Source organism: Pseudomonas sp. TYF_14 (genome assembly GCF_043105275.1).
GTDB classification, from domain to species: Bacteria; Pseudomonadota; Gammaproteobacteria; order Pseudomonadales; family Pseudomonadaceae; genus Aquipseudomonas; species Aquipseudomonas alloputida.
Window position 1 is genome coordinate 56,869 of record NZ_JBICLK010000057.1, and the last position, 49,336, is coordinate 106,204.

The 49,336-nt window shown below is 63.8% G+C and carries 39 protein-coding genes and 4 tRNA genes (1 of these 43 cut by a window edge); 13 read left to right on the plus strand and 30 right to left on the minus strand.

Translation table 11 applies throughout. The features are described from left to right. The 4 genes from ACF8O8_RS15735 to ACF8O8_RS15750 all read left to right on the plus strand — a co-directional run. Window positions 1-993, plus strand: the 3' portion of a protein-coding gene (locus ACF8O8_RS15735) for a vWA domain-containing protein (protein ID WP_392509961.1). 84 nt of this gene lie to the left of the window's left edge; the window shows 993 of its 1,077 coding nt (coding positions 85-1,077); the start codon falls outside the window, past its left edge; the stop codon is at window positions 991-993. Beyond that, on the plus strand, window positions 990-2,708 hold the full coding sequence (locus ACF8O8_RS15740; protein ID WP_392509962.1) for a tetratricopeptide repeat protein: 1,719 nt from the start codon (window positions 990-992) through the stop codon (window positions 2,706-2,708). Before ACF8O8_RS15735 ends, ACF8O8_RS15740 begins: the two co-directional genes overlap by 4 nt. Continuing rightward, on the plus strand, window positions 2,705-4,336 hold the full coding sequence (locus ACF8O8_RS15745; RefSeq protein ID WP_392509963.1) for a BatD family protein: 1,632 nt from the start codon (window positions 2,705-2,707) through the stop codon (window positions 4,334-4,336). The genes ACF8O8_RS15740 and ACF8O8_RS15745 overlap by 4 nt, the downstream gene beginning before the upstream one ends. 439 nt (window positions 4,337-4,775) lie before the next feature. Beyond that, complete coding sequence (locus tag ACF8O8_RS15750; protein ID WP_010953035.1) at window positions 4,776-5,042, plus strand: hypothetical protein; 267 nt, start codon at window positions 4,776-4,778, stop codon at window positions 5,040-5,042. Window positions 5,043-5,206: 164 nt separating this feature from the next. On the opposite strand, the gene ACF8O8_RS15755 is transcribed toward ACF8O8_RS15750, so the two are convergent. Continuing rightward, the gene (locus ACF8O8_RS15755; RefSeq protein WP_392509964.1) at window positions 5,207-5,860 is read right to left on the minus strand and encodes an RHS repeat-associated core domain-containing protein; all 654 of its coding nucleotides are present in this window, start codon (window positions 5,858-5,860) and stop codon (window positions 5,207-5,209) included. Between the two features lie 328 nt (window positions 5,861-6,188). Here ACF8O8_RS15755 and ACF8O8_RS15760 point away from each other — a divergent pair, with 328 nt between their 5' ends. Genes ACF8O8_RS15760 through ACF8O8_RS15770 form a run of 3 tightly spaced genes read left to right on the plus strand, consistent with a single transcriptional unit; the run spans window position 6,189 to window position 11,658 of the window. Next, window positions 6,189-7,427 (plus strand): exonuclease SbcCD subunit D C-terminal domain-containing protein, encoded by a 1,239-nt coding sequence (locus ACF8O8_RS15760; RefSeq protein WP_003247235.1) that lies wholly within the window; start codon window positions 6,189-6,191, stop codon window positions 7,425-7,427. Beyond that, entirely contained in the window at window positions 7,424-11,068 is a 3,645-nt protein-coding gene (locus ACF8O8_RS15765) for an AAA family ATPase (protein ID WP_392509965.1), read from the plus strand. Before ACF8O8_RS15760 ends, ACF8O8_RS15765 begins: the two co-directional genes overlap by 4 nt. Beyond that, window positions 11,065-11,658, plus strand: coding sequence for a glutathione S-transferase (locus tag ACF8O8_RS15770; RefSeq protein WP_060489095.1), 594 nt, complete (start codon window positions 11,065-11,067; stop codon window positions 11,656-11,658). Before ACF8O8_RS15765 ends, ACF8O8_RS15770 begins: the two co-directional genes overlap by 4 nt. A gap of 132 nt (window positions 11,659-11,790) precedes the next feature. Here ACF8O8_RS15770 and ACF8O8_RS15775 read toward each other — a convergent pair whose 3' ends face one another. From ACF8O8_RS15775 to ACF8O8_RS15825, 11 genes are all read right to left on the minus strand, one after another. Beyond that, window positions 11,791-11,967 carry a hypothetical protein gene (locus tag ACF8O8_RS15775; RefSeq protein WP_003247232.1) on the minus strand — a complete coding sequence of 59 codons (177 nt, stop codon included), beginning with the start codon at window positions 11,965-11,967 and terminating at the stop codon, window positions 11,791-11,793. 122 nt (window positions 11,968-12,089) lie between these two features. After that, on the minus strand, window positions 12,090-13,220 hold the full coding sequence (locus ACF8O8_RS15780; RefSeq protein ID WP_010953030.1) for a lactonase family protein: 1,131 nt from the start codon (window positions 13,218-13,220) through the stop codon (window positions 12,090-12,092). Further along, complete coding sequence (locus ACF8O8_RS15785; protein WP_049586638.1) at window positions 13,186-13,476, minus strand: DUF5629 family protein; 291 nt, start codon at window positions 13,474-13,476, stop codon at window positions 13,186-13,188. The genes ACF8O8_RS15780 and ACF8O8_RS15785 overlap by 35 nt, the downstream gene beginning before the upstream one ends. Before the next feature lie 63 nt (window positions 13,477-13,539). Further along, window positions 13,540-15,915, minus strand: coding sequence for an RND family transporter (locus tag ACF8O8_RS15790; RefSeq protein ID WP_049586703.1), 2,376 nt, complete (start codon window positions 15,913-15,915; stop codon window positions 13,540-13,542). Window positions 15,916-15,935: 20 nt separating this feature from the next. Continuing rightward, window positions 15,936-16,976: a WD40/YVTN/BNR-like repeat-containing protein gene (locus tag ACF8O8_RS15795; RefSeq protein ID WP_392509966.1), complete on the minus strand. Its 1,041-nt coding sequence runs from the start codon at window positions 16,974-16,976 to the stop codon at window positions 15,936-15,938. A gap of 193 nt (window positions 16,977-17,169) precedes the next feature. After that, window positions 17,170-19,827: an aminopeptidase N gene (gene pepN, locus ACF8O8_RS15800; RefSeq protein ID WP_392509967.1), complete on the minus strand. Its 2,658-nt coding sequence runs from the start codon at window positions 19,825-19,827 to the stop codon at window positions 17,170-17,172. A gap of 13 nt (window positions 19,828-19,840) precedes the next feature. Then, the gene (locus ACF8O8_RS15805; RefSeq protein ID WP_003247225.1) at window positions 19,841-20,671 is read right to left on the minus strand and encodes a DUF2797 domain-containing protein; all 831 of its coding nucleotides are present in this window, start codon (window positions 20,669-20,671) and stop codon (window positions 19,841-19,843) included. Further along, complete coding sequence (locus tag ACF8O8_RS15810) at window positions 20,668-20,928, minus strand: YeaC family protein (RefSeq protein WP_003247224.1); 261 nt, start codon at window positions 20,926-20,928, stop codon at window positions 20,668-20,670. Before ACF8O8_RS15810 ends, ACF8O8_RS15805 begins: the two co-directional genes overlap by 4 nt. Before the next feature lie 13 nt (window positions 20,929-20,941). Continuing rightward, on the minus strand, window positions 20,942-21,829 hold the full coding sequence (locus ACF8O8_RS15815; protein WP_392509968.1) for a rhomboid family intramembrane serine protease: 888 nt from the start codon (window positions 21,827-21,829) through the stop codon (window positions 20,942-20,944). Then, window positions 21,826-22,797, minus strand: coding sequence for a metallophosphoesterase (locus ACF8O8_RS15820; RefSeq protein WP_010953024.1), 972 nt, complete (start codon window positions 22,795-22,797; stop codon window positions 21,826-21,828). The genes ACF8O8_RS15815 and ACF8O8_RS15820 overlap by 4 nt, the downstream gene beginning before the upstream one ends. Next, complete coding sequence (locus ACF8O8_RS15825; RefSeq protein WP_003247220.1) at window positions 22,797-23,687, minus strand: NAD(+) kinase; 891 nt, start codon at window positions 23,685-23,687, stop codon at window positions 22,797-22,799. Before ACF8O8_RS15825 ends, ACF8O8_RS15820 begins: the two co-directional genes overlap by 1 nt. Here ACF8O8_RS15825 and ACF8O8_RS15830 point away from each other — a divergent pair. Both ACF8O8_RS15830 and ACF8O8_RS15835 read left to right on the plus strand, forming a co-directional pair. Further along, a complete protein-coding gene (locus tag ACF8O8_RS15830; RefSeq protein ID WP_049586635.1) occupies window positions 23,686-24,708 on the plus strand; it encodes a DUF1853 family protein in 1,023 nt (340 codons plus the stop codon). The genes ACF8O8_RS15825 and ACF8O8_RS15830 overlap by 2 nt on opposite strands. 223 nt (window positions 24,709-24,931) lie before the next feature. Further along, window positions 24,932-25,477 carry a cytochrome b gene (locus tag ACF8O8_RS15835; RefSeq protein WP_021784071.1) on the plus strand — a complete coding sequence of 182 codons (546 nt, stop codon included), beginning with the start codon at window positions 24,932-24,934 and terminating at the stop codon, window positions 25,475-25,477. On the opposite strand, the gene ACF8O8_RS15840 is transcribed toward ACF8O8_RS15835, so the two are convergent. After that, window positions 25,468-26,361, minus strand: coding sequence for a 1-aminocyclopropane-1-carboxylate deaminase/D-cysteine desulfhydrase (locus tag ACF8O8_RS15840; protein ID WP_392509969.1), 894 nt, complete (start codon window positions 26,359-26,361; stop codon window positions 25,468-25,470). The two genes, ACF8O8_RS15835 and ACF8O8_RS15840, sit on opposite strands and share 10 nt — an antisense overlap. Before the next feature lie 265 nt (window positions 26,362-26,626). Next, on the minus strand, window positions 26,627-28,663 hold the full coding sequence (locus ACF8O8_RS15845) for an FAD-dependent oxidoreductase (protein ID WP_392509970.1): 2,037 nt from the start codon (window positions 28,661-28,663) through the stop codon (window positions 26,627-26,629). 326 nt (window positions 28,664-28,989) lie between these two features. Here ACF8O8_RS15845 and ACF8O8_RS15850 point away from each other — a divergent pair, with 326 nt between their 5' ends. The 4 genes from ACF8O8_RS15850 to ACF8O8_RS15865 all read left to right on the plus strand — a co-directional run bounded on the left by ACF8O8_RS15850 (window position 28,990) and on the right by ACF8O8_RS15865 (window position 34,243). Next, window positions 28,990-30,222, plus strand: a complete 1,233-nt coding sequence (locus tag ACF8O8_RS15850) for a TULIP family P47-like protein (RefSeq protein ID WP_392509971.1) — start codon at window positions 28,990-28,992, stop codon at window positions 30,220-30,222. 25 nt (window positions 30,223-30,247) lie between these two features. Continuing rightward, window positions 30,248-31,891, plus strand: coding sequence for a TULIP family P47-like protein (locus tag ACF8O8_RS15855; RefSeq protein ID WP_392509972.1), 1,644 nt, complete (start codon window positions 30,248-30,250; stop codon window positions 31,889-31,891). A 188-nt stretch (window positions 31,892-32,079) separates the two neighbouring features. Then, on the plus strand, window positions 32,080-33,198 hold the full coding sequence (locus ACF8O8_RS15860) for a nitrilase-related carbon-nitrogen hydrolase (protein ID WP_010953016.1): 1,119 nt from the start codon (window positions 32,080-32,082) through the stop codon (window positions 33,196-33,198). 4 nt (window positions 33,199-33,202) lie between these two features. Then, window positions 33,203-34,243: an AraC family transcriptional regulator gene (locus ACF8O8_RS15865; RefSeq protein ID WP_350297531.1), complete on the plus strand. Its 1,041-nt coding sequence runs from the start codon at window positions 33,203-33,205 to the stop codon at window positions 34,241-34,243. Window positions 34,244-34,533: 290 nt separating this feature from the next. On the opposite strand, the gene ACF8O8_RS15870 is transcribed toward ACF8O8_RS15865, so the two are convergent. From ACF8O8_RS15870 to ACF8O8_RS15945, 16 genes are all read right to left on the minus strand, one after another. After that, window positions 34,534-35,382, minus strand: coding sequence for a DUF2242 domain-containing protein (locus ACF8O8_RS15870; protein WP_392509973.1), 849 nt, complete (start codon window positions 35,380-35,382; stop codon window positions 34,534-34,536). A 200-nt stretch (window positions 35,383-35,582) separates the two neighbouring features. Beyond that, window positions 35,583-35,659 (minus strand) — tRNA-Asp (locus ACF8O8_RS15875). Window positions 35,660-35,800: 141 nt separating this feature from the next. Further along, a tRNA-Asp gene (locus tag ACF8O8_RS15880) sits at window positions 35,801-35,877 on the minus strand. A 99-nt stretch (window positions 35,878-35,976) separates the two neighbouring features. Further along, a tRNA-Asp gene (locus tag ACF8O8_RS15885) sits at window positions 35,977-36,053 on the minus strand. Window positions 36,054-36,118: 65 nt separating this feature from the next. Then, window positions 36,119-36,194, minus strand: a tRNA-Val gene (locus tag ACF8O8_RS15890). 219 nt (window positions 36,195-36,413) lie between these two features. Beyond that, window positions 36,414-37,187, minus strand: coding sequence for an SDR family oxidoreductase (locus ACF8O8_RS15895; protein ID WP_010953013.1), 774 nt, complete (start codon window positions 37,185-37,187; stop codon window positions 36,414-36,416). Further along, window positions 37,184-38,395 carry an O-succinylhomoserine sulfhydrylase gene (locus ACF8O8_RS15900; protein ID WP_010953012.1) on the minus strand — a complete coding sequence of 404 codons (1,212 nt, stop codon included), beginning with the start codon at window positions 38,393-38,395 and terminating at the stop codon, window positions 37,184-37,186. Before ACF8O8_RS15900 ends, ACF8O8_RS15895 begins: the two co-directional genes overlap by 4 nt. 16 nt (window positions 38,396-38,411) lie before the next feature. Beyond that, a complete protein-coding gene (gene purF, locus ACF8O8_RS15905; RefSeq protein ID WP_003247207.1) occupies window positions 38,412-39,917 on the minus strand; it encodes an amidophosphoribosyltransferase in 1,506 nt (501 codons plus the stop codon). 42 nt (window positions 39,918-39,959) lie between these two features. Beyond that, window positions 39,960-40,517, minus strand: a complete 558-nt coding sequence (locus ACF8O8_RS15910) for a CvpA family protein (protein WP_010953011.1) — start codon at window positions 40,515-40,517, stop codon at window positions 39,960-39,962. Between the two features lie 196 nt (window positions 40,518-40,713). Continuing rightward, complete coding sequence (locus tag ACF8O8_RS15915; RefSeq protein ID WP_392509974.1) at window positions 40,714-41,358, minus strand: SPOR domain-containing protein; 645 nt, start codon at window positions 41,356-41,358, stop codon at window positions 40,714-40,716. Then, window positions 41,342-42,649 carry a bifunctional tetrahydrofolate synthase/dihydrofolate synthase gene (gene folC, locus ACF8O8_RS15920; protein WP_392509975.1) on the minus strand — a complete coding sequence of 436 codons (1,308 nt, stop codon included), beginning with the start codon at window positions 42,647-42,649 and terminating at the stop codon, window positions 41,342-41,344. The genes ACF8O8_RS15915 and folC overlap by 17 nt, the downstream gene beginning before the upstream one ends. Further along, entirely contained in the window at window positions 42,649-43,542 is an 894-nt protein-coding gene (gene accD, locus ACF8O8_RS15925) for an acetyl-CoA carboxylase, carboxyltransferase subunit beta (RefSeq protein WP_004574892.1), read from the minus strand. Before accD ends, folC begins: the two co-directional genes overlap by 1 nt. Before the next feature lie 222 nt (window positions 43,543-43,764). Next, window positions 43,765-44,385 carry a phosphoribosylanthranilate isomerase gene (locus tag ACF8O8_RS15930; RefSeq protein ID WP_010953008.1) on the minus strand — a complete coding sequence of 207 codons (621 nt, stop codon included), beginning with the start codon at window positions 44,383-44,385 and terminating at the stop codon, window positions 43,765-43,767. 61 nt (window positions 44,386-44,446) lie between these two features. Continuing rightward, window positions 44,447-45,307 (minus strand): tRNA pseudouridine(38-40) synthase TruA, encoded by an 861-nt coding sequence (gene truA / locus ACF8O8_RS15935; protein ID WP_014754042.1) that lies wholly within the window; start codon window positions 45,305-45,307, stop codon window positions 44,447-44,449. 137 nt (window positions 45,308-45,444) lie between these two features. After that, window positions 45,445-48,180, minus strand: coding sequence for a FimV/HubP family polar landmark protein (locus ACF8O8_RS15940; RefSeq protein ID WP_392509976.1), 2,736 nt, complete (start codon window positions 48,178-48,180; stop codon window positions 45,445-45,447). 71 nt (window positions 48,181-48,251) lie between these two features. Beyond that, window positions 48,252-49,256, minus strand: a complete 1,005-nt coding sequence (locus ACF8O8_RS15945) for an aspartate-semialdehyde dehydrogenase (protein ID WP_392509977.1) — start codon at window positions 49,254-49,256, stop codon at window positions 48,252-48,254. Window positions 49,257-49,336: the final 80 nt, after the last annotated feature.

Sequence of the window (49,336 nt, forward strand, 5' to 3'; positions counted from 1 at the left end):
GGTGAACCGGTGCTCAAGGTGGGCTTCCTCAACGAGCTGGAAGGCCTGGCCGGGCGCCGCGCAAGGCTCAACCTGCCCACCTGGCGCCAGCAGGCACCGTTTGTCGTCATCTGGCTGTTGCTGCTGTGCGCCGCCGCTCGCCCGCAATGGCTGGGCGAACCCGTGCCGATCGCCGCCAGCGGCCGCGACCTGCTGGTGGCGATGGACGTGTCCGGGTCGATGGACTTCCCCGACATGCAGTGGCAGAACGAGGACATCAGCCGCCTCGACCTGGTCAAGGCGCTGATGGGCGACTTCCTGCAAGACCGTGAAGGCGACCGCGTGGGCCTGATCCTGTTCGGCAGCCAGGCCTACCTGCAGGCGCCGCTCACCTTTGACCGGCGCACCGTGCGCACCTTCCTCATCGAGGCGCAGATCGGCATCGCAGGCAAGAACACCGCCATCGGCGACGCAATTGGCCTGGCGGTCAAACGCCTGCGCGAACGCCCGGCACAAAGCCGGGTGCTGGTGCTGATCACGGACGGCGCCAACAACGGCGGGCAAATTCACCCGCTGACAGCCGCCCGCCTGGCGGCCCAGGAAGGCGTGCGCATCTACACCATCGGTATCGGCGCCAACCCCGAAGCCAGTGGCACCCCAGGCCTGCTCGGCCTCAACCCGAGCCTGGACCTGGACGAAGCCGCGCTCAAGGAAATTGCCGACATCACCCACGGCGCCTACTTCCGTGCCCATGACGGCGCCGAACTGGACGCTATCGGCGATACCCTCGACCAGCTGGAGCCAGTAGCCCAGCAACCGACCCAGGCGCGCACAGCCCAGGCCCTGTACGCCTGGCCCCTGGCGCTGGCGCTGCTGCTCAGCGTACTGCTGGTGGTGGCCGTGCAGTGGCCCGACAACCTGTTGCAGCGCCTGCTGCGCAAGCCGCGCTTCCTGCAGCCGCACCCGGAATGGCGCCAGCGCTTGAAGCGCCTGCGTTTAAGGAGGCGGCGATGATCGACTTGTGGCCCCAATGGCTGCGCCCGCTCTGGCTGCTGGCGGTTCCCGTGCTCGGCTGGCTGCTGTACAAGCTGTGGCACCGGCGCAAGCGCGCCGGGCGCTGGCAGATGATTCTGCCGCCAGCCTTCCACGGTGTACTGCTGGGTGGCGGCAGCGGCAGCACCAGCAAACTGCCGTGGGTGGCGCTGGGCCTTGCCTGGTTACTGGTGATCCTGGCGCTGCTCGGGCCCAGCTGGCAGCGGCTGGAAGAAAGCCGTCAGCGCCCGGCCGACCCGCTGGTGATCCTGCTCGAACTGACCCCGCAAATGCTCGCCGAGGACAGCCCGCCCAACCGCCTGGAACAGGCCCGGCGCAAGATCCTCGACCTGCTTGAACACCGCCGCGACAGCCAGACGGCGCTGGTGGTGTATGCCGGCTCCGCGCACACCCTGGTGCCGCTGTCCGACGACCTGGCCACCACCCGCAATTTGCTCGAGGCCATCGACCCGTCGATCATGCCCAAACCCGGCCAGCGTGCCGACCTGGCCGTGCAAAAAGGCCTGGCGCTCCTGGCCCAGAGCGGCCTCGGCCAAGGCCGCCTGCTGCTGGTAGGCTCGGCGCTCAGCGCCGCCGAGCGCCAGGGCATCACCCAGGCCCTCGGCCGCCAGGGCCCAAGCCTGCTGATGCTGGGCATCGGCAGCCGCGAAGGCGCCCCGGTGCGCCAGGCCAATGGCGAATACCTTAAAGACGACCAGGGCGGCATCCTCGTGCCTCGCCTGGACAGCGCCAGCCTGAAGGGTTTTATCAGCGGCACGGGCGGGCGCTACCGGCACGCCCGCATCGACGACCTCGACCTGCGTGGCCTGGGCCTGTTCGACAACCCGCGGAGCGGGCGCAATGACGGCCAGACCCTGCAACTGGACAGCTGGGCCGACCAAGGTTACTGGCTGCTGATTCCGTTGTTGCTGCTGGCCGCCTGCGCCGGCCGGCGCGGCTGGCTGTTCTGCCTGCCGCTGCTGCTGGCCTTGCCGCAGCCTGGCCAGGCTTTCGAGTTCAACGACCTGTGGCTGCGCCCCGACCAGCAAGGCCAGAAGCTGCTGGAGCAAAACCGCCCGGCCAGCGCTGCGCGTCACTTCCAGAACCCGCAATGGCGCGGCATGGCCCTGTACCAGGCCGGCGACTATGCCGGTGCCGCCGAGGCATTTTCCCAAGGCGACACTGCAGCAGCCCACTACAATCGAGGCAATGCCCTGGCCCGCAGTGGCGAGCTGGAAGCCGCCCTGGATGCCTACGAGCAAGCCCTGGAGCGTCAGCCCGACCTGCAGGCCGCGCTGGACAACCAGGCGCTGGTGCAGCAACTGCTGCAACAACGTGAAGCCAAGGCCGAGGAACAACCGCCCGGCAGCGATGCCCAAGACACGCCCGGCAGCGAAACCGAAGGCAACAGCAGCTCGGCCAGCAGCCCGGCCCAAGGCACACCCGGCGACGACCAACAGGCCAGCCCCGAACAACCCGGCGAAAGCAGCAGCAACAGCCAGGCCGCCCCCGGCAACCAGGCCGGGAGCGACGACAGTGTCATCCAGCCGCCACAGCGCCCGGTGTCGACCAGCCTCGACGGCGAACAGCGCCAAGCCCTGGAGCAATGGCTGCGGGAAATCCCCGACAACCCGGCAGAGCTGCTGCGACGCAAATTCTGGTATGAACAGCAATTGCATCAGGAAAAATCACAATGAGTCGCTTCGGCGTCTTTCTCCTCACCCTGCTGTGGGCCGTGCTGGCCCAGGCCGAACCGCTGCTGCAGGCCAGCGTCGACCGCACCCGCCTGGAAGCTGGCGAAAGCCTGGAACTGACCCTGGAAAGCCAGGACGTCACCCAGTTCGGCAAGCCCGACCTGCGCGCCCTGGAAGGTGACTTCGAAGTGCGCGGCACGCGACAGCTGAACAGCCTGCACACCCTGGACGGCGAAACCCGTGCCAGCACCCGCTGGATCATTACCCTGCTGCCACGGCGCAGCGGTACCCTGCGCATCCCCGAGCTGCGGCTGGGCCAGTCGCACAGCCAGGCCATCGAACTGCAAGTGCTGCAGGCCGATGCCAACCGCCAGGACAACGCTCAGGTATTCATCGAAGCCACCCTCGACAGCCACGACGTCTATGTCCAGGCCCAAGCCGTGCTGACCCTGCGCATCTACCACTCGGTAGCGCTGTACGACGACAGCAGCCTCAGCTCCCTGCAACTGGAGAACGCCAAGGTCGAGCCGTTGGGCGAGTCGCGCACGTATGAAAAGGAAATCAACGGCGTGCGTCATGGCGTGATCGAAACCCGCTATGCGGTGTATGCCCAGCAAAGTGGCACCCTCGACATCCCGTCGCTGACGTTCACCGCCACGGCAGCTGCCAGCAGCGACGAAGCAGCGCAGGCCAATGGCACGGCCCGCGCCGGCCACCAGGTGCAGGTCAGCTCGCTGCCCTTGCGCCTCACGGTACGGCCGATTCCGGCAGCCTGGCCGGCTGGCTTGCCGTGGTTGCCAGCCAGCAGCCTGACCCTGGAAGAGCACTGGAGCCCGGACCCCGGCAGCCAGCAGGTACAGATTGGCGACTCGCTGACGCGCAACATCACCTTGCGTGCCGAAGGCTTGTCCAGCACCCAACTGCCGCCGCTGCCGGCTACGGAGATCATCGGCCTGCGCCGTTACCCTGACCAGCCGCTGCTGCGCAACGAAATCAGCGAACGGGGCATGACCGCCAACCGCGAAGAGCGCGAGGCCCTGGTGCCGACCCACAGCGGCACGCTGGCGTTGCCGGCGCTGGAAGTGGCCTGGTGGAACACCCGCGAAGACCACCTGGAGCACAGCAGCCTGCCGGCGCGCACGCTGAACGTGCTGGACAACCCGGCACTGAGCGCCGACACCCCGGTGGGCGACAACAGCAGCGCCAGCACCCTGCTGTGGCCCTGGCAGCTGTCCACACTGGTGTTTGCCCTGACCACCGTGCTGGGCTTTGCCCTGTGGTGGCGCGCCCGTTCGCGGCCAGCGGTGCTGCGCACGGCGCAGAACGGGCCAAGCCCACGCACCTTGCTGGACGACCTCAAGCGCGCATGCCAGGCCAACGACCCTCAGGCTACGCGCCAGGCGCTGGATGCCTGGGCCCGGCAGCAACCGGAAACCCTGGCCGAGATGGCGGCGCGCTTCGTGCCGTTGTCGGATGCGCTGGATGGTTTGAACGGGGCGTTGTACAGCGAGAGTGGGCAGTATTGGCAGGGGGAGGATTTGTGGCGGGCGATTGGTACCATTCCGCCAGCTGAGCAGGTGTTGCTGCCGACGGGCGAGAGCGGCAGCTTGCCGCCGCTCTATCCCAAGTAAGTGGTGCCTGTGCGGGCCTCTTCGCGGGCATGCCCGCTCCCACAATGACCGCGTAGGCCGAGAACCTTGCGCCGTACCTGTGGGAGCGGGCGTGCCCGCGAACACCGGCGCAGCTACCACCGTAAGATATTTCTGAACCTGCAACCCAATGCTTCAGAATCAACCCGCTTAGGAATTACCCTACGCGCGCTGCCGAACTATCGCCGTTGTCGGGGAAACACCTCACGGATAACGTTTCCGGGTCGCTTCGGTGACCGGGTGTGAGAACCCGACAGAGATTTTACGCAGCACCTCTAATGGCGGCCGTACGTGGGCAGGCTTCGGCCTGGCCGAGTCTTTGCGTATTTCTCCTCGGTTTCTCACCCCGCGTACGGCTGCCACCCTCGATCCGTGAGAAAGATTCAGGTGGCAGTGCCCTTCTGTTTCAGAGGAATACGCCATGAAGAAGATCGTCCCCGATCCTCCTGCAATCCTGACAGCCCGCCCCTTCTACACCATCAACCAGGACACGCCTTCGGTTGACGCCCTGACCCACACCCTCCAGTTGATGGCCGGCATCGAAGACTCGCTGGACGAATACATCTGCGCCAATGCCGGTGAACCCGGTATCAACATGCTGGTCAACGCAGTGCATCACGTGCAGATGACCAGAGCGCTGGCCGAGTTGCTGCTACACCGGCAGACCGGGGAAATCACCCTGCGCTGATTGCAGCCTTTGTAGGAGCGGCCTTGTGTCGCGATCGGGGTGCGAAGCGCCCCCAGGGTCTTCGCATCACAGCCAAATCGCCGGGCCATGTTGCGGCCCTCTGCGACCGGTCCGGCAAGGCAGCTCCCACAATGAACCGAACCGCAAACCCTTGATGATCGTGCTTAAAACCATTCTGCTTTACGCAGCCGTGAAGCCGACTGAGCGGGCTGCTCTGCGACTGCCTCGGTTGGCCCTGGCTTGGGCGGGAAGGGATCGTTCGGATTCAGAAGCGCGTCGATCATTGGCGTTGCACTGGATGCATCACCTTGTGGACCGCTCAGCAGTGGTTTGGGGCTCCTTTTATCCTGCCTGGATGCCAATTCACTGATCAAAAGCATTTGTTGCTCGTGCAACGCGTAATGCGTTCTCTTGGACTTCGAAATCATACTGTCGACCATTTGCGAACCTAGTGTGTTGTACCGTTCAACCAACTGATCTGTAGTTAGCTGCTGAACTTTCTTCACGGAGACTGGCTTGATCCGCACGGGTCGCCGTGAAAGAGCATTTCTCTCGAACCCATGCCCACTTGGATCCTGCCGATTAACAGGATCATTCGAACAAAAGGCGTAGCTGTTCACCCCACCCTCACCAAACGGGCTGAAGCTGTCCGCCGACAGAAAGCGCATCAGAGCCGGGCTGAATGCACGATACCCGTTGCCCAATAGATAACTCGTCAACTCAACGGCCAGCCGTTCGCCGTTGAAACCGAGTAGCGTGCTTTTCGATGGCCGCTTGGAGTACCCGTATGCTGTATAGACCTGTGCCAAGGTCGCCATCGCCTAGCCTCATACAAGTGAGCCAGTTGTAGTTTGCTCGAACACAATTTTTCCGCCGCAATCAACGGCGAGACAACTGACAAAAATGCCAGGCAAGCGCGGTCCATGTGGGAGCGGGCGCGCCCGCGAACACCGGCGCAGCCGGTGCCATGCACCGCGTTGGATTCTTCGCGGGCACGCCCGCTCCCACAGGGTCCCTGCTAAATCAGTAAGTGATGCGCAGTTCTATGAGCTGGCTTGCCCGCGATCGGGCCGCACAGCGGCCCCACGCTTGGGTTACCATACCGCCCTTTCCCCGCTTGCCCGACTCGACACCAACAGGTCATCCATGCGTCTGTTTCATACCTCCGACTGGCACCTGGGCCAAAGCCTGCACGGCCAGGAACGCGACTTCGAACACGCCTGCTTCCTCGACTGGCTGCTCGGCCAGCTGCGCCTGCGCCAGCCGGATGCGCTGCTGATTGCGGGCGACATCTTCGACACCGTCAACCCGCCCGTCAAAGCCCAGGAACGCCTCTACGACTTCATCGTCCAGGCCCACGAGCAACAGCCCAAGCTGGACATCGTGATGATCGCCGGCAACCACGACTCCGGTTCGCGCATCGAGCTGCCGGCCGCACTCATGCGCCGCCTGCGCACCCATGCGTTGGGCCGTGTGCACTGGCTGGACGAGGGCCAGCTGGATGCCGAACGCCTGTTGATTCCGCTGACCAACGGCCGTGGCAAGGTGGCCGCCTGGTGCCTGGCCCTGCCGTTCCTGCGCCCGGCCGAAGTGACCGGCCCGCAGCTGGGTGACGACTACCTGCAAGGCATCACCCAGGTGCACCAGCAACTGATCGCCGCCGCACTGAAGAAACGCAAGAAAGACCAGGCGCTGATCGCCATCAGCCACGCGCACATGGCCGGTGGCGCGGTGTCGGAAGACTCCGAACGCAGCCTGATCATCGGCAACGCCGAGGCGCTGCCGGCCAAGCTGTTCGACAAGGCTATCAGCTACGTCGCCCTGGGCCATCTGCACAAGCCGCAGAAGGTCAACCGCGAAGAGCGCATCCGCTACAGCGGCTCGCCAATCCCGCTGTCGTTCGCCGAAATCAACTACCCGCACCAGGTCCTGGAAGTGGAGTTGGACGGTAACGGCCTGGTCAGCGTCGAGCCACGCCCCGTACCACGCGCCGTGGCCCTGCAACGAGTGGGCCCGGCTCCGCTGGGCGAGCTGTTGCAGCAACTGGCCGACCTGCCAGTGGTCGACCTGCTTGAAGACCCCAACCGCCAGCCCTGGCTGGAAGTGCGGGTGATGCTCGACGAGCCGCAACCCGACCTGCGCCAGCAGATCGAAACCGCGCTTGAAGGCAAGGCGGTACGGTTGATCCGCATCAGCGCCGAGTACGCCGGCCGCAACAACGCCGAAGACGATGACCTGGCCTTTGTCGAACTGGCCCAGATGACCCCGCAAGACCTGTTCAGCCGCGCCTGGGAGCAAGCCTACGGCAACCCCGCCGACGAGCAGGCGCTGGCCGACTTCGCCCTGCTGTTGCAGGACGTGCAGCAGGAAGAGGAACAGCCATGAAGATTCTCGCCATCCGCCTGAAGAACCTGGCATCGCTGGCCGGCCCGATCGACATCGATTTCACCGCAGAACCGTTGGCCAGCGCTGGCCTGTTCGCCATCACCGGGCCTACCGGTGCTGGCAAGAGCACCCTGCTTGACGCCCTGTGCCTGGCGCTGTTCGGCACCGTGCCGCGCCTCAATGCCATTGGCCGTGAGGCCAAGGTGCCGGACGCCGACGGCGACATCCCCACCTCAGACCCGCGCAACCTGCTGCGCCGTGGCACCGGCAGCGGGTTTGCCGAGGTCGATTTCGTCGGCATCGACGGACGCCGCTACCGCGCCCGCTGGGAAGCCAACCGCGCCCGCGACAAGGCCAACGGCAAACTGCAGCACAGCCGTCAAAGCTTCTACGACCTCGACAGCGAGCAAGTGCTCGGCAGTGGCAAGAACGAATACAAGCAACTGGTCGAAGCCCGTCTGGGCCTGAACTTCGAACAGTTCACCCGTGCGGTGATGCTGGCCCAGAGCGAGTTCGGCGCGTTCCTCAAGGCCGACGACAAAGACCGTAGCGAGTTGCTGGAAAAGCTCACCAACACCGCGATCTACACCCGTCTGGGCCAGCGTGCCTTCAGCAAGGCGCGCGAAGCCGGCGAGGCGCACAACGCCCTGAAAGAACGCGCCAGCCATCTACTGCCGATGGCTGCCGAGGCCCGTGCCGAGCTCGACCAGCGCCTGGAGCAGGCGCAACAGCAGTTCAAGGCCGACCAGGCCGGCGAGCGCCAGCTGGAGCAGCAACGCAACTGGCTGAATGAACAACGCCAGCTTCAGGCCCAACACACCGAAGCCAGCACCACGCTGCAGGCCGCCGAACTGGACTGGCAACAGCTGGCCGAACCACGCCTGGACCTGGCACGCCTGGAGCGCCTGGCCCCACAGCGTCACCAGTTCCACCGCCGACAGGCCCTGAGCGCACAGCTGGCGCCAGTGGCCGCGAAAATTGCCGAACAGCAACAGCAGCAAGCCGAACTGCAGGTGCGCACCCGCGAACTCGAACAGGCGCTGGACACTGCGCGCCAAGCGCTTGCCGACCGCCAGGCCGAGCACGGCGAGAATGCGCCGCGCCTGCGCCAGGCCTTTGCCGCTCAGGATACGCTGGCACGCCTGGACCAGGAGCTGGCCGCCCAGCGCAGCATCAGCCAGCAGGCGCAACAGCAGGTTGCTGACGGCCAGCAGCAACTGCAGCAGCTGGAAGACAACCAGCAGCGCAGCGTGCAACAACTGGCGCTGATCGACACCGCGCTTGCCGACAGCCAGCACCTGGCGGGCCTGGCCAATGCCTGGCACGCCTACCTGCCGCAACTGAAGCAGGTGATGCTGATCGGTGGCCGGCTGACCAAGGGCCGAGAAGAGCTACCCGGCCTGCAGGCCCAGGCCAGCCAGGCCAATGCGCGCTTGCAGGCCGAGCGCGACGCCTACGACCTGTTGTTCCGTGAAGCCAAGGCCGAACCCCAGGCCCTGGCCGAGCAGATCGACCTGCTCGGCGGCATGTTGCAGGACAACCGCAAACAGCAGCGCGCCGTAGAGGAAATGTCACGCCTGCACGGCCGTGAACAGGAGCTGCGCCAGCAGCTGGATGCCCTGCGCGAACGGCAGCAGCAGGCCATGCTGCAACGCCAGCAACTGATTACCGAAGGCACCGCCGCCAAGGCCGAGCTGGAGGCCGCCGAACAGGCGTTGACGCTCACCCGTCAACTGCTGGAACGCCAACGCCTGGCACGCAACACCAGCGTCGAAGAACTGCGTAACCAACTGCGTGACGGCGAACCCTGCCCGGTCTGTGGCAGCGCCGAACACCCCTTCCATCAGCCAGAAGCGCTGCTGCAGAGCCTGGGCCGCCATGATCAGGCCGAAGAGCACGCCGCCCAGAAGCAGGTCGAGACGCTCAACAGCAAGCTGGTGGAGCTGCGTACCCAGCTGGGTGTGGTCAATGCCCAGCTCAAGGACTTCCAGCAACAGCAACAGCAACTGGGCGAACAGTTGCAACCGCTGGTGGCTCAGGTACAGGCACACAGCCTGTGGCCAGCCCTCGCCCCGCAGGACGACAAGGCCCGTAGCGCCTGGCTCGACAGCCAGCTGCGTCGCCTGGATGAAGAAATCAGCCAGGACGAGAAACGCCAGAGCGCCCTGCTCGCCCTGCAACGGGACGCGGCCCGCCTCAACCAGCAATTGCAGGCTGCCCACGACGCCCAACAACAGGCCCAGCGCCACCTGGAGCAACAGCACCAGGCCCTGGCCAACGACGAGCAGCTGTTGCAGCAAGGCCTGAACGACCTAGCCGGCGTACTACCGGAGGAAGCGCTCAAGGCCCTCAACGACGACCCGGCCAATGCCTTCCTCGCCCTCGACCAGCAGATTGCCCAGCGCCTGCAGCAACTGGAACAGCGCAAGGACGAACTGGAAGAGCAGCAAGCCCGCCAAACCCAGCTGGACAAGCTGCGTGACCAACAGCAGGCGCGCGTGCAAGGCCAGCAGCAGTTACAGCAGAAACTGGCCGCCCTCGACGAGCAACGCCAGCAAGCCCTGGCCTCACTCGCCGAACTGCTCGGCGAACATGCCAGCGCCGAAGCCTGGCAGCAGCACATGGACACCGCGCTGGAGCACGCCCGCACCCTTGACGCCGACACCGCCCAGCGCCTGCAAGATCTGCGCACCCAAGGCGTGCAACTGGCCAGCGAGCTCAAGGCCAATACCCAGCAACAACAGGCACTGGATGCCGAATGCCAACAGTTGCAGGCCCAGATCGCCCAGTGGCGCAGCGAGCATCCGGAACTGGACGATGCCGGCCTCGATCGCCTGCTGGCCATGGATGACGCGCAAGTCAATGAATTGCGCCAGCGTTTGCAAGGCGCGGAAAAAGCCATCGAGCAGGGCCGCGTGCTGCTGCAGGAGCGCGAACAGCGCCTGCAGCATCACGCGGCACAGATGACCGTGGACACCACGGTCCAAGCCCTGGAGCAAGCCTTGGCCGAACTGCGCGAACGCCTGGCAAACCACGAGCAGCAATGCGCCGAATTGCGTGCACAACAGGCCGACGACCAGCGCCGCCAGCAGGCCCACCAGGCGCTGGCGGCAGAAATCGAACAGGCCCACCAGCAGTGGCAACGCTGGGCCCGCCTCAATGCCCTGATCGGTTCGGCCTCCGGTGATGTGTTCCGCAAGATCGCCCAAGGCTACAACCTTGACCTGCTGCTGCACCACGCCAACGCCCAGCTACGTCAGCTGGCCCGTCGCTACCGCCTCAAGCGCGGCGGCAGCGCCCTGGGCCTGCTGGTGCTGGACACCGAGATGGGCGACGAACTGCGTTCGGTGCACTCGTTGTCGGGCGGGGAAACCTTCCTGGTGTCGCTGGCCCTGGCCCTGGGCCTGGCGTCGATGGCGTCCAGCACCTTGCGTATCGAGTCGCTGTTCATCGACGAAGGTTTCGGCAGCCTCGACCCCGAGTCGCTGCAACTGGCAATGGACGCCCTCGACGGCTTGCAAGCCCAGGGTCGCAAAGTGGCGGTGATCTCCCACGTACAGGAAATGCACGAGCGCATCCCGGTGCAGATCCAGGTGCGGCGCCAGGGTAATGGCCTCAGTGACGTGGAGGTGTGCGGGTGATCCTCTACTCGTTCCGCCGCTGCCCGTGGGCCATGCGTGCGCGCCTGGCCCTGCGCTATGCCGGCTGCGAGGTGGAAATCTGCGAGGTGGCGATGAAGAACAAGCCGGCAGAGCTGCTGGCCTTGTCGCCCAAGGGCACGGTACCGGTGCTGGACACCGGTGCCGAGGTACTGGAAGAGAGCCTGGACATCATGCGCTGGGCGCTGACGCAAAACGACCCGCAGGATTGGAGGCTACAGGCCAACCCTGCGGCTGCGCAGCAGGCTGAAACGCTGATTGCGCGCAATGACACCACGTTCAAGGCGCACGTGAACCTGTACAAGTATGCCGAACGTTACCCGGAGCATTCCCGCGAGCATTACCGCCAGCAGGCCGAGGCCTGGCTGGCGGAGCTCGAAGGCTTGCTGGCGGGGCGGGCTTACCTGCTGGCCGACCACCCGAGCATGGCCGATGCCGCGTTGCTGCCCCTGATGCGCCAGTTTGCCGGGGTCGAACCGCAGTGGTTCGCCGAGGCGGCTTATCCGCGTGTGCGGAGCTGGCTGGAGGGGTGGCTGGCTTCGGAGCTGTTCAAGGCAATCATGGTCCGCTGATTAAACATCGGGCTGCACATGGGTCCGTGTGGGAGCGGGCATGCCCGCGAAGCAGGCACCGCGGTGGATGGCACCGGCTCTGCCGGTGTTCGCGGGCATGCCCGCTCCCACAAGGACCTCACACAAGCCAGATCAGTGGTGGTGCTTGCCACTCAGGGCCGCATGGAAATTGGCGCTCTGGCGCAGGTACTGCTCGGTGTAGCTGTGGGTGGCAGAAGCCTTGCTGCTGTCGGCATGGGCATGCGCTGGCAGTACGACCGATGCGGAAATGGCGGATGCGGCAATAACCGGGAAGAGATTGAAGTTCATCTGGGCTGACCTCGACGGCGGTGGTTTGACGGTGGCCCTTTTGGGCCTTGGGTCAAACTTACGCCGCCGAGGCCGCACGCAAAAATTCATTGCAGCAGTACCGATTATCACGCTGATCGATATCACTCGATGAACTTGAGGTCCGAGGGTGCATCCTGCTTCAGCGTCTGCACCGTCTCCAGCAGCTTGCCACTGCGCGGATCGCGACGTATCACCACGATCTGGTTGCTCTTCTGGTTGGCCACCAGCAGGAAGTTGTCACTCGGGTCCAGGGCAAACTCCCGAGGGTGATCACCTTCTGCCGGGCGACGCTGCAGGAACGTCAACTGACCGTCCTGCTTGCCCACGCTGAACGCCACAATTTCATTGGCTGTGCCACGGTTGCTCACGTACAGGAAGCGCCCGTCCGCCGACAGGTGCAAGCCACCTGCTGCCTTCGCTGCGGCCTCCTGGCGTTCGGTCAGGGGTAAGCGCTGGCGTTCAACCAGGTTGCCGTCCTGCACATCGAACATCACCACCTCGGCGTTCATTTCCAGGGTGAGGTAGGCGTGCCGGCCCTTGGCGTCGAACAGCAAGTGACGCGGACCGCTGCCCGGCGGCAAGGCCACGGACGCAGGTATCGCCGCTGTCAGCGGGTGGTCCGCACTGGCACCGTCGTAGCGGTAGATGAACACCTTGTCGGCACCCAGGTCGCTGGCATACAGGTGCTGGCCATCCGGCGACAGCACCAGCGAATGCACGTGGGCGCCGGCCTGGCGCTCAGGGTTGACCCCGCTCGCTTTATGCCGGGCCTGTTGCACCACGGGCTTGAGCGTGCCGTCCTTGGCCACCGGGATCACCACCAGGCTGCCACCGGGGTCGGGGTTGACCGCGTAGTTGGCCACGAACAGGTAGCGCTGGTCACGGCTGAGGCTGGCGTGGGTGGGCTCGTCGCCCTGGGTGACCACTTGGTTGAGCGGCTTGATTTCGCCTTTGCTGCTGATGCTGAAACTGCTGGCATGGCCCTGCGGGGTCTCATTCACCGCGAACAGCTGACGCTGGTCGGCCGACAGCACCAGCCACGAAGGGCTGACGCTTTTCACCACCTGCAGAGGTGTTGGGCCGATTTGGCCGGCCTTGTCGTCGAAATGGTAGCGGTAGATACCCTGGCTAGCGCCATCGGTGTAGCTGCCCACCAGCAAGGTGGCAGCGTGTGCAGAGATTGTCAGGCTCATCAGGCTAGCGGTCAGCAGGCTCGTCCAGGTCCGGTTCATCTTGGTCATCATCCGGGGCACGAAAGGCACTCATACAGACTAGCCGATGCGCGCCGTTGGCATCGTCGAGTTGCCACTCGTCTCCGGTGGCGATGGCGGCAGCGATTTGCTCAGGGGTGAACGACCAGCGACGCAATTGGCGGCCGTCCATGCATTCGACAGTGAGGCCGGCTTCATCAACGGTGAAATCGAAGGCGTGCAGGCCGTCGATCAAAAGCATATCGCAGGACTGCAGGGCGGTAGCGAGGGGGGACATAGGGGTACCCATCTGAAATGAGCTGGCAGTATAACCGGGGGGCCGCAATGCGGCCCCCTCCAATCAATGGGCGAAGATCGACCCACCCTCCTTGCCCACCATCTTCTCAGGCTTGATCAGGAACCGCGCCAATGCCGGTAGCAGCCACAGCGCACCAAACATGTTCCAAAGCAGCATGAAGGTCAGCATCAGGCCCATGTCCGCCTGGAACTTGATCGCCGAGAAGATCCAGGTGCATACACCAATAGCCAGGCACAACCCGGTGAACAGCACCGCCTTGCCGGTCGAGCGCAGGGTCTGGTAATACGCCTCCTGCAACGGCAAACCGGCACGCAGGAAGCTTTCCAGGCGGCTGTAGATATAGATGCCATAGTCCACGCCAATGCCCACCCCCAACGCCACCACCGGCAAGGTCGCCACTTTCACCCCGATACCCATGTAGGCCATCAGCGCGTTGCCCAGCACCGAGGTCAGCACCAGGGGCAGCACGATGCACAGCGTGGCGGCGAACGAGCGGAAGGTGATCAGGCACATCACGGCCACGCAGATGTACACCAGGATCAGGATGGTCAGCTCGGCCGACTTGATCACTTCGTTGGTCGCAGCCTCGATACCAGCGTTACCCGCCGCCAGCAGGAACTGCAGGCCTTCCTTGTCATGGCTGTCGGCAAATGCCTTGGCCACGGCGGTGACGCGCTCCAGCGTTTCAGCCTTGTGGTCATTGAGGAACACCAGCACGGGTGCCAATGAGCAGTCGCCGTTGTAAAGGCCGTCGGCCCGGGCGATGGAGTTGTTGAGGATGTCCGGGTTGCGCGACAGGGTTTCCCATTTCAGGCTGCCCTCGTTCATGCCCTTGATCACCTGTTTGGAAACGGTGACCAGAGAAATCGCCGACTGCACGCCTGGGGTGTTTTCCATGGTCCACATCAGCTCGTCGATCGGCGCCATGGTCGAGTGGACCGAGCACTTCTCCGACGGCGTCTTGACCATGATCACCAGCACATCGGAACTGGTCGAGTAGTTGCTGATGATGAAGTTGTTGTCCTGGTTGTAGCGCGAGTCGGGGCGCAGCTCCGGTGCGCCCTGGTCGAGGTCGCCGATCTTCAGGTTCTGGCTGTACCAGAGGCCACCGGCGAAGGCGAGCAGTGCCAGCACCACCGACACCGGCGCCACCTTGGCACTGGCGAAGTTCGACAACAGGCGCCAGAACGGGTGCTCGCAGGTTGCGTCTTTCTTGCTGCGCTCGATGGCCTTCTTGCTGATGCCGACATAGGAGATGGCCACCGGCAGCAGGATCAGGTTGGTGAACACGATCACCGCCACGCCGATGGAGGCGCCGATGGCCAGTTCGCGAATCACCCCGATGTCGATGATCAGCAGGGTAATGAAGCCCACCGCGTCGGCCAGGATGGCGATCATTCCCGGCAGGAACAACTGACGGAACGTGCGCCGGGCAGCGGTAAGGGCGTTGTCGGCATCACTCGACTGCAGGGCGATGCCGTTGATCTTCTGCACCCCGTGGGAAATGCCGATGGCGAAGATCAGGAACGGCACCAGCATCGAATACGGGTCCAGGCCGAAGCCCACCGCATGCATCAGCCCCAGCTGCCAGACCACCGCCACCAGCGTGGTGATGAGCACGGCGACAGTGCTGCGGATGCACCAGGTGAACCAGTACAACAACACCAAGGTGATCACCAGGGCGACGCCGAAGAACATCGCCACCATCACCAGGCCATCGATCAGGTCACCGACCTTCTTGGCAAAGCCGACGATGTGGATTTTTACATTGGGGTTCTGCGCCTGGAACTTGTCGCGGATCTTCTCTTCCAGCAGGTGAGAGAACTGCTGGTAGTCCAGCTTCACCTGTTTGCCCGGGTCCTGCGGGTCGGGGTAGCTCTCCAGCAGCGGCACGTCGACGATGCTGGACTTGAAGTTGTTGCCTACCAGGCGCCCCACCTGGCCTGACTTGAGCACGTTGTCGCGCAGGGTATCGAGGCTGTCCTGCGACCCGTTGTAGGTGTTAGGGATGACCTCGCCACCGGAAAAACCCTCTTCGGTGACCTCGCTCCAGCGCACGCTGGGGCTCCACAGTGACTTCAGCCCGGCCCGGTCGACACCGGGGATGTAGAACACCTCGTCATGGATCTGACGCAGGGTCTCCATGTAGTCCTTGTCGAAGATGTCACCGTTCACCGCCTCCACCGAGATGCGCACGGTGTTGCCGAGGTTGGCCAGGTCGTTGCGGTGCTCCATCATCTGCTCGATGAACGGATGCTGCAGCGGGATCATCTTCTCGAAGCTGGTGGACGGGCGAATCTGCGTGGCCTGCCAGAACAGGAAAATGCTGACCAGCACGCACAGGGCGATGACCACTGGGCGGTTGTTGAAGATCAGGCGTTCGAGCAGCGTGGCTTTATCCTGGTGATGCGGGTGCATGGTAATGCTCTCCCTGCTGGTCATGGGCGCACCTCCGGAGCAGGCTGATCAGCCCCTTCGGCGCTGGCCAGGTGCACACCACCCTGCCCCACCAGCAGCAGGCCGCCGTTGGCCAGGCCACTGACGCCGGCCAGGGCCAGGCGGTCGGCGCGGTTGTACACGCTGAAGGTCTGGCCGTCGTCCGTGCTGCGCAGCACGCTGCCACCATTGCCGACCAACACCAGGGTACCATCATCGACAAGCGTAGCGCCTGCCAGGCCGAACTCCAGGGTACCGCGTGCGGCCTTGAGTTCGATCGGCTGCCAGTTGTCACCGAAGTCGCTGGAGCGGAACAGGTTGCCGCGAAGGCCGTAGGCCAGCAGGGTCTGCGGCCTGGCGGTGCCGATCACGCCGAACAGCGAGCCCTCGTAGGGGCCCTGGACCTTGGCCCAGGTCTGGCCGTTGTCGGTGGAGCGGAACATGCCGCCCTGCTCACCCACGATGAACAGGCCGGCATCGCGCACGTGGGCGATACCGTTCAGGTGCAGCTGGTCCGGGTTGTCCAGCCGCTCGGCCACATCCTGCCAGTGTTGCCCACCATCGGTGGTTTCCAGCAAGGCACCATAGGCCCCCACGGCAAAGCCGTGCTGGGCGTCGAGGAAGGTGACATCGAGCAAGGGTGCTTCACGGGCGAGGTCTTCGAACTGCTTGCTCCAGGTGGCGCCGCCGTCGGTGCTGGCGAGGATCTGCGCGTCATGGCCGACGGCCCAGCCACGCTTGTCGTCGAGGAAAAACACGGCAGTGAGCAATTGCCGGGTGGGTACCCGAGCCTGGGTCCAGGTACTGCCCTGGTCGTCGGAGAACAGAATGTGGCCTCGATCACCCACCACCACCAGGCGCTTGCCGGCATGGGTGGCGTCGATCAACAGGCTTTGGCTGGCCTTGGCCGATTCGGTGGAGTATTGGTCGGCGGCCGCGGCCTGGGCGCTGTCTGCCCACACCCCCAATGCCAATGCCAGCATCGCGCTGGCTGCCCATGGCCAGGCACCACGCCTGGCTGGCGTACGTAACTGTTCCCTCATGACTGCCCCCTTGTTGTGTTCTTTTTTGGTGGGTCAATGCATTGCAGGCTTTGCAGAAAGCCTGATCTAGAGGCCTGCAATAGCTTGAGGAGATCGTAGCGGGGATGTTTGCGGGAGTACAACGGGCGGGGTGTTATGTTTTGTTGTCGGCCGGGGAAAGCCGGGGCCGCTGGGCGGCCCCAATTCACCAGAATTACGCCAGACTCTTGCTCACAACCTCATACACATCACTGGACAACTCACCCGAAGCCAGAATGCGCTCCAGCTCACCCTTCATCAGCGCCTGACGCGCATCGTCATACTTGCGCCAGCGTGTCAGCGGCGCCAGTTGCCGCGAGGCAATCTGCGGATTCAGCGCATTCAGCTCGATCACCAGGTCCGCCAGGAAGCGATACCCGGAGCCATCGGCAGCATGGAAGTTGACCAGGTTCTGCCCGGCAAAGGCGCCGATCAGCGCACGCACCTTGTTCGGGTTCTTCAGGGTGAAGGCCGGGTGCTGCATCAACGCCTTGACCCGCGCCAGCCCGCCCGGCAGCGTGCTGGCCGCCTGCACGCTGAACCATTGGTCCATGACCAGCGGGTTGTCCTTGAAGTGCTCGGCAAAGGCCTCCAGCGCTTTGGCGCGCTCGGCCTCGAACGGCGAGTTGACCAGTACCGCCAGCGCGGTAAGGCGCTCGGTCATGTTGTCGCAGTGCTCGAACTGCTCCAGGGTCGCGTCCAGCACCTGTTGCTTGCCACTCTGCATCAGGTACGACAGGGCAATGTTCTGCAGGCTGCGGCGGGCAAAGTGCTCGGCCGAGGCCACATAGGCAGTGCTGCGCGACACTTCACGGTTGGCCTGGTAACGCGCCCACAGGGCGTCGAACAGGTGTTCGGCGATCTGCTGGCGTGCGAACTCGCGGGCGGCGTGGATGGCGTCGACGTCGGCCACCTGGCTGATCTCGGTAAGGTACGCCTCACCTGGCAGCGAGAGCATTTCGGCCACCATGGCCGGGTCCAGCGATACATTGCCCAGCACAGTGCCCAGGGCGGTGATCAGGCGCTGGTCGAGCTTCAGGGCTTCGCCGCGTTGATGCTGGCCGATCAGTTCCTGCAGTACCTGCACCGACAGCTGCTGGCCCGCTTCCCAGCGGTTGAAGCCGTCGCTGTCGTGCTGCATCAGGAACATCAGCTGGTCACGGTCATACGGGAAGTTCAGCTTCACCGGGGCGCTGAAGCCACGCAGCAGCGACGGCAGCGGCTTGGCCTGGATGCCCTGGAAGGTGAAGGTTTGCTCGGCTTCGGTTACCGACAGCACGCGGCTGGTTCCTTGAGCAGCGTCTTCGCCAGCCAGTTGCAGCGGCAGGTCGTTGCCATCGGCATCCAGCAGGCCCAGCTCCACCGGGATCACGAACGGCAGTTTCTCGGCCTTGTCCGGGGTCTGCGGGCAGCTCTGGCGGAACGTCAGGCTGTAGGTCTGCGCGGCGGCGTCATACGCCTCGCTGACCTCCAGGCGTGGGGTGCCCGCCTGGCTGTACCAGCGCTTGAACTGGGTAAAGTCGACGCCGTTGGCGTCTTCCATGGCCTTGATGAAGTCGTCGGTGGTTACCGCCTGGCCATCGTGACGTTCAAAGTACAGGTCGCTGCCCTTACGGAAGCCTTCGCTACCCAACAGGGTACGGACCATGCGCACCACTTCAGCGCCCTTCTCGTAGACGGTCAGGGTGTAGAAGTTGGAGATTTCGATGAAGCTTTCCGGGCGCACCGGGTGGGCCATGGGGCCGGCGTCTTCGGCGAACTGGTGGGTGCGCAGGTAGGCGACGTCTTCGATGCGCTTGACCGTGCGCGAGTTCATGTCGGCACTGAACTCGGCATCGCGGAATACCGTGAAGCCTTCCTTCAGCGACAGCTGGAACCAGTCACGGCAGGTGACGCGGTTGCCCGACCAGTTGTGGAAGTATTCGTGGGCGACCACGCCTTCGACGCGCTGGTGCGCAGCATCGGTGGCGGTTTCGGCACGGGCCAGCACACAGCTGGAGTTGAAGATGTTCAGGCCCTTGTTTTCCATGGCGCCCATGTTGAAGTCATTGACCGCAACAATCATGAAGATGTCCAGGTCGTACTCGCGGCCATAGACTTCTTCGTCCCAGCGCATGGACTTTTTCAGGCTGACCATGGCGTGGTCGCACTTGTCGATGTTCTCGGGTTCGACGTAGATGCGCAGGGTCACCTCACGGCCGGACTGGCGGGTGAAGCTGTCTTCAACGCACCACAGGTCACCGGCCACCAGGGCGAACAGGTAGGCCGGCTTCATGAACGGGTCTTCCCAGGTCGCCCAGTGGCGGCCATCTTCGGCCGGCCCGCTGCCGATCGGGTTGCCATTCGACAGCAAGACCGGGTAGCGATGCTGCTCGGCGATGACCGTGGTGGTGAAGGTGCTCATCACGTCCGGGCGGTCGAGGTAGTAGGTGATCTTGCGGAAGCCCTCGGCCTCGCACTGGGTGCAGAACATCTTGCCCGACTTGTACAGGCCTTCCAGGGCGGTGTTGCTTTCCGGGTGGATCTTCACGCTGGTGTCGAGGGTGAAGCGCTCGGCCTTGGGCTGCACGGTCAGGCTGTCGGCGTCGAGTTGGTACTCGCCTGGCTGCAATTCCTGGTCATCCAGCGAGGCGCGCAGCAGTTCCAGCTGCTGGCCATCGAGTTCCAGTGGCGGCAGGCCGGCACCGCGTGCCGGGTTGCGGCGCATGACCAGTTGCGCGTGAACCAGCGTGTGGTCCTCGAACAGCTCGAAGGTCAGGTGCGTCTCGTCGATCAGGTACTCCGGCGCCTGGTAATCCTTGAGGTAGATCACTTGCGGTTGTTCGGTACGCATGTGCAGGTCCTTTTTACTGGAGCACGGCCAACTGGTAGGCCGTGTACTTGCGAATATTGATCACACCGGTGTCGAAGATCAGGTACTGGCCCTTGATGCCCAGCAGCGTGCCCTCGGCCACCGGGTCCTTGTCGAGGTTGAAGCTGACAATCTTCTTCGGGTACGCCTCGACCGGGTAGTTCATCTGCACCACTTCGGCGTCCGGCAGCGGCTGGATCGCCTGCAGGCCAAAGCGCCCCTGCAGCTCGCGCAGGCCGTCGGCGCAGGCTTCGAAGACCTGCTCCCGGATGGCCGGCAGGTCGAGCACCTCGGCATCGCCCTTGAGCAGCGCGCGCCAGTTGGTCCGGTCCGGCACCTGGCTGCGCAGCACGTCTTCGACCAGGCCCGATTGCTGCCGGGTGGCCACGCGCATGATCGGCAACGCCTGGCTGGCGCCCTGGTCGAGCCAGCGGGTGGGCAGCTGGGTGGCACGGGTGATGCCGACCTTGATCCCCGACGAATTGGCCAGGTAGACGACGTGGTCGGTCATGCAGAACTGTTCGCCCCACGACGGTTCGCGGCAGGTGCCGGCGTCGTAGTGGCATTTTTCCGGGGCCATGATGCACACGTCGCACTGAGCCAGCTTGGTCATGCACGGGTAGCAGTAACCCTGGCTGAAGCTGGTCTTGGTGCGCTTGCCGCAATGGCTGCAATGAATGGCGCCGAGGTATTCCAGGCGCAGACGCTGGCCGATCATGGGGTTGACCGGCACCTGGGTGTCATCCAGGCGGAAGCTGTACTGCACCACCGGTGCCTGCAGGCTTACGGCCATCTTGCTCAACGAGCCACGTGCGAGTTCGATCAATGTACCGAGTCCGACTTGAACAGAATGTTGGCGATGGGCGCGGACTTCGACGCACATTCCTGTGGGCCCATGTAGCCGGTGCGCTGGTCTTCGGGCAGGTTCTTCATCTCCCAGGCGATGACCGCCTGCAGCGACAGCTCTTTCTGCTCGGCGGTGAGCTTGCGGCCGTCGGACCATTTGCCGATTTCCACGGCCAGTTTCAGGCTCTGGTAGATTTCCGGGGTGATGTTTTCAATCATTTGCGCGAAAGTGGACATAGTGTCTCCTGATTCAAGCCGACAGTTTACGCCGGGCCAGCGCCCCACCCAAGAGCCCGGTCAGGCATCCGATGAGCAGCCCGCCGACGTGGGCGGCATTGGCGATCTGGCCAAGGCCGAGCGTGCCGACCACGCCGGTCAGGCATACCACCAGCCAGATCAGCATCATCACCAGCACGCCCTTGGGCAGGTTGAAGTAACGGTCAGGCGCCAGCCACTGGTACAGCCAGATATGCCCGAGCAGGCCGTACAGCACGCCGGACAGGCCGCCAAACAGGCTCGGCCCGCTGGTGTAGTGCTGGGCCAGGTTGGAGACCAGGCTGAACAGCAGGGTCAGGCCCAGCAACGCCCACGGGCCCTGGCGCAGTTCGATGCGTTTGCCCAGCTCCCAGTACCACAGGCTGTTCATGGCCAGGTGCAGCACACCGAAATGCAGCAGCATGGGCGATACCAGGCGCCACCACTGGCCTTCATCCAGGGTTTGCGCCAGCGAGGTGAAGTACAGGTAGTCGCCCTGGACACGGAAGTCGAGGAAGGTGAACCAGCTGATGGTGGTGAAGTTGTCGCCAAGGCCCGTGAGGCCGGCGACGATGAAGCACAGCAGCAGGGTGAGAGTGGTGACTTTGCAGGCCTTGGCTTGCTCTACCAGGGAGGGTTGTGTGGGGCTGTTCGCGGGCATGCCCGCTCCCACAGGGTCCTGCGCAGGTTCGAGATCGGCGTTGCCGTCGGGGTAGCGCTGGTAAAGCTGCAGCACATCTTCGGCCAGGGTGTCGGGGGCCCAGAGGACCTGGGCATCACCCTCCTCGCTGACCCGGTGCGGCACCTGCAGGCGTTGCAACAGGTGGACGAAGCCGCTGAGGTCGACCGACAGCGGCAGGCGCATCACTTCGATAATGTTCATTGGTTGGCCTGTGGGCGGTCGACGTCGACCCAGACGAACTTGTGCGGGTCGATACGGGTTTCATCATCCAGCCGGTAGGCGACCAGCTTGCCGTAGAGCACGGCGCTGTAGTCCAGGCAGGCCAGGTTGGCGCGGATCGGTGCCGGTCGGCCGCTGCGCCAGTAATGCCCGACGAACAGCATCGGCTGGTCTTCGTCATAGCGCAGCAAGGCGTTCTTCTGGCTGTGGCTGAGCGGGGTGCTGGCCACTTCCTCGGGCAGGGCATCAGGCTGGAACACGATGTCACCGTAGGTTTTCGGGTCTTCTTCCCAGAACTTGGTGCGGAAAAACGCGCGGGTCAGGCCGTCGCCGCCGGTCAGCGTCAGCCCGTCCGGCAGGCGCATGTCGGTACCGCGCAACAGGCGGTTGCACACTGTGTCGGCAAAACTGCCACTGACCGCCGAGGCCTGGATGAAGTGTTCATCGATGCGGCCGTCGGGGTATTGCTGGCGCAGCGGCTCGATCAGCCGCGGGTCCCAGCAGGCGTGCACCAGACGGAAGCGCCCTGCGTCGATGAACAGCGGCAGCTGGTAGAACCAGTTGACGAAATCGTGCCAATCGCCGGGGTGCTGGGCAAACTGAGTCAGGGTTTCGTCGATCAGCCGGGCATGCCGCGGCGTGTGTTCGCGGACATAGGCCTTGCCGCTGCCAGGCAGCGCCGGGGTGACCCAGCCCAGGGCATTGTATTCGTGGTTGCCCATGATGCAGAACGCCTGGCCGGCTTCGACCATGTCGTGGACGATGTGCAGCGCCTCGCGAATGCGTGGCCCGCGGTCGACGATATCGCCAAGGAACAGCGCCTGACGTCGCGGGTGGCGCCACACGCCGGCCACGCGCTTGTATCCGAGGGCGTCGAGCAGGCGTTCAAGGGTCAGTGCACAGCCGTGCACGTCGCCGATGATGTCAAAACTTCGCGCCGGATCGAGCATCAGTCGTCACTGCTCCCCAGGCGGCTGCCCCAACCCAGTTTGGTGCGGCAGACCTCGTAGTAATTGTGGTCCAGCGGGTGGATCAGGCGCAGCTTTTGCGGCTTCTTGCTGACCGTGATGGTGTCGCCGGGGGCACAGGTGAAGTGGTTCTGGCCGTCACAGGACACCTGCGGGTAGATCTGCAGGTCCTTGGACACCACGATCTTCAGCTCGCTGTTGCCGTCAACCACGATCGGCCGACCCGACAAGGTGTGCGGGTACATCGGCACGATGACGATGGCATCGAGCTTGGGGTGCATGATCGGGCCACCGGCCGACAGCGCATAGGCGGTGGAGCCGGTGGGGGTGGCGACGATCAGGCCGTCGGCCTTCTGGCTGCAGACGAACTGGCCGTCGATGTAGATCTCGAACTCGATCATGCGCGTGGACTTGCCCGGGTGCAGCACCACGTCGTTCAGCGCATCGCCCTGGCCGATGGCCTCATGGTGGCGACGCACCTCGGCCTGCAGCAGGAAACGGTTTTCTACCAGGTAGTGGCCGTCGAGCACTTCGGCGACCTTCTGTTCCAGCTCGTCGGGACGAATGTCGGTGAGAAAACCCAGGTTGCCACGGTTGATACCCAGCACCGGAATGTTGTGCCGGGCCAGCGCGCGGGCAGCACCCAGCAGGCTGCCATCGCCGCCGACCACGATGACCAGGTCGCAGACCTCGCCCAGCAGCTTGCGGGTGGACGTCTGCAAGCCGTGGCCGGGCAGCACTTCGGCAATGGTGTCCTCGAGGATCACGTGCAGGTGGCGATCGAGGAGGAATTTTTTCAGTCGGCGAATGGTGTCGAGCACCTGCGAGCTGCCAAGGCGACCGATGATACCGATATTGCGAAATTGCTCCATGGGGCTCCTGCAAGGCTCTGCGGCGGGTGACGATGCGCCGATTATGGGCGAAACCACCGGGCAGCGGCAAACCGGCTATGCTCGCAGGATGACGCCATTCGCCCAGCTTCACGACCTGCCCCGACAACTGCAGCACTCCACCGTGCGTGACCTGGCATGGGCCTTGTTGTCGCCGCCCCTGCTCAGCGCCCCGCCCTGCCCCCAGCGACACCCGCTGGCGGGCAGCCTGTGGGCGCAGCAGCCGCAACGCCTTGAACAATGGTTGCGGGCCCTGGATGCCGATGACCGACCGTTGCGCGCCTGGCTGGCGCAATTGGGCAGCCGGCGCCTGGGGCATTACTACGAACGCCTGTGGCAATTTGCCCTGAGCCAGGCGCCAGGCATCGAGCTGCTGGCCGCCAACCTGGCGATTCGCGACGGCGGGCACACCCTGGGCGAGCTCGACGTGGTGCTGCGCGACCGCGACGGCGTGCACCACCTGGAACTGGCGATCAAGCTGTACCTGGGCCCGGAAGACGCCGGGCACGATCCCCATGCCTGGCTGGGGCCAGGTTGCCATGACCGGCTGGGGACCAAGCTTGCGCACCTGGCGGGGCACCAGTTGCCCATGTCCACGGGAGCGCACAGCCGTCAGGCGCTGGCGCAGCTAGGGGTGGAGCAGGTGCAGGCGCAAATGTGGCTGGGTGGTTACCTGTTCTATCCACGGCCTGGGCATGCCGAGGCGCCGGAGGGCGCCAACCCGCAACATTTGCGGGGGCGCTGGCTTCGTCGGCGGGACTGGGTGATGGCCGAGGGCGAGCGTTGGCAGCCGCTGCAGCGGCATGCCTGGCTGGCGCCGGCAAGGGTGGAGTCAGGTGAGTGCTGGCAGGCGGAGCAGTTTGCAGCCTGGCTGCATGTGCTGGAGCAGCAGGCACCGGCGCACTTGCTGGTACGACTGGTGCCTGATGCCGATGGTGCCTGGCAGGAGGCAGAACGGGTGTTTCTGGTGGGTGATGACTGGCCCTATCTGCCCGGTAACTGATGTCGCCTGCTCCGGCCCCTTCGCGGGCACGCCCGCTCCCACAGGGACTGCACGGCTTCAAAGACTGTGCAGTCCCTGTGGGAGCGGGCGGGCCCGCGAAGAGGCCGGTGGCTGGCAACACAATTTTCACAGACCCAGCGCAAAGATTCGTTTCTGGTAACCATTACAATGGTGCCTGAGCGCCAGCAAGAGCGCCTTTCCGACCTGATGACGAGGACCGATCATGGTTTCATCCAACCCCGCGACCCATTACGCGCGCCTGTCCATCGCCCTGCATTGGCTGATGCTGGTGCTGCTGGCCGCTGTCTATGCACTCATCGAACTGCGTGGCCTGTTCCCCAAGGACAGCGCCGAACGCAACCTGATGAAAGACCTGCACTTCATGCTCGGGCTCAGCGTGTTCGTGCTGGTCTGGCTGCGCCTGGCCATGCGCCTGAGCCGCCCGACTCCGCCCATCGTGCCCAAACCACCGGCCTGGCAGACCGGCCTGGCGCACCTGATGCACCTGGCACTGTACCTGATGATGATCGGCCTGCCGCTGGCCGGCTGGCTGATCCTCAGTGCCGCCGACAAACCGGTGCCGTTCTTTGGCCTGGAGCTGCCCCATCTGATCGGCCCGAACCCGGACCAGGCCAAGTTCATCAAAGGTTGGCATGAGCGTATTGGCAGCTGGGGCTACTGGCTGATCGGCCTGCATGCACTGGCCGGGCTGTACCATCACTATGTGCAGCGCGACAACACGCTGTTGCGCATGCTGCCTTACAAGTAACCGCGTCGCCCCTGCAGGCCACCCGTGTGTACGAAGATCAGGCGGCTGCCGGGCTTGAACAGCCCGGCAGCGACCTGATCACGCAAGGCCAGCAGAGCCTTGCCGGTATAGAGGGCTTCGAGCGGCACGCCAGTGCGCTGCTCGCAGTCGGCGATGAACGTCAGTAGCTCATTGTCGAATTTCCCGAAACCGCCACGGCAGGCGTCGTGTAGCTGGTAGCCGTGCGTGCCGGCCAGTGCTGCCACCGTCTCCGGCACCCCATGATCCCTGGGCACTGCCAGCGCGCCATGCACGGCATGTGCACCCGCCTCGGCCAGTACAAGGCCGGCCAAGGTAGTCCCCGTTCCGGCAGCCAGCCACCAGGCGTCATGGTCCGACCAGCCCAATCCCGCGATCTGCGCGCGCGCCTGCTGCATGATCAGCGCGCAGCCCTGCGCACCGGCCAGCCCGCCGCCCCCTTCGGGGATACAGTGCCAGCCTGGGTAGCGCGCTTGCCAAGGTTCCCAGAAGCCGGGTTCGTTGCGTGCACGGTAGCCGCCGTAGCCTAGCCAATGCAGTTCCATGCCCAGCGCCTGCAGGTCACGCACGGTTGGCGTGTCCTGGGCATGGCCGCGTAACAGGCCGACGGTGGCGAAGCCGAAGCGCTTGCCGGCAGCGGCCAAGGCGTGCAGATGGTTGGAATGGTTACCGCCGAGGCTGATCAGGCCTGGAGCATTGCTGGCGCCGGCCTGTTGCAGGTGGTGGCGTAGTTTGAACCACTTGTTGCCGCTGATCAGCGGGTCGATCAGGTCCAGGCGCAGAATGGCGGCCTGGACCTGGGCTTGCCGCAGCCAGGGCAAGTCCAGAAACTGCAGGGGGGCTGGGGGGAGGTCGAATACATGCATGGATCGCAGTTTACAGGGTAATCCCGCAAGCGCTTATAATCGATGACCTGCCCCCGCCGAGGCATCACAGTGCCAGGGTGGACGCGCATCAGTGGTTCGACACAGGCATCGACGGCCCGGTACAGACCGTCGTAGGAGCGGGTTCACCCGCGAAAGGGCCGGACCTGCTGGCCAATCTCCACCCGCCGTTCACCGTTGCCACCGCCATCGAATTCGCGGGCATGCCCGCTCCCACAGGTTTCGGGTTCACGTAGCCCCAACGGCCTCAGAGCTCAGCCGCCAACCGCGAGCCTTGGTTGATCGCCCGCTTGGCATCCAGCTCGGCCGCCACATCCGCGCCGCCGATCAGGTGCACCGACTGCCCCGCCGCCACCAGCCCTTCCTGCAGCTCGCGCAGCGGATCTTGCCCGGCACAGATCACCACGTTATCCACCGCCAGCACCTGCGGCTCGCCGCCGTCCACACGAATGTGCAGGCCGGCATCGTCGATACCCAGATACTCGGCACTGTTAAGCATCTGCACCCCCTTGTTCTTCAACCCGGTGCGGTGAATCCAGCCGGTCGTCTTGCCGAGCCCGTCGCCCACCTTGGATTTCTTGCGCTGCAACAGGTACACCTGCCGCGCCGGAGCATGCGGCTCGGCCTTGATCCCGGCCACACCACCTCGCGCCTGAAGATGGGTATCGATGCCCCACTCTTTCCAGAATGCCGCTCGGTCCTGACTGGTGGCCACGCCCTGATGCACCAGGTACTCGGACACATCGAAGCCGATACCTCCCGCGCCAATCACGGCCACCGACCTGCCCACAGGCTTGCGCTCGAGCAGCACGTCCAGGTAGCTGAGCACCTTGGCATGCTCCACGCCCGCGATGTCCGGGGTACGCGGGGCGATGCCGGTAGCCAGGATGACTTCATCAAAGCCGCCGCCCACCAGTGCCTGCACATCCACGCGGGTATTCAGGCGCAGGTCGACGCCCGTGCTTTTGACCTTGTTGCGGAAGTAACGCAGCGTTTCGAAGAATTCTTCCTTGCCCGGCACCCGCTTGGCCACGTTGAACTGGCCACCGATCTCGCTGGCGGCGTCAAACAGGGTCACCGCGTGGCCCCGCTCGGCCGCCACGGTGGCCGCTGCCAGGCCAGCCGGGCCGGCGCCGACCACGGCAATGCGCTTCACCGTACGTACAGGCAAGTAGTTGAGTTCGGTCTCGTGGCAGGCACGCGGGTTGACCAGGCAGCTGGTCAGTTTGCCGCCGAAGGTGTGGTCCAGGCAGGCCTGGTTGCAGCCGATGCAGGTGTTGATTTCATCCGCGCGACCGGCAGCGGCCTTGTTGACGAAGTCCGGGTCGGCGAGAAACGGTCGGGCCATCGAGACCATGTCCGCATCGCCCTCGGCCAGCACCGCCTCGGCCACCTCCGGGGTGTTGATGCGGTTGGTGGTGATCAGCGGAATGCTCACCACACCGCGCAACTTGGCGGTGACTTTGCTGAAGGCCGCACGCGGCACCTTGGTGGCGATGGTCGGAATGCGCGCCTCGTGCCAGCCGATTCCGGTGTTGATCAAGGTCGCGCCGGCCTGCTCGATAGCCTTGGCCAGCAGCTCGATCTCGTCCCAGGTGCTGCCCCCCTCGACCAGGTCGAGCATCGACAGGCGGAAGATGATGATGAAGTTAGGCCCTACCGCACCGCGTACCCGGCTGACGATTTCCACTGCCAGGCGCATGCGGTTTTCATAACTGCCGCCCCAGCGGTCGGTGCGGTGGTTGGTGTGCGCGGCGAGGAACTGGTTGATGAAGTAGCCTTCCGAACCCATGATTTCGACGCCGTCGTAACCGGCACGCTGAGCCAGCACGGCACAATTGACGAAGTCGGCGATCTGCTTCTCGATGCCCGCCTCATCCAGCTCTTTGGGCTTGAACGGGTTGATCGGCGCCTGGATCGCGCTAGGTGCCACCTGCCGTGGGCTGTAGGCGTAGCGCCCGGCGTGCAGGATCTGCAAGCAGATCTTGCCACCGGCGGCGTGCACCGCCTCGGTGACGATGCGGTGCTTGTCGGCCTCTTCCTCGGTGCTGAGCTTTGCCGCACCGGAATACACCCCGCCTTCATCATTGGGCGCAATGCCGCCAGTGACCATCAGGCCAACGCCACCGCGGGCGCGCTCGGCAAAGTAAGCTGCCATGCGCTCGAAGCCGCCGGGGCGCTCTTCGAGGCCGGTGTGCATCGAGCCCATCAGGGTGCGGTTGCGCAAGGTGGTAAAGCCCAGGTCCAGCGGAGCAAGCAGGTGCGGGTAGCGGTCGGCGGCCATGGAAAGGTCCCCTGATGGCGTGATCACGGAATGCGGGCACCTCACTGGGTGGCGGGCCCCGTCGTTTGTCTGCCTGCGACATTAAACAGCCGTTTGAATTGCCTCAATGATCAAAACTGACAAGTTAATGATCGTGATGAACAGCAGAGGCAGCGACTGTCGGGAAGGCTCCAGAACTTCAGCGCTATAAGGTTCGCCTGGCTTGATCGCCAAACAGTCTCCCCGCGCATTTGCCAGACAACGCGGCTCTGCCAGACTCTTCAAGCACGTTTGATCATCCACCCATGGAACGTGGCGCCTACTCAGTGCGCCCGGAGGGTTCGCTCATGCTGACAAAAGGATGGGACACCATCAGCATCGTTCGCCAGGACAGCGTGAACAGTGACCTGGCAGCCAGCTGGAACAGCCTCGACCACGAATTTTCCTACACCTCGGATGAAGGCTACGCCTGCCACGGGGTGTTCGACTGCTGGTCGGTCATCAACGGTGGCGGCGGTCGCTTGCTGCGCCTGCGCATGCCTATACGCTCAGGTTTTTTCGAGGCCAGTGGCACCAGCCGCTCGCTGGCCGGCGCGGTTGCCATCATCGAGGTCACCCTGTCGCTGTTGCCACAAGGCAACGGCCAGGTGCAGTTGAAGTCGGCCTTCCTGCACAAGGCCGGAGCCACTCAACCCCTGCAGGGCGACGAAGGCGGCTGGCTGCGCGGCATCACCCTGCAAGACCCCGACGGTTCGCTAGGTCCTTTCGCCTCCGTGGTGTTGGACTGCATCTGCAACTACCTGGTCGAGCATCCCCTACAGTTCACCCATACCTTCGCGACCATCAACTTCAGCAAAGCCACTGCCCCGGAATGGGCCAGACCGCGAAAATGTACCTATGCGTACCTCGATTCAGGTTTCCTGGCGATCATGGCCGTATGTACCGAACGCGACATCAGTGGGCTGCCACTGGATATCGATGTGTCGGGTATCAGCCAGGGTGGACAGTCGAGCTATGTGCTTTCTCCACGCATGGTCCTGGAGCATCTGGTACTGCCCGGGCTGCTTCAGCTTTACCAGGGGGCCACGGCGCAGGACTACCGCTTCGACAATACGCAAATGGTCAACATACCGACCTTGCGCATGAAGGCCATCAAATCAGGGGCGATCTGGTACACCCCCGTTGTCTTCGCCGGTTGCAACCCTGCACGAATGCTCGGTGACTTCATCACCGTCGACTATAAGGGCGACTGTGACCTGCACGCAGGTATCGACATGAAGTGGAACGGCTGGCTGAGGATGAAGCTGGTGCTCGATGGCAACACCATCAACTTCGTCAAGCAATCGTCCGACTTCAGAAAGGAAGTGCATATTCCCTGGTACCTGGCCTGGCTCTCGCCCATCGTCAGCCTGATCACCCACATCGTCGCCGCTGTGATCTCCGATGACCTGATCAGCGCCATCGCCGCGCGTGGCGGCTCGGTCAAGGCCGACACCATCGATTGCGTGTCCTGGAGCAACGACACGCATACCGCTTCGTCGAGCTACCTCGCCGAGGCCCTTGTCATCAACTACGTGTGACCCCACCAACACAAGGAGCCGTATCATGAGCAATGAAAGCAAGGTCATGCTGTCCGGGTTTGCCCAACCCATCTCGCTGCGCCTCGATCACCTCAATGAAACCGCGCGCCAGACCCTGCGCGAATCGCCCCTGTACCGCAACGCGGCGCTTGTACACAGTTCCGAAGACACCTTGCGCGCCGCGCAGCTACTGACCAATGCCGGAACACTGGCCAGTACGGTCACGACCAATGGCTGGGATACCGTGAGCATCTGCCGGGTCTCTGCGCTCAACCAGCGCATCGCCCTGGAAAAAACCTACCCCGCCAGCATAGACGCCGGGGTCGACAGCTTCTCGCTCAAGGCCGACTTCGACGCCTGGTCGATTACCACCGGCGGCGACGGGCGCAACGTCAAGGTACGCATCCCCTTCGGCTCAGGGACATACAAGGGCCTGAACGGCAAAACCTACCAGGTCCAGGGAATGTCTGCGGATGTCTACGTCAAGCTCAGCTACTTCCCGGCGCCCAATCCAGTATCGGCTTCAGACGGCACGTATGAACTGCAAGTCAACACCCAGGCAACGGACCCGGATGACCCGATCGCGGCGGTGATTGCCCTGAGGGACCCGAACAACGTCTTGAGCGGCATTGACCAGAGCGTGATGCGCGGCGTACTCGAAGACTGGCTGAACCAGCCCGAGAACCTGAAGAAGTTCGACACCCTGTTCAGTACCGTACTGATCAACAACATGGGCAAGGAAAGCGAGGAGTTCAAATGGCTGCGGGCCACCTCCATGAGCTATGCCTATACCGACAAGAACAGTGAGGAAAGCAGCATCTTCGGGGTGCTGGCCATGACCAACGAGCGTGACTCCACGGGATTGCCGAACCAGTTGCCTGCCGTGATGCTGGCTGCGGACAACAATGCCAACTTCCTCATCAGCCGGGAGATCTTCGTCAAGTACCAGTTGCTGGCGGCATTGCCGTTCATCTTCGAGGGTACCACCGAGGCCAACTTCACCCTGGATGCAGCGGGCACGTCCATCACTGCCAACGACCTGAAGCTCGATAGCGTCAAGTTTGGAGCCATCACCTATCACCCCGTGGCCGAAAAGTTCGATATCAACTTCGACGAGTCCTATATCCGCACCGAATGCAAGGTACGCACCGATATCTCACCGGGTGTCGTGGCCTATACCCGTATCGTCACCAAGCAGACGCTGCAACTGGGCGTCAACGACAAGGGCGAACAGGTGATGGTATATGCCATGGTCGGAGACCCGGATGTCCAAAACACGACAGACATCGCCACCTGGGTGGTCATCACCGAAGCCATCCTGGGCGCAATTGCCGCCGTGGCCACCGCCGTGGCGGGTGGCGTGGGCGGCAAGGTGATGGCGTTGATCGTCGGCATCATCGCAGCGTTGGTGGTGGCCATTGTCAGCATCGTCATCCACGTGATCATCGAGCGCGTGGTGGCGGGTGGGGTAACCAACAACATTCCGTCCATAGCGCCCATGGTCAAAGTGGCGGCGAACCAGGTCAAATGGCCATTCAGTGAACCGGATGCCTTTGTCCTGACCGACATCACCTACTCCGGTGCCCTGATATTCGGTGGCTCGCTGAAGTTGCTCGAGAAATTCTGCATCCAGGACAAACGTCTCGCCCTGGCGACGCTGGCCGCCTGACCCTGCCAACACAACCCCGGGCTCAACGCCCGGGGTTCGTTGCACGCCCATCGCCATTCCTTTGGTATGATCAAAAGTCGATTGTGCATGGATCCATGCAGTGCGCTGCTCAAACCGATCACAAGGCGCGAGATTGCGGCTGCATCGCTCCGTATGGCCACTCCACTTTTAGCGAATACCCACGCTTGATGCGAAAACTCCTGGCAAGCGCCCTGGCGCTGGTGATGATCGCCGCCCTCTGCGGCTATGGCTTCTGGACCCAACAGCGCCCGGAAGGCCACTACCTGTCCGACCTGCGCATCGAACTGGCGCTTAACCATGGCGTACCGGGCGAGCACGGCAACCTGCTCGGTGTCGAACCACTGCTGTACCCCGGCGACTATCAAAACCTGCAACGCCTGCACCGCAAGCTCGCAGCCTATCTGGAGCAAGCCCGCGCCCAAGGCCTGGTGAACCCGCGCACCGTGGTGGTGCTGCCGGAACACATCGGTACCTGGCTGTGGGCGCGCGGAGAGAAGAACGAGCTGTATCAAGTCACCCAAAGCCACGAAGCCCGACAATGGCTGGAACTGAGCAACCCGCTGCGCTATGGCCTCGCGGTTCTTGGCGCTGACGGCGACGACTGGCGCGCCGATGCGCACTTGCGCATGAAGGCCGAGCAGATGGCCGCAGACTACCAGCAGCTGTTCGGCGGCCTGGCCAGGGAATTTGGCGTCACCTTGGTGGCCGGTTCGATCGTGCTGCCCGAACCTTATGTGAAACAAGGCGTACTGCATACCGGCCGTGGCCCGCTGTTCAACAGCAGTGTGGTGTTTGCCGGAGACGGCTCGCTACTGGGGCAGCCCCAGCGCCAGCAATATCCCGACAGTGAAATGCGCCGCTACGTCCACCACGGCCGCCAGCACCCGCTGCAGGTCGTGCAGACCCCGGCCGGGCGCCTCGGGATACTGGTGGGCAGTGACAGCTGGTACCCGGAAAACCACCAGCAACTGACTGAACAAGCCGTACAACTGGTCGCCAACCCGGCGTTTCTCAGTGGCAAGGGCAGTTGGCAAGCACCCTGGCGGGGAAATCGCCATCAGGATGCCAGCGCCGGGCTGGCCTTGCAGCGCGGCGAAGTCAGTGAACAGACGGCTTGGCAACGCCTGACCGAAGTGGCCGGAACCGGCATCAGCAGCATGAGCGTGTTCATGCGCGGGCAGTTCTGGGAACAGGGCAGCGATGGCCAGGGCTTTGCTCGCCAGTCGGGAGCGTTGCTCGCCGGCCCCCCCAGCCCAGGCGCCCGCCTGTTGAATGTGTGGTTGTAAACCCATGGCCCGCCCCCGCGTGCGCCTGGGCGAACTGTCGGTTGGTTTTGTCCAGCCTTTGAGCGAAGCCCTGCGCGAGCTGGGCCACGACCCTGAACCATTGCTGCGCCGCTACGGCCTGGACGCGACCCGCCTGAGCGAAGCCGGCGCACGCCTGTCCATACCCCGCTACATGCACCTGGGCCACGCAGCCATCGAAATGAGCGGTGAGGCCGCTTTAGGTCTGCGTATGGGGCGCCTCAGCCGGCTGGCGCATACGGGCCTGGCCGGGGTCACTGCGGCCCAGGCCCCCACCCTGGGCGAGGCCGCGCGTACCCTGCTGCGTTTCGAGCCGCTTTACGCGGCCAACTACCGCGGCCATTCCAGCTTTGAGGAAGATGCCCAGGGCGCCTGGCTGCGCTTCTATTCCATCAGCCCCTATAACGACTACAACCGCTTTGTGGTCGACTCACTGCTGGCCGGCTGGCTGGCCCAGTTGGCCGAGCTGGCCGGCACCCCGGTGCAGGCCGAACGCCTGGAGATCGAGTTTGCCGCGCCCTCCTATGCCGCGCGCTATCAACCGCTTTGCAGCACGCCTGTGCAGTTCGCCGCCGACGGCAATCAGCTGCGTCTGAGCCGCGCTACCTTGCAACTGGCCAACCCCGGGCATTGCCCGAGTACCTGGCAGCACCTGTTGCAGTTGTGCGAAGCAGAGCTGCTGCAGCGCACGCGGGTGCGCAGTCTGGGTGAGCGCATCACCCACCTGCTGGGCCCGCTGCTCAATGGCGGCCGTGAACCGGACCTGGAAGAAGTGGCGCTGCACTTGCAGCTACCAAGCTGGACCTTGCGCCGCAAGCTCGCGGAGGAAGGCACGCGCTTTCGCGACCTGCTCAACGAAACCCGGCGCGACCTGGCCGAGACCTACATCCGTGACACGGCGCTGGCCTTTGGCGAGATTGCCTATCTGTTGGGGTTTGCTTCGGCCGAGGCCTTCCAGCGCGCATTCAAGCGCTGGACGGGCCTCACGCCGGGGGAGTTCCGCCGCAGCCAGCGGCAGCCGAGCTAGAGTTCGGTGGCGTCGTCGGCCGGTTCCGGGGTGTCCAGTTCGTAAGCCTGGGTTTCGAGTAGTTCTTCCTGGTATTCATCCATTGCCCTGCGTCCTCTTTGCTCATTTTGCCTTTGTAGGTATCGCCTTCAGCCTAAGCAGGTGGGATGAAGGGATGATGACAAGCTTATGAGTGGTAAACGTAGCAGGTGTTCAGAAAGTTATCGCGGGGCGTCTGTAACAGGGGATGTTTACAGCCTGAACCGGCCCTTTCGCGGGCTGCCGGCGAAAGGGTCGGTTCAGGCGACCCATCAAAGGGAGGGGGCGGCGGCCTCGGCCGGCTGGGCATCCTGCTGCACCTGAATGGGTGCAGCTTCGGCCGGCGGGGCCACAGGCTGCGAACCCTGGCTGTCATCCACCACCGGCGCCGCTGGCGCCTCGCTGGCCGGGGCTACCCCCGCAGGTGCAGGCGTCGCGTCAACCAACGGCGCAGGTGCAGGCGCCGCGTCAACCAACGGCGCAGCTGCCGGGGCCGGCGCCACCGGGTTCGCCGCCGCCTGCTCCGGCAGCCCCAGGTCCACCGCCGGCTTTTCCACCTTGGGCGCCTCGACCTTGGCCTTTTCGACCTTCTTCGGCTTGGGCAGGTAACTCTCCACCAAGGCAAAATAGCGGTCATAGAACTGCGCCGCGGTCACCGTCTCGCTAGCTACCTTGACCATCGAGTCGTCACTGGAGCCGATCGGCATTGACACCGAACCCAGCACCCCCACACCCAGGCTGGCGGAGGTGTTGGACTTTTTCAGCGCATAGCGGTCCTGGAGGGCGTTGGCGAACATGGTCGAGCGCTGATCGTCGCTCACGTCCGGTGCACAGGTGACATTGAAGCTGATCTGCAGGTGGTTCTCGCTGTTTTGCTGAAAGCTCTTGTTACCCACCACCTGGTTGGCGCCGCTGCTGGTGATGATGTACCCCTGGCTGAGCAAAGCACGCCGGGCGGCCTCGCAAGAGCCGGCATCGCTCACCGGAAAGCTGCGCGAGAAGGTACCCGAGTCATCGAAGTTCTCGTGCTCGTAGACGGCCGCTTTTTTTGAGGAACAACCGGTCACGCCCGCCAGCACCAGGGCCAGCCCGAGCGCACCAAAGACGGAAGATCTGGTCATTGCGAATTCCGGGTATGTCGGGAAAGTGCCTATTGTGCAACACAGCAGGCAGGCACAGGAACCGCTGGTCGGTGAAGAATCTGTCAGGTTGGTGCAAATCTGGGTAAAGGCAGGCACTTGTCAGGCGCACCAACGAAAAAAGCGACCCGAAGGTCGCTTTAACGTTGCGTCAAGGCGTTCATGGGGCCTTGAAGCGAAGATGGCGCAGCGGACGGGACTCGAACCCGCGACCCCCGGCGTGACAGGCCGGTATTCTAACCGACTGAACTACCGCTGCGTATCATTCAGGCTTGCGCCCGATTGAAACCTGGGTCTACCCTTCCGGCGCGATGGCCTCAGGGCAGGCACAAAAAAAGCGATAACGCGATCGCTTCTCTTGTGTTTGCTTCAAGGTGTTCTAGGGACCTTGAAACGAAGATGGCGCAGCGGACGGGACTCGAACCCGCGACCCCCGGCGTGACAGGCCGGTATTCTAACCGACTGAACTACCGCTGCGTATCGTTCAGGCTTGCGCCCGATTGAAACTGGGATCAGCCCAAGGCATGTGCCTTGTGGCTTCAGACCGGTGCCAGGCACCCATCTGTTACTGAAAAATGGCGCAGCGGACGGGACTCGAACCCGCGACCCCCGGCGTGACAGGCCGGTATTCTAACCGACTGAACTACCGCTGCGCAGTGCGTTCCTCTCTGGCTATCGGCTTCTTGCGAACCCGAAGCTCCAGGAACATCTCAGGAAGTGGTGGGTGATGACGGGATCGAACCGCCGACCCTCTGCTTGTAAGGCAGATGCTCTCCCGGCTGAGCTAATCACCCTCGCGATGTTGCTTGTTGCGTTTGCTTCGCTGAGGCCGCGAAATTTACGCAGGTGGCGAAGCTAAGTCAATAGCCCCATTGAATTTTTTTCAAAAAGGCAACGTGAGGTTATTGCCTGTGCCGGCCTCTTCGCGGGTAAACCCGCTCCTACAGTCGGACATTAACCGTTGTTGGAGCGGGTTTACCCGCGAAGAGGCCGGCGCAGTTTAAACAAGGTGCTCAGGTATAGATCATCTTGCGGGTCATGCCGCCATCGACCACAAACTCCTGGCCGGTGACAAATGCCGCCTGGCGTGACAGCAACCAGGCAACCATGGCCGCGACATCTTCCACGGTCCCTACCCTGCCCGTTGGATGCTGGGCATGGTCAGCTTCGCTCAACGGCTCGGCACGGCGCTGCGACGGATCACGGGCATCGATCCAGCCCGGGCTCACCGCATTGACGCGAATCTCCGGGCCCAGGCTCATGGCCAGGGCATGGGTCAAAGCCACCAGGCCGCCCTTGCTTGCCGCGTAAGCCTCGGTGTCGGGTTCGGACTGCCGAGCACGGGTAGAGGTCAGGTTGACGATCGCGCCATTGTGCGCACGCAGGTACGGCGCACAATGCTTGGCCAGCAGCATGGGGCCGCTGAGGTTGACCCCCAGCACCCGGTTCCATTGTGCCAGGCTCAGGCTTTCCAGCGTCTGGTTGTGCGGGTTGGCAATGGCCGCATTGCACACCAGCGCGTCCAGCCGGCCGAACTGCCCGAGCACTTCGGACACTCCGGCACTGACCTGGGCCTCGTCGGCAACGTCCATGGTGATGAACCAGGCGTTGTCGCCCAACGCCTTGGCCACTTTGGTACCACGCTGGCGGTCCAGATCACTCAGCACCACTTGCCAGCCTTCGCAGATCAGCCATGCGGCAATGCCCAGACCGATGCCGCGGGCGGCGCCCGTGACCAAGGCTACCCGGCCATTGTGGCCCGGGGTGCTGCCGCTGATTTCGATCACAATGCCGCCAGCCCGCGCGCCAGGTCAGCCTGCAGGTCAGCCACGTCTTCCAGACCCACGGCAACACGGATCAGGCTGTCGCGGATACCAGCCGCTTCACGCTCCTGCGGCGACAGACGACCGTGTGAGGTGGTCGCCGGATGAGCGATGGTGGTTTTGCTGTCACCCAGGTTGGTCGTGATGGAAATCACTCGGGTAGCGTCGATGAAACGCCAGGCGCCCTCTTTGCCCCCCTTGACTTCAAAGCTGACCACTGCACCAAAACCGCTCATCTGGCGCTTGGCCAGTTCGTGCTGCGGGTGGCTGGGCAGGCCGGCGTAATGCACCTTCTCCACGCCGTCCTGCTGCTCCAGCCATTCGGCCAGGGCCTGAGCGCTTTCGCAGTGCGCACGCATACGCAGGCGCAGCGTTTCCAGGCCCTTGGTGAAGATCCAGGCGTTGAACGGGCTGAGGGTTGGACCTGCGGTTCGCAGGAAACCCACCACTTCTTTCATTTGCTCAGTACGGCCGGCAACCACACCGCCCATGCAGCGGCCCTGGCCGTCGATGAACTTGGTGGCCGAGTGGAACACAATGTCGGCACCCAGCTTCAGCGGCTGCTGCAACGCCGGGGTACTGAAACAGTTGTCCACCACCAGCATGGCACCCTGAGCATGGGCGATTTCGCTGAGCGCGGTGATATCGACCAACTCGGCCAGCGGGTTGGAGGGCGATTCGACGATCAGCAGCTTGGTGTTGGCCTTGATGGCCTTTTCCCAACCGGTGAGGTCGACCAGTGGCACGTAGTCCACTTCTACACCAAAGCGCTTGAAGTACTTCTCGAACAGGCTGATGGTGGAGCCGAATACGCTCTGCGACACCAGCACATGGTCACCGGCGCTGCACAGCGACATGACCACGGCCAGGATCGCCGCCATGCCGGTGGACGTACCCACGGCCTGTTCGGCACCTTCCATGGCCGCCAGGCGCTCCTCAAAGGCACGCACCGACGGGTTGGTGTAGCGCGAGTAGACGTTGCCCGGCGTTTCGCCGGCAAAGCGCGCAGCAGCATCGGCTGCCGTGCGGAACACATAGCTGGAGGTCAGGAACAGCGCTTCGCTGTGCTCGCCTTCCGGGGTACGGTTTTGGCCAGCGCGTACCGCCAGGGTGTCGAAACCGACACCCTCGAGGTCACTGTCCAGTCGCCCGGCATCCCATTGATCCGTCATGCCGTCGCTCCCAAAATCAGTTGTTGTAAAGGTCGATGATCGCGCTGACGGCCTGGTTCTTGACCTTGGCCAAGTCGTTACGGGCCTGCTCGATGCGGTCGAGGTAGGCTTCGTCGATATCGCCAGTGACGTACTCGCCGTTGAACACCGCACAATCGAACTGCTCGATCTTGATCTTGCCGCCGCCGACCGAGTCGATCAGGTCTGGCAGGTCCTGATAGACCAGCCAATCGGCGCCAATCAACTCACCCACCTGTTCGGTGGTGCGGTTGTGGGCGATCAGTTCGTGAACACTCGGCATGTCGATGCCGTAGACGTTGGGGTAGCGTACTGCAGGCGCTGCGGAGCAGAAGTATACATTCTTGGCGCCGGCTTCGCGGGCCATCTGGATGATCTGCTTGCAGGTGGTGCCGCGCACGATCGAGTCGTCCACCAGCATCACATTCTTGCCGCGGAACTCCAGCTCGATGGCGTTGAGCTTCTGACGCACCGACTTCTTGCGCGCGGCCTGGCCGGGCATGATGAAGGTACGGCCGATGTAACGGTTCTTGACGAAACCTTCGCGGAACTTGACGCCCAACCGGTTGGCCAGTTCCAGCGCGGCAGTACGACTGGTATCCGGGATCGGGATGACCACGTCGATATCATGATCGGGGCGCTCGCGCATGATCTTGTCGGCCAGCTTTTCACCCATGCGCAGACGCGCCTTGTACACCGAGACCCCATCGATGATCGAGTCCGGACGCGCCAGGTAGACGTGCTCGAAGATGCACGGCTGCAACTTTGGCGATTCGGCGCACTGCTTGGTGAACAACTGGCCTTCTTCGGTGATGTACACCGCTTCGCCCGGCGCCAGGTCGCGGATCAGGGTGAAGCCGAGCACGTCCAGGGCGACGCTTTCCGAGGCGATCATGTATTCCACACCTTCGTCGGTGTGACGCTGACCGAACACCACCGGGCGAATGCCATGGGGGTCGCGGAAACCGACGATGCCGTAGCCGGTGATCATGGCCACCACGGCGTAACCGCCAACGCAGCGGCTGTGCACATGGGAGACCGCAGCGAACACGTCTTCTTCGGTCGGCTGCAGCTTGCCGCGCACTGCCAGCTCATGGGCGAACACGTTCAGCAGCACTTCCGAGTCGGAGTTGGTGTTGACGTGGCGCAGGTCGGACTCGTAGATCTCCTTGGCCAACTGCTCGACATTGGTCAGGTTGCCGTTGTGAGCCAGGGTGATGCCGTAAGGCGAGTTGACGTAGAACGGCTGGGCCTCGGCCGAGGTCGAGCTGCCCGCAGTCGGGTAGCGCACGTGGCCGATACCGATGTTGCCAACCAGGCGCTGCATGTGGCGCTGCTGGAACACGTCGCGCACCAGGCCATTATCCTTGCGCAGGAACAACCGGCCGTCATGGCTGGTCACGATACCGGCAGCGTCCTGGCCGCGGTGCTGGAGGACCGTAAGCGCGTCATACAGCGCCTGATTGACGTTCGACTTACCGACGATACCGACGATGCCACACATGCGACGCAACCCCTACTTTGATGAAACTTGAGTGAATAGCGCTCAGGGCTTGGACGGCCCGAGCAACTGTTCCTTGAACGGAAGATCAGCCGGAGTGCTGATCAGCCCACTGGGCGTCCATTGGTCGGTGAAACCCAGAATCAGGTTTTTCGACCAGTCGGCGACCAAGAGAAATTGTGGTATCAGGCGTGATTCCTGCCACCAGGTGTCTTGTTGAACCGGCCCCAGGCTGATCAGGCCTATGGCCACCACTACCAGCAAGGCCCCGCGCGCAGCGCCAAAGGCCATGCCCAGGAAACGATCGGTGCCGGACAGCCCGGTCACGCGGATCAGCTCACCGACAAGGAAGTTGACCATGGCCCCCACCAGCAAGGTGGCGACGAAAAGAATGGCGCAGCCAGCGATGATGCGCATCGATGGCGTCTGGATATAGCTCTCAAGATACACCGAGAGCGAACCGCCGAACATCCAGGCAACCGCACCGGCAATGATCCAGATGAGCAAGGACAAGGCCTCCTTGACGAAGCCGCGCTTGAGACTGATCAGTGTGGAGACGGCGATGATCGCGATGATCGCCCAATCAACCAAGGTAAATGCCACGGTGTTGCCTGCAGACGTTTGAGGCGGCGCATTTTACCAGAGCAGAGGGCCGGGAGTAAGCGGAATGTCAGCTGGATTGGTGTTGGGCCATTGGCAGGCAAACCCGCCCCGACAGGTTCTGGGTGAGCCTTGCAGCGGCGCTGTACCTGCAGGCGCGGGCTCACCCGCGAATGGGCGGCCTAGCCGCCCCGGGGAATCAGCTGCGCTCAGGCTGGAAGCGCACCACGAAGCCCTTGAGGCTGTTCTGACGGTTGATGGCGTCACGCACGCGCTCGGCCTCGGCGCGCTCGATCAACGGCCCCACGTAAACGCGGTTCATGCCACCCGCCGTACGGATATAGGCGTTGTAACCCTGGCTACGCAGGGTTTGCTGCAGCTTTTCGGCTCCTGCGCGGTTGGACAGACTGGCCAGCTGGATCGACCAACTGACGGGCAGGCCATTGGCGTCGATCTTCGATGGCGCGGCAGGTGCTGGTGTTGCAGCAGCTTTGGCCTCCACCCTGGGCGCGGGCGCCTGGGGCTTGGGTGGCTGAACCTGAGCCTGGGTCTGTGGCGACGGGGTGATTGGCTGGCTGGGTGTACTCGCCGGCGCAGTGGCCTCGTCGATCACCACCGGCGCCTGCTGCGCCTCCTGCGCAATAACCTGTGGCTCCGGCACGGCAACCGGCTCCACCTTCACTTCCGGCAGGCTGGGCATGGCCGGTGCCTGCGGGGCTTCGACGTGCACCTGGCGCATCTCGTCCTGGCGGGTAAACAGCATCGGCAGGAAGATAACCGCCAGCGCCACCAGCACCAGCGCACCCACCATGCGCTGTTTCATCCCTTTATCCAGCACAGCCATCTATTCCACCCTCCTGGGCGTGCCGCTCCAGCCATTCCAGCGCCTGGGCGACACAGAAAAACGAACCGAACAGCAGGATCTGATCATCCGCCGTCGCCTGCGCACATTGCCCTTCAAGGGCGGCGTCGACGCTGACATAAGACTTCACCGTGGCACCGAGGTTCGCCAAGGACGAGGCCAGCTCTGCGGCCGGGCGACTGCGCGGGGTATCCAGCGGCGCCACCGCCCAGTCGTCGATGAGGCCCTGCAGCGGCGCGATAACGCCCTCCAGATCCTTGTCGGCGAGCAGACCAAAGACCGCGAGGCGGCGCCCCTTCAGCGGCCGGGCCGCCAGGCGCCTGGCCAGGTACTGCGCCGCATGCGGGTTGTGCCCGACATCCAGCAGCAACGCTACCGGTTTGCCCTGCCAGTTCACATTACGGAGGTCGAGACGCCCAGTGATACGGGTATCCAGCAGCGCCTGGCGGACTTGCGCCGCGTTCCACGGCAGCCCCATCAGCAGGTAAGCCTGCAAGGCCAGCGTGGCATTTTCCATGGGCAGGTCAAGCAAAGGCAGGTCACGCAGCTCGACCTGCGCGCCATCGGCGGCAGTACCACGCCAGCTCCAGCAGCCATCGGCGCTGGCCAGGTCGAATTCCCGACCGCGCAGGAACAGTGGCGCGGCCAGTTCGGCGGCCTTGTCCAGCAACGGCCCGGGCGGATCCAGATCACCGCACAGGGCCGGCTTGCCCGGGCGGAAGATGCCCGCCTTCTCGAAGGCCACCAGCTCGCGGGTATCACCCAGGTAATCAACATGGTCGACACCGATGCTGGTCACCAGGGCGAAGTCGGCATCCACTACGTTGACGGTATCCAGGCGGCCACCCAGGCCCACCTCCAGCACCACCGCATCGAGCTGCGACTGGTAGAACAACCAGAACGCGGCCAACGTCCCCATCTCGAAGTAGGTCAGGGAAATATCGCCCCGCGCCACCTCGACGGCGGCGAAGGCTTCGCACAGGCGCTCATCGCTGGCCTCTTGACCATCGATCACCACCCGCTCGTTGTAACGTAGCAGGTGCGGCGAACTGTACACACCGACCTTGAGCCCCTGGGCACGCAGCAACGACGCCACGAAGGCGCAGGTCGAACCCTTGCCGTTGGTGCCGGTTACCGTCACCACGCGCGGCGCCAGCTTGCCCAGCGCCAAGCGGGCAAGCACCTTCTGCGACCGCTCCAGGCCCATGTCGATGGCCGAGGGGTGCAACTGCTCGAGGTAGGCGAGCCATTCGCCCAGGGATCGTTGTTTCATCACGCGACGGCAGCCGCCTCACGCGCTTCTTCCGGCGTTTGCTGACCGGTCATCTGCGCCAGCAGGCGGGCCAGACGCGGGCGCAATTCGCCACGGGAGATGATCAGGTCGATGGCACCGTGCTCCAGCAGGAACTCGCTGCGCTGGAAGCCTTCAGGCAGCTTCTCGCGTACGGTCTGCTCGATCACGCGTGGACCGGCGAAACCAATCAGGGCCTTCGGCTCACCGACGATGACGTCGCCGAGCATCGCCAGGCTGGCGGAAACACCGCCATACACCGGGTCGGTCAGTACCGAGATGAACGGGATGCCTTCTTCGCGCAGGCGCGCCAGCACGGCAGAGGTCTTGGCCATCTGCATCAGCGAGATCAGCGCTTCCTGCATGCGCGCACCGCCCGAAGCGGAGAAGCAAACCATTGGGCAGCGGTTTTCCAGGGCATAGTTGGCCGCACGGACGAAGCGCTCGCCGACGATGGCACCCATGGAGCCGCCCATGAACGAGAACTCAAAGGCGCTAACCACGATCGGCATGCCCATCAGGGTGCCGCTCATGGAGATCAGCGCGTCCTTTTCGCCAGTCTGCTTCTGCGCAGCGGTCAGGCGGTCCTTGTACTTCTTGCCATCACGGAACTTCAGGCGGTCGACCGGTTCCAGGTCAGCGCCCAGTTCGGCACGGCCTTCGGCGTCAAGGAAGATGTCGATGCGCGCACGTGCGCCGATGCGCATGTGGTGATTGCACTTGGGGCAGACATCCAGGGTCTTTTCCAGCTCCGGACGATACAGCACGGCCTCGCAGGACGGGCACTTGTGCCACAGGCCCTCAGGCACCGAGCTCTTTTTCACCTCGGAACGCATGATCGAAGGGATCAGTTTGTCGACTAACCAGTTGCTCATGCTTTCTTTCTCCAGTATTGGCAGGCGGGGGACGGCGTCACCGGCCCTGCCCTGCCCTTGAGCTCAAAATCTTTTATGAAACGATGGTGGACCGGCCGCCGGGGCTTCCAGCGCGCCACTCCACCGCTAATGTGTTTTTTTGCCGCCACAGGTGCTGGCATGCGGCCCGCAGGGCTGCGAAAGCTATGGACGATGGCGCGCAGCCAGCCGTCACATCTGCCATCAAGCCTGTTTCACCGCACGCATGAAGGCCTCGATCTTCGCCGCATCCTTGATGCCCTTGGCCTGTTCCACGCCACCGCTGACATCCACCGCATAAGGCTTTACCTGGGCAATGGCCTGGCCAACGTTATCGGCCGACAGCCCGCCCGCAAGGATGATCGGCTTGCCAAGACGCGCCGGTACCAATGACCAGTCGAACGCCTCGCCGGTTCCCCCTGGCACGCCCGGTACATAGGTGTCGAGCAAAATGCCGCGGGCACCCGCGTAAAGCCGACAGGCCGCCTCCAGGTCATCGCCAGGGCGCACACGCAGGGCCTTGATCCAGGGGCGGTGGTAGCCTTCACAGTCCTGCGGGGTTTCATCGCCGTGAAACTGTAGCAGGTCCAGCGGGACCACTTCGAGGATCTCGTTCAGCTCGCAGCGCGAGGCATTGACGAACAGCCCGACCGTGGTCACGAAGGGCGGCAACTCGGCAATGATCGCCCGCGCCTGGCGCACGTCCACCGCCCGCGGGCTCTTGGCATAGAAGACGAAGCCGATGGCATCGGCCCCCGCTTCGGCAGCGGCCAGTGCGTCTTCGATGCGGGTAATCCCGCAGATCTTGCTGCGAACATTGCTCATGGAACAAGAACCCTGATTGTTGCGGCGAAAGGGCGGATGTTAGCAAATGGCTTTTCGCTCGTCAGTCTGCCAACGCCTCGTAACCACTCAAAAAGTGTGGGCCGATGTAACGCTTGGGCAACGCAAACGCTTCGGGGTACTCCACCTGCACCAGGTAAAGCCCGTATGGGTGGGCCGTTACCCCACCTTCACGGCGGTTGCGCCCTTCCAGCACCTCGCGTGCCCAGGCAACCGGACGCTCGCCGGCGCCGATGGCCATCAGCACACCAGCAATGTTACGCACCATGTGGTGCAGGAAGGCGGTGGCACGCACGTCCAGCACGATCATCTGGCCATGGCGGGTAACACGCAGGTGGTAGATGTGCTTGATCGGTGACTTGGCCTGACACTGGCTGGCACGGAAGGCGCTGAAGTCGTGGGTACCGAGCAGGTACTGCGCCGCCTCGGCCATGCGATCGACGTCCAGCGGACGGTGGTTCCAGGTCACTTCTTCGGCCAGGTGCGCCGGGCGAATCGGGTCGTTGTAGATGACATAGCGGTAACGCCGGGCGCAGGCCTTGAAGCGGGCATGAAAGTCGGCCGGCATTGGCCGCGACCAGACCACGCTGATGTCGTGCGGCAGGTTGAAGTTGGTGCCCATGGTCCAGGCGCGCTCGTCACGCACGGCACGGGTATCGAAGTGCACGACCTGCCCGCAGCCGTGAACGCCGGCGTCGGTACGCCCGGCGCAGACCACCGAAATCGGCTCGTTGGCGACCTTGGACAGCGCTTGCTCCAGGGCTTGCTGGACACTCGGCACGCCGCTGGCCTGACGTTGCCAGCCGCGGTAGCGCGCGCCTTTGTATTCCACGCCCAGGGCGATGCGGGAGTAGCCTTCGGCCGCGGATTCGGCGGTAGCGGTGTCGATGATGTCCAAGAGCATGAAACCTGTGGGGTGTACGGAATGGCGGGGATTATAACGACAACGGCAGCCTCGTAGGGCTGCCGCTGATTGCGCAATGCATGCGCGGGCCTCTTCGCGGGCGCGGTCAGCCCGCCAAGAGGCCTGACCTGCTTGCATCAGACCAGCCGGGAGAGCATGTCCTCGGCTTCCTGACGCTGGCTGTCGTCGCCATCCTTGACCACTTCGTCGAGGATGTCGCGCGCGCCCTGGCTGTCACCCATGTCGATATAGGCACGGGCCAGGTCGAGCTTGGTGGCGACTTCGTCACTGCCGGAGAAGAAGTCGAAGTCCAGGTCGTCCAAAGGCTCGGGCTCTGGCTGCGCCACCGCGTCTTCACTGGTGAAATGCGGCTCCAGCGATGGCGTTTCGAGGCTCTGCGACAGCTTGTCCAGCTCGGCGTTGACGTCATTGAGCTCCGAGGCAAAGCTCTTTGCGGCCGGCGAATCGTCTTCCAGCGACAGGGACAAGTCGAAGTCCGATGGCAGGTCGAACTCGGAGACCGGGTCAAACTCCGGCTCGCTGTCGAAGGCAGCCAGTTCGGACGCAACATCCAGCGGATCTTGCTCCAGCGCCTCCGGGGCAGCCGGGGCAACCGGCTCGCTGACGTCGAGGTCGAAATCAGACAGGTCCACGGCAGGCTGAGGCTCGGCCTGAGCCAGCATGGCCTCGAAATCAGCGTCGGCGTCGGCTTGCAGCTCGGCATCCACGGCAAAGGGCTGTTCTTCTGGCTGAGCTTCTTCCTGTACGGGCTCATCCAGCACAGGTTCAGCGATTACCAGCTCGTCGGGTACGCCCCCCTGTGCGATCGGCTCTTCCAGCACGGACGCGGCCAGCGGGTCTTGATCGGCCAGGTCTTCACCCAGGCTCAGGTCGAAGGCGCTGTCCAGATCCTGCTCGGCCAGGTCCGTTGCATCGAGCGTTGGCACATCATCGAAGGCGTCCAGCTCAGCGTCAGGCGCTGCTTGCGCGACAACCTCTGGCTCAACCTGCTCTTGCGGCTCGAACCCGGACAACTCGTCAGGCACCACATCGGCAACCACTGGCGCTTCGGGCTCATCGTGCAGCAGCTCTTGCACGTACTGCTCATCCATTTCGGCAGCCAGCGCCGCCGCACCCAGGCCGGCAGCGGCCAGGCCGAGCATGGCGGGGTAACGCTCTTTCAGGCTGGCGACTTCAGCAACGTTCTGCTCGCTGGCCGGCAACTGACGCTCCTGTTCAGCGAACGCGCTCTGGTCACCCTGACGGGCGTACACGTCCATCAGCTTCAGGCGCAGGTCGTCACGCTCCGGCGCGGCGGCCACGGCGGGCTCCAGCAGCTCGGTAGCACGATTAAGGCGGCCTTCGGCCAGGCATTGGTCAACTTGCGCCAGCAGCGCGGCGTGCGGGTCTGCTTGTGGTTCAGGCTCGGGTGCTGCCTCGGCGACCGGTTCTGCCACTTTTTCCGCAGCGACGGCAGCTGCAGCCGAAGCGGCAACCACAGCCGGCGACAGGGTTACACCCGGCTCGGGGGCTTCGACGCCGTCGAAGCTCTCGGTATCGCTGTCGAAACCTGCGCCCTGCTCTTCTTCCAGCGCCCGCGCCATGCGCAGGTGCTTCTCGGCTTCCTGCTGGGCCTTGCGCTTGCGCGCCAGCAGCCACAGCAGCAGTGCCAGCACCAGAATGCTGGAACCGGCAATCACCCCCAAAAGCCACGGGTTGCCCAGGACCGAATCGAGCGCACCCTTCGGCTGGCTGGCGGGTGCTGGCTGGGTGTCCGGCACAGGCTGGGGTGCGGTATCGGCAGCAGCAGGTGCCGGATTGACCACGGGCTGCTCCGGGGTATCGGCAGCCGCTGCCGACGCGGCTGCGCCCTGGCCTTCCAGGCGTGCCAACTGGTTGTTCTTCAGCTCGATCAGGCGCTGCAGCTTGTCCAGCTGGCTCTGCAGGTCGGCCATGCGGCTTTTCAGTTCTTCGTTGTCGCGACGGCTGGTGTCCAGGCTTTCTTGGGCCATGGCCAGCTCGTCATTCAACGCCTTGGCCTGGCCTGCACCGGCCTGGTTGCCCGGGCTGACCAGGCGCAGGTTGTCGCCCTGGGCGATACGCGACGGTGCAGCCTCGGCGGCGCCACGGCGAGTGGCATCCAGCTGGCGGGCACGCGGTCCCAGGCGACGGCCTTCACGCCAGGCCGCATACTGCTCGGCCACCTCGCGGTTCGCCTCGCCCTGGGCGATGCTCTGGATCTGCTGCTGGTCGGGCAGGCGCAGTACCTGGCCAACCTTCAGCTGGTTGATGTTGTTGCCGATGAAGGCATCCGGGTTCAAAGCCTGGATCGCGATCATGGTCTGCTGGATCGATCCACCCTGGGTGTTACGCGCGGCAATCTGCCACAAGGTGTCGCGACGCTGGGTGGTGTAGCTGCTGGCACCGGTGATGGCCGGTGTGACATTGCCTGCCGCCGGCTGTTCGCCCTGTGCCTTGGCCTGGTCGAGCAGCACGCTATAGTCACGCAGCAGGCGGCCCTGCGGCCACATCACCTGCACCAGGAACTTGACCACCGGACCTGGCAGCGGCTGACTGGAGGTCACGCGCAGCACACTTTTGCCGTTGGGGTTGATCACCGGTGTGAAGGTCAGGTCTTCGAGGTAGGTCGGAAACGCCACCCCGGCCTTGCTGAACTCTTCCGGTGGCGCCAGGCTCGGCGCCACTTCGGCGGCTTTGAGGTCGCGCACGTCGAGCAATTCGATCTCGGCGTCCAGTGGCTGATTCTGCGCCGACTTCAGGGTCAGCTCCCCCAGGCCCAGCGCATTCGCCATGCCAGACGACAGCGCGGATGCTGCAGCCATGGCCAGAACCAGTTTGCGAATTCGAAGCATGACCTCTTCCCTTGTATGAATCGTCCCGAAACCTGCATGCGGAGCAGGACAAAAGTGCTCGCCAGTATCTTTTACGGCATGTGTTTAATCAACAATTGCGCCACTTGCACGGCATTGAGCGCGGCGCCTTTGCGCACGTTGTCAGTGGTTAGCCAGAGATTGAGTTGCTGGTCTTCATCAACACCGTGACGTACACGTCCAACATAGACCACGTCTTGGCCCACTGCGTCACCTACCGGGGTCGGATAATCATCGTTTTCCACCCGCTCGATGCTGTCGGCTGCCTCCAGGGCCTGGTTGACCGCTGCCAGGTCTACCGGGCGACGGCTTTGCACGGCCACACTGAAGCTATCGCCGAAAAACACGGGGACTTGAACACAGCTCACGGAAATCTTCAGTTCAGGCAGGCCCAGCAGTACGCGCAGTTCGCTGACCAGGCGGCGCTCCAGCGCAGTATGGCCCTGCTCGTCGGCAGCACCGACCTGGGCCAGCAGGTTGAATGCCACCTGGCGGTCGAAGAAACGCGACTCCAGCGGGCGGGCATTGAGCAGTTCGGCGGTTTGCCGGGCGAGCTCGCTGACCGCTTCACGGCCTTGCGCAGACACCGCCAATGCGGCCATCACTTGCACCCGCTCGATGTCCAGCAGGCCTTTGAGCGGCGCCAGCGCGACGGCCAGGGCTACTGCGGCCGAGCATGGGCTGACGATACGCGCTGGCAACGACAGGCTGGCCAGGCGTTCGGCGTTGGCTTCCGGCACCAGGGCCAGGGCGTCGTCCAGGCCGCCGGACAGGTCGATGACCGTGCAGCCCGCCTGCAGCGCCTTGCCGGCAAAGCTGCGGCTGACGGCGGCGCCGGTGGCGAAGAAGGCCAGTTTGACTTGGGCGAAGTCGAAGCTGTCGACTTCGCGCACCTTCAGTTTCTTGCCAGCGAACATCACGCTGCTGCCCGCCGATTCCATGCTGGCCAGCAGGTGCAGAGTGGCAACCGGGAATGCCAGTTCTTCGAGGATCTGCACCAAGGCTTCACCGACGCTGCCGGTGGCGCCGACGACGGCGATATCCAAAGGGTGTGTCATGGAAGGGATCCTTTTGCTGTAAACGGCGGGGGCGGCACTTTACTCGGATTGTAGGGTTTTGTCTGTGCCCCCCAGCGTTG

What these genes read in the sequence shown, in the direction of transcription:
- ACF8O8_RS15740 (WP_392509962.1), top strand. Translation starts at nt 990, where the DNA reads ATGATCGACTTGTGGCCCCAATGGCTGCGCCCGCTCTGGCTGCTGGCG.
- ACF8O8_RS15745 (WP_392509963.1), top strand. Translation starts at nt 2,705, where the DNA reads ATGAGTCGCTTCGGCGTCTTTCTCCTCACCCTGCTGTGGGCCGTGCTG.
- ACF8O8_RS15750 (WP_010953035.1), top strand. Translation starts at nt 4,776, where the DNA reads ATGAAGAAGATCGTCCCCGATCCTCCTGCAATCCTGACAGCCCGCCCC.
- ACF8O8_RS15755 (WP_392509964.1), bottom strand. Translation starts at nt 5,860, where the DNA reads ATGGCGACCTTGGCACAGGTCTATACAGCATACGGGTACTCCAAGCGG.
- ACF8O8_RS15760 (WP_003247235.1), top strand. Translation starts at nt 6,189, where the DNA reads ATGCGTCTGTTTCATACCTCCGACTGGCACCTGGGCCAAAGCCTGCAC.
- ACF8O8_RS15765 (WP_392509965.1), top strand. Translation starts at nt 7,424, where the DNA reads ATGAAGATTCTCGCCATCCGCCTGAAGAACCTGGCATCGCTGGCCGGC.
- ACF8O8_RS15775 (WP_003247232.1), bottom strand. Translation starts at nt 11,967, where the DNA reads ATGAACTTCAATCTCTTCCCGGTTATTGCCGCATCCGCCATTTCCGCA.
- ACF8O8_RS15780 (WP_010953030.1), bottom strand. Translation starts at nt 13,220, where the DNA reads ATGAACCGGACCTGGACGAGCCTGCTGACCGCTAGCCTGATGAGCCTG.
- ACF8O8_RS15785 (WP_049586638.1), bottom strand. Translation starts at nt 13,476, where the DNA reads ATGTCCCCCCTCGCTACCGCCCTGCAGTCCTGCGATATGCTTTTGATC.
- ACF8O8_RS15790 (WP_049586703.1), bottom strand. Translation starts at nt 15,915, where the DNA reads ATGCACCCGCATCACCAGGATAAAGCCACGCTGCTCGAACGCCTGATC.
- ACF8O8_RS15795 (WP_392509966.1), bottom strand. Translation starts at nt 16,976, where the DNA reads ATGAGGGAACAGTTACGTACGCCAGCCAGGCGTGGTGCCTGGCCATGG.
- pepN (WP_392509967.1), bottom strand. Translation starts at nt 19,827, where the DNA reads ATGCGTACCGAACAACCGCAAGTGATCTACCTCAAGGATTACCAGGCG.
- ACF8O8_RS15810 (WP_003247224.1), bottom strand. Translation starts at nt 20,928, where the DNA reads ATGTCCACTTTCGCGCAAATGATTGAAAACATCACCCCGGAAATCTAC.
- ACF8O8_RS15815 (WP_392509968.1), bottom strand. Translation starts at nt 21,829, where the DNA reads ATGAACATTATCGAAGTGATGCGCCTGCCGCTGTCGGTCGACCTCAGC.
- ACF8O8_RS15820 (WP_010953024.1), bottom strand. Translation starts at nt 22,797, where the DNA reads ATGCTCGATCCGGCGCGAAGTTTTGACATCATCGGCGACGTGCACGGC.
- ACF8O8_RS15830 (WP_049586635.1), top strand. Translation starts at nt 23,686, where the DNA reads ATGGGGCTCCTGCAAGGCTCTGCGGCGGGTGACGATGCGCCGATTATG.
- ACF8O8_RS15825 (WP_003247220.1), bottom strand. Translation starts at nt 23,687, where the DNA reads ATGGAGCAATTTCGCAATATCGGTATCATCGGTCGCCTTGGCAGCTCG.
- ACF8O8_RS15835 (WP_021784071.1), top strand. Translation starts at nt 24,932, where the DNA reads ATGGTTTCATCCAACCCCGCGACCCATTACGCGCGCCTGTCCATCGCC.
- ACF8O8_RS15840 (WP_392509969.1), bottom strand. Translation starts at nt 26,361, where the DNA reads ATGCATGTATTCGACCTCCCCCCAGCCCCCCTGCAGTTTCTGGACTTG.
- ACF8O8_RS15845 (WP_392509970.1), bottom strand. Translation starts at nt 28,663, where the DNA reads ATGGCCGCCGACCGCTACCCGCACCTGCTTGCTCCGCTGGACCTGGGC.
- ACF8O8_RS15850 (WP_392509971.1), top strand. Translation starts at nt 28,990, where the DNA reads ATGCTGACAAAAGGATGGGACACCATCAGCATCGTTCGCCAGGACAGC.
- ACF8O8_RS15855 (WP_392509972.1), top strand. Translation starts at nt 30,248, where the DNA reads ATGAGCAATGAAAGCAAGGTCATGCTGTCCGGGTTTGCCCAACCCATC.
- ACF8O8_RS15860 (WP_010953016.1), top strand. Translation starts at nt 32,080, where the DNA reads ATGCGAAAACTCCTGGCAAGCGCCCTGGCGCTGGTGATGATCGCCGCC.
- ACF8O8_RS15865 (WP_350297531.1), top strand. Translation starts at nt 33,203, where the DNA reads ATGGCCCGCCCCCGCGTGCGCCTGGGCGAACTGTCGGTTGGTTTTGTC.
- ACF8O8_RS15870 (WP_392509973.1), bottom strand. Translation starts at nt 35,382, where the DNA reads ATGACCAGATCTTCCGTCTTTGGTGCGCTCGGGCTGGCCCTGGTGCTG.
- ACF8O8_RS15900 (WP_010953012.1), bottom strand. Translation starts at nt 38,395, where the DNA reads ATGACGGATCAATGGGATGCCGGGCGACTGGACAGTGACCTCGAGGGT.
- purF (WP_003247207.1), bottom strand. Translation starts at nt 39,917, where the DNA reads ATGTGTGGCATCGTCGGTATCGTCGGTAAGTCGAACGTCAATCAGGCG.
- ACF8O8_RS15915 (WP_392509974.1), bottom strand. Translation starts at nt 41,358, where the DNA reads ATGGCTGTGCTGGATAAAGGGATGAAACAGCGCATGGTGGGTGCGCTG.
- folC (WP_392509975.1), bottom strand. Translation starts at nt 42,649, where the DNA reads ATGAAACAACGATCCCTGGGCGAATGGCTCGCCTACCTCGAGCAGTTG.
- accD (WP_004574892.1), bottom strand. Translation starts at nt 43,542, where the DNA reads ATGAGCAACTGGTTAGTCGACAAACTGATCCCTTCGATCATGCGTTCC.
- ACF8O8_RS15930 (WP_010953008.1), bottom strand. Translation starts at nt 44,385, where the DNA reads ATGAGCAATGTTCGCAGCAAGATCTGCGGGATTACCCGCATCGAAGAC.
- truA (WP_014754042.1), bottom strand. Translation starts at nt 45,307, where the DNA reads ATGCTCTTGGACATCATCGACACCGCTACCGCCGAATCCGCGGCCGAA.
- ACF8O8_RS15940 (WP_392509976.1), bottom strand. Translation starts at nt 48,180, where the DNA reads ATGCTTCGAATTCGCAAACTGGTTCTGGCCATGGCTGCAGCATCCGCG.
- ACF8O8_RS15945 (WP_392509977.1), bottom strand. Translation starts at nt 49,256, where the DNA reads ATGACACACCCTTTGGATATCGCCGTCGTCGGCGCCACCGGCAGCGTC.